The sequence below is a fragment of the Flavobacterium cucumis genome (assembly GCF_900148835.1).
Taxonomy (GTDB): Bacteria; Bacteroidota; Bacteroidia; order Flavobacteriales; family Flavobacteriaceae; genus Flavobacterium; species Flavobacterium cucumis.
Window position 1 is genome coordinate 115,344 of the sequence record NZ_FRYK01000006.1, and the last position, 42,540, is coordinate 157,883.

Below are 42,540 nucleotides of genomic sequence, written 5' to 3' on the forward strand. Positions count from 1 at the left end.
CGAAATGTTACCTAAAATTGCATCTGAAGACTTAGCTGATTATATTGATGCCTTTTTAGAAACTGGATATTTTTCAGTTGATGAAACCATAAAAATTATGGAAGCTGGGAAAAAATACGGTTTAGAACCTAAAATCCACGTAAACCAATTTACCGCTATCGATGGAATTAAAGCTTGTGTTGAAAACGAAGCAGTTTCCGTGGATCATTTAGAAATTGTGACTGATGAAGATATAGAAATATTAAAAAATAGTAAGACCATGCCGGTAGCATTACCAAGTTGTTCTTATTTTATTAGCATACCCTATACCCCAGCACGAAAAATGATCAACTCAGGATTACCATTGGCTTTGGCAAGCGATTACAATCCTGGAACTACACCATCTGGAAATATGAATTTTGTGGTGGCAACCGCATGCATTAAAATGAAAATGACTCCAGAAGAAGCTATTAATGCTGCAACTATCAACGGTGCTTATGCCATGGGAGTTTCGGCAACGCATGGAAGCATTACAAAAGGGAAAAGAGCCAATATAATCATTACAAAACCCATCACCAGTTTTTACCAATTGCCTTATGCTTTTGGAACCAACTTAATTGATAAAGTAATGATTGAAGGGAAATTTATTTAATTTCACTTATCGATATTCCTCTATGATGCTTGTTGTTTTCGTGCTTTGGTTCTCCAACAATTTGTTTGCCATAAATGCTATTATGACCAGAAACCAAATATGAAACCATACATGCAATAGCTACATAAATTCCGCTTTCAATACCGAAAAGTTCAATCCCCATCAACATACAAGCGATAGGAGTGTTTGTAGCTCCTGCAAAAACTGCTACAAATCCCATTCCTGCTAATAAAGCCGTTGGTAACGGTATAAAAAATGAGAGTGCGCTTCCTAATGTAGCACCTATAAAAAAGAGTGGTGTAACTTCACCTCCTTTAAAACCTGCGGCTAATGTTAGTATCGTAAAAGCCATTTTTAGTGCAAAATCATATATTGGCAATTGCGCTTCAAAAGATTGAACTATCGTTGGTATACCTAAACCAATGAATTTAGTTGTTCCAATACAGAAAACAGCTAAAGCAACAATAATACCACCAACTAAAGGTCTAAATGGAGGAAATTTTATTCTTGATTTAAATTGTAAAGTCATGAATCGAATAGCTTTGCTAAAAGCCATGGCACACAATCCAAACGCAATTCCTCCCAATATAGCATATAAAATTGATAAAAACGATAATTCCGGAAAATCAGAAATAAGATAATGCGAATGAGGAACATGCCAAGCTCTCGTGACTAAATCAGCTAAAATAGCCGCAACAAACGCAGGAAAAATTGCTTTATAATTTATTTTTCCTATTAAAAAAAACTCCAAACCAAAAAGAGCACCTGCTAATGGAGTTCCAAATACAGATCCAAATCCAGCAGAAACTGCTGCGATAAGAAGTATTTTTCGTTCGGTTTGGTTAAACTTGAACCCTTTTGAAAATTGATCCATAATAGAAGCAGCCATTTGCAAAGCCGTTCCTTCTCGTCCAGCAGATCCACCAAATAAATGCGTTATAATTGTTCCCACATATACAAAAGGAGCCATTTTTAAGGGAATACGAACAAACGGTTTGTGGATATTTTCAATAATTAAATTATTTCCCGCTTCAACCTCTTTGCCATAATAATGGTATAGCAAGCCAATGAACAAACCTGCTAAAGGTAAAAATGCAATTATAAATGGGTGTTTTTCTCTATAATTTGTTACCCAATCTAATGAAACCAAAAACCCTGCAGAAGCACTCCCAACCAATACCGCTATAAGCGTACTTATGAATGTCCATTTTAAAAGAAATGCATAAATGCTTATCTTGGATGAAAAGTTAGGATTGGATTTCGATAAATCTTTGAAAAACATTTTTAGTTTAGTTATAGCCACAATTATCCCTGATTAAATTATCAAATTATTTTTTAATCAGGCGTCATCAGCTTTTTAAGGCGGTTGGGTAAGGAAGAACACCATTTCCTTGGAATAACAAAAGTATAAAAAAACTTTTAAATAAAAAATGCCCCAAAAGTAACTTACTTTTAGGGCAACTTTTTTATCCATTTGGATTGGGATTATCTCAAGTTAAAACTTGTTTTAGATACCAACTCCATATTCTTATCAAAAACATTAACGAAATAAGTTCCTGCTGCAAAATCTTCACCAGAAAGCTCTTCATTAACTTGAACCGTTTTGTTTTCATATTTAACAGTACTGATAAAACTGTATGTCAATGTTTTATCTCCTGCAGGTATTGTAGTTTTTTCACCTAAGATATTGTTTTTACTGTCAATAATCTGAACATAATACTCTCTACTACCCGTTTTAGCAATTTGATTTTCAGCAATTAAAAAACTTATTTTTAGTTTATTAGCTCTTCCTGCTTTATCGGTTTCAATTTGTTTTCCTGAGCTTCTCTCTTTAACAGCTAAAACTTTTAAGTTTAAAACTGCTAATTTTGATCCTTTCTCTACGGTCTTAGTTAATCCTTCATTCTGAACCAATAAAGTATCGTTAAACTTTTTAGTCTCTTCTAAAACCACAGTAGTGCTATCTAATGAAGAAGTAAGGGTTACATTTTGCTCTTTTAAAAGTTTATTCTCAGCAACAAGGTTGTCCATCTCTCCTTTTAATCTTAAATAAGAAGCTTTGTATTTTGCCATGGCAGCCAAATCCCCTTTTGATTTTTCAACTTGTTCTAAAAGTTCAACCATTTTAGCTTGTTCCGCTTGAAGTTCTTCTTTTAAAGCAGTGTTGTCCGAAATCATTAGATCATATTCGGCAATTTTAGCTTTTAACTCTTCAGCTAGTGTTTCTTTCTCGGTTGTTAGCGTTGTTACTGTTTCTTTATTATCAGTAGTTAACTTGATAATGTATCCGATACTTCCTAAAAGTAATAATACTAAAATTACTACTGCTGCTTTCAATCCTGAATTATTCGATTTGTTTTCCATTAGTTTATAGGTTAATTATAATTTGGTTATTCAAAAATACAATTAAAAAAGTATTTTCATAATCTTGTAACGAATTTTATTAAATTATAGTACATTTGATTTGCTTTTTTTAACATTATTTATGGAAAATATCGTTCTACTCAATCAAAATGAATTAGCTAAAATAACAAACCATAGAAGTGGTGAAGTCAAATATGGAGAAAAAATAATAACAGTTCCTAAAGAAACGAATACCATAGAATTTATTCGATCTTCAGATGCCAAGTTTGTACTTTTTGGTATCACTGAAGATGTGGGAGTAAAAGCAAACCTTGGTCGTCCTGGAACAGCTTCAGCGTATGAAAGTACGTTGAAAAGTTTGGTTAATATTCAGCATAATAAATTTTGCAAAGGAAGTAACCTAATTGTTTTAGGACACTTAAATATTGCTGCAGAGATTGAAGCGGCCAAAAAATTGGATGCATCAAACAAACAAGAACGAAAGGAATTGTTTCTATTAGTTGAAAAAATTGACAAAGAAGTATCACATGTAGTACATCAAATTGTTAATGCAGGGAAAATTCCAATAATAATCGGAGGTGGACACAATAATGCATATGGTAATATCAAAGGTTTAGCATTGGCCAAGGGAAAACCCGTAAATGCAATAAATTTTGATGCTCACACTGATTTTAGAATTTTAGAAGGAAGGCATTCTGGTAACGGATTTAGTTATGCCTTTGAAGATGGTTTTTTAAAAAAATATTTCATTTTTGGCCTTCATGAGAATTTTGTTTCCAAAAGTGTTTTTAATACGTTGAAAGAGTTAAATACAAGAGTAAAATATGTAACGTATGAAGAAATTGAAGTTAAAAGAGAAAAAAACTTTGAAGAAGAACTCAAAAAGGCATTAGATTTTATAAAAAATGAACCCTTCGGAATTGAGCTAGATTTAGATGCTATTCCAAATATTCCTTCCAGTGCCATGACATTGAGCGGTTTTAGTGTTGATAAAGCTCGTCATTATATATATTACTTTGGGAAACAACAAAATGCTGCTTACCTTCACATCTGTGAAGGTGCTCCAGAACTTGATACTTCTAAAAACAATCATTTAACGGGTAAACTTATTGCTACTATGATTACAGATTTTATCAAAAGTAAAGACTAAACACTTAGCAAAATACATTAATTAAAATAACACTACCTTTGTAGCCTTATCGAAAGTTTGATAAGATTAATTTTATTTTATGACATTTAACGATTTAAAACTATTTAACAATATCCAACAAGCGCTAGAGGAAGAAGGCTACACAAACCCTACCCCTATTCAAGAGCAAGCTATTCCTGAAATTTTACTAGGACAAGACGTAGTGGCTTGCGCCCAAACGGGTACAGGAAAAACTGGAGCTTTCGCTATTCCTATTTTGAATTTAATTCATCGAATTGTAGGTTCTGCTAAGAAAGCCAAACACATAAGAACATTAGTTGTAACTCCTACCAGAGAATTGGCAATTCAAATTGACGAAAGTTTCAAAACTTATGGAAAATATACCAATGTAAAATCATTAGTAATTTTTGGAGGAGTTAATCAAGTACCACAAGTAAACGAACTAAAATCAGGTGTTGATGTTTTAATCGCTACACCTGGAAGACTTTTGGACTTACACAAGCAAGGATTCATTGATTTGAATCATATGCATCATTTAATTTTGGATGAAGCAGATCAAATGTTGGATATGGGCTTTATTAATGATGTAAAAAAGATCATTAAATTAACACCTGAGAATCGACAAACATTATTGTTTTCAGCTACAATGCCTTTAGCTATAAGAGAATTGGCCGATACCTTTTTAACCCGTCCAAAGTACATTTCGGTTACCCCAATATCTAGTACGGCTGAGAACGTTTCACAAAAAGTATATTTTGTGAATAAAGATGATAAAAGATTATTATTAAAACAGTTAATAATTCAAGAAAGTTTAAGTAATGCTTTGGTTTTTACGCGAACAAAGCACGGTGCTGATAACATCGTAAAAGTACTTAAAAAGGCAAGTATCAAAGCAGAGGCCATTCATGGTGATAAATCACAAAATGCACGTCAGAGAGTACTCGAGCAATTTAAAAACAAAGAGATTGATATTTTAGTAGCAACCGATATTGCCGCTAGAGGTATTGATATTGAACAACTTCCGTTTGTAATTAATTTTGATATTCCGAATATTTCTGAAACGTATGTTCATCGAATTGGTCGAACAGGTAGAGCTGGAAATTCGGGCTTAGCCATTTCCTTTTGTGGAAAAGACGAAAAACCATACTGGCAGGACATTGAAAAATTGATTCGAATGAAAGTTAAAGTGGTGGCAGACCATCCGTATACCTGGAAAGAAGAAGTTCCAAATCCAGACGCAAAACCTGATTTGAGAAATAAAGACAAAAATAAAATGAATCCGAAATCGAACTCAAGAAAATCGGAAGCATCGAAAAAAAATAAAAAGCGCTGGTATTAGCGCTTTTTATTTTATGTAGCGATTCAAAACCTCAAAAAGTTTTTCACTATCGAACGGTTTCACGATCACCTCATTAATTTGAGCATTATCAATTTTATCTTCAATTTCTTGCTTATCAAAAGCCGTTATTGCAATAATTGGTGTAGTTATCCCGTTTTGTCTCATCAACTTAGACGTTTCAAAACCATTAATTAACGGCATATTAATGTCCATCAATATAATATCAAATAAGGTCTCTTTTACTAATTCAATAGCCTCATATCCATTTTCAACAACGGTACAAATAAAACCATGATTTTCTAAAAATTTCTTAGTCACTACCTGATTGATTTTATTATCTTCAACTATTAAAATTTTATACGCTTTATCGGGAGAAAAAGGGAAATAAGACGCACTTGAACGTGAGGGAATTTTTGTAATATCAGCATCAAATGCAATCGTAAAAGTAATAGTGGTACCCACGTTCTCTTCACTTTCTAAAAGAATCGTTCCTTTAAAAAGTTCGATCATTTTTTTAACAATAGTGAGTCCTAGTCCGGTTCCTTGGTAATCATCTTCTTTACGATAAATTTGAACAAATTTTTCAAATACTTTCTCTTGATTTTGCTTAGCAATTCCAATCCCATTATCAATAATTTGAAATTGTAAAATACATTTTGAATCTTTACGTTCAAGTAATTCTACCTTGATAACAACTTTTCCGTTGGTAGTAAATTTTAAAGAATTACTTATAAGATTGATTAAAATCTGGGACAAACGAGTTTTATCACCAACTAAAAATTCAGGAATCAAAGGGTCATAAACAATTTCTATGTCGTTGTTATTCTTAATTGCCAAAAATCGAAGAGAATCTTTTATTACTTCTACTTGTTCTTGCAATTTAAAAATTACGTCCTCTAAAACCACTTGATTTTCTTCGATCTTGTAGACTTTCAAAATATCATTCACTAAGGATAATAAATATTTAGCTGAAAATTTTAATGATTTTAAATGAGGACTATTCTGAAGTTCTTTGTGTTCTTCTAAAATAATATCGGTTATTCCCACGACACCATAAAGAGGCGTTCGCAATTCGTGACTTATAGTGGAAACAAATTGCGATTTTAATTGGGATGCTTCTTCTGCTTTTTCTTTCGCTATCAACAATTCTTGATTTGCATTTTGTAAAGCTACATTAGCTTTAGCTTTGATTTTATTATTTCTGATAAGTGAAAACAATAACAATAATAGCACAAAGAAAAGTATGATGAGTAAAACTACTATAAAAGTATTGGTTTTTAATTTTTCAGCTTGATTTTGCTTCTCTTTTTCAATTTCTTCAATTTTCCTGTTAACTTCAGCATAATCAATCTTTAATCCTTCTACTTTAACTTCATTGAGTCGATCTTCGTTGTAAATTTTATCTTGTAATGCATCGTGTTTTGCAAGATAGAAATAGGCTTTTTCATAATCCTTTAATTTAAAGTACAATTTAGAAATATCATCATAAACGACTGACACATTTGATTTTATCAATTCAACGTCATTTTGATCACAAAATTTAAGTGCCTTTAAATAATAATTCTCAGATTTCTTAAAATCTCCCAATGCGCTGTAGTAAAGTCCAAAATTAGAATTTATAGAAATTTTGGCTTCTATACTCCCTTCTTTATCAATATAGTGTTCGATAGGTTTTAAATAAATAATTCCTTTATCAAATTCTTGAATTGAAAAATAGGCGCTACCGATATTGAGCTTAGAAAAGACTACTTCTTGTGCATCGTTCATTTTTTCGGAATATTTTATTCCTTCTCGATAATTCGCAATACCTTTTAAAAAATCTATTTTCCTGTAACAATAAACGTTACCTAAATTATTATATAACCATGATTTTATAGTGTCATTATCCGTTCTTAAGGCCATTTGAATCCCTTTCTTATAAAAATCAATTGCCTTTTGAGGATCTGAAAATTCATCAAAATTCAACCCTATCAAATTATATGCTTTTGATGCTAATAAAAAATTATTGTTCTTTAAAGCAATTTCTAAGGAGGCTTTTGCAAAATCTAGTGATTGTTTAGAATCTAGATTCAGAAAGCTTTGTCCTGCTTGTTTTAATAAAGCTTTGGCTTCGTTGTCTGATTTAGAAACATTTTGAGCCCTTCCAAAGACGACACTCATACAAAGTGCAAAAACAAATAGAACCCTACTATAAGTTATCATGTAACTGGTTTAAAATAATGGAATTAAGGAAATACTAAAATAAAAAAAATCCTGAATAAATCAGGATTTTTTTACAAATGTTTATCGGATTAATTTTTTGTATTTAATTCGGGTAGGCGTTACATCTTTTCCTAAGCGTTTACGCTTGTTTTCTTCATACTCTGTAAAACTTCCTTCAAAGCTATACACTTGTGAATCGCCTTCAAAAGCTAAAATATGAGTACAAACCCTGTCCAAAAACCATCTATCGTGTGAAATAATCACAGCACAACCCGCAAAGTTTTCTAAACCTTCTTCGAGTGCTCTTAACGTATTAACGTCTAGGTCATTTGTAGGCTCATCTAATAACAATACATTTCCTTCTTCTTTAAGTGTCATTGCTAAATGAAGACGGTTACGTTCACCACCTGATAAAGTAGCTACTTTTTTGTTTTGATCACTTCCACCAAAATTAAAACGAGATAAATAAGCTCTAGAGTTTACTTGTCTTCCTCCCATCATGATTAATTCCTGGCCATCACAGAAGTTTTCCCAAATCGATTTATTCACATCAATATTCGAGTGGGATTGATCTACATATGCGATTTTAACGGTATCACCAATTGTAAACGAACCAGCATCAGGTTTTTCTTCTCCCATAATCATTCTAAAAATCGTCGATTTACCAGCACCATTTGGTCCAATAATTCCAACAATTCCTGCTTGTGGCAATACAAAATTTAAATCGTCATACAATAACTTATCACCAAATGCTTTAGCAACCCCTTTTGCTTCAATTACATTCGTTCCCAAACGTGGTCCATTTGGAATATAGATTTCTAATTTTTCGTCTAGTTCTTTTTGGTCTTCGTTCAATAATTTATCATAATTCTGTAGACGTGCTTTTTGTTTAGTTTGACGTCCTTTAGCTCCTTGGCGAACCCAATCTAACTCGCGTTCTAGTGTTTTTCTACGTTTTGAAGCTACTTTTTCTTCTTGCTCCATACGTTTTGATTTTTGATCTAACCAAGAAGAATAATTTCCTTTCCATGGAATACCTTCTCCTCTATCTAATTCTAAAATCCATCCTGCTACGTTATCTAAGAAATATCTATCGTGTGTTACTGCAATAACTGTTCCTGCATATTGTTGCAGATGTTGCTCTAACCAAAGAACCGATTCGGCATCCAAGTGATTGGTTGGCTCATCTAATAACAACACATCAGGTTGTTGCAATAGCAAACGACATAAGGCTACACGACGCTTTTCTCCACCAGACAATACTGAAATTGGTGTATCGGCTTCAGGTGTGCGGAGTGCATCCATTGCAATTTCTAACTTATTGTCTATTTCCCACGCACCACAAGCATCAATTCGATCTTGTAATTCAGCCTGACGGTCCATAAGTTTTTGCATTTTATCTGCATCTTCATAAACTTCAGGTAAACCAAAATCATCGTTAATTTTGTTGAATTCTTCTAATAATGCGAAGATTTCAGCAGCTCCTTCGCGAACTACTTCAATAACTGTTTTTGTTTCGTCTAATTTTGGTTCTTGCTCTAAATATCCTACTGAATATCCTGGAGCAAAAACTACATCACCTTGATAGTTTTTATCAACTCCCGCAATAATCTTCAACAAAGAAGATTTTCCTGAACCATTTAAACCTAAAATACCAATTTTAGCCCCGTAAAAGAAACTCAAATAGATATTTTTTAATACTTGCTTATCACTTCCTTGGTAAGCTTTGCTTACTTTTTGCATGGAGAAAATGACTTTCTTATCGTCTGACATAAACTATATGTTTGATATATGATTATTAAAACTTTGTACTTTTATCTTTATACTTTGTACTTTTTTTTACACTCTTCCTTTTAAGGCATTAAAAACCCAAGCAATAGCAAAGAAACCAACACCTACAGCTGAGAATCCCCAACCTGCTACATCGGCATATCTATAAATTCCTAAGCCAATCAATAATAATCCCATTAAAATCATAATGAAAGTTGCCCAAGCCAAAATTGTATTTTTATTCATTCCCATAATTAAGTGTTTTTAACTAAAATTTTGTAAAATTTAGGACTGCGAAGGTACAAATTTTAAAACTTTTTATGCTTTGTATTAATTGAAAATTTTTATCAAAAGTTCCTTTAATAAATCATGTTGCGACAAAGAGGAAGCACCTACACCTTTACTTTTAACATCAATATCTCTTAAAGCAGCAACGATAGCACTTACTTTCTTCATTGGGTAATTTCGGAATGCTACTTCATAATCTTTCACAAAATAGGGGCTCACTTTTAAAACTTTAGCTGCATTGAATTGCGATTTATCTTTTAAACCGTGATATTGTAACAATTGTGAAAAGAAACCAAAGACCAATCCAGTTGTAACAACCAGTGGATTATCTTTTGGATTTTGTGAGAAGTGATCTACAATCTTATAAGCTTTCAATTGGTCTTTTTCACCAATAGCTTTTCGCAATTCGAAGTTGTTGTAATCTTTACTAAATCCAATATTCTCTTCAATATCCTTTGGGGTAAACGTATGCCCTTTTGGCAGAATAATTTTTAATTTTTCTAATTCATTATTGATTTTAGACAAATCCGTTCCTAAAAATTCTACAAGAATTGCAGCTGCTTTAGGTTCGATGCTATACCCTTGGCCTGATAAAACGCGCTTAATCCAATCACCAACCTGGTTTTCATACATTTTTTTACTTTCGTAAACTACCCCTACCTTGTCTAAAAGTTTAGTGATTTTTTTACGCTTGTCTAAAGTTTTGTACTTATAAGCAAAAACTAAAACGGTTGTTGGCTGCGGATTTTCGGCATACGATTCTAACTTATCAATATAACGTGACAACTCCTGTGCTTCTCTAACTACCACTACTTGACGATCAGCCATCATAGGATAACGTTTAGCATTTCCAACCACATCTTCCATGGTAACATCACGACCATACAAAATCGTTTGGTTGAAATCGCGTTCGTGTTCTTGCAAGATATTTTGCTCAATAAATTCCGTTAGTTTATCAATATAGTAAGGTTCATCACCCATGAAAAAATAAATGGGTTTAATGTTTCCTGCTTTTATATCTTTAGTAATTTGGATTACTTCTTCCATATTTTAGTATTCAGTGGTCCGTAAATAGTTGGCAGTTTATAATATTTAACTAATTTTGAACTATGCAAAATTTGAATTTTCCAACGTATTCCTTTCGGTTCAAAAATAGTGAAAATAAAGTGTCTATTTTTGATGAAATTAGAAAAAAATTTATTCTTCTTACGCCCGAAGAATGGGTACGTCAACACGTAATTCAATTTTTGTTACAAGATAAAAAGTATCCAAAATCCTATATTAACGTTGAAAAATCAATCAAGATTAACGATTTAAGTAAACGTTATGATGGTGTGGTTTTTCAACCTAATGGAGAAATATTTTTATTAATCGAATGCAAAGCGCCAGAAGTTCCTATTTCTCAACAAACATTTGACCAAATTGCGCGTTATAACTTAGTTTTGAAAGCAAAATATTTAATGGTGACCAACGGACTAAATCATTATTTTTGCCAAATGGATTTTGAAAATGAGAAATATGTTTTCTTAAAAGAACTTCCTGATTTTAATTGAGGGAAGCTGGATGAGGGAAGTTGAAAGTTGGTGAATAAATTAATGTTTTCGTTGAAATTCCAAACAACTTATCCCGAGGCTTTGCCGAATCGAACGATGTTTGACTTGAAACAAAATAAACCTGAAACAAAAAAACACTTGAAAAAAATAGCAGTTGTCATATTAAATTGGAACGGAGCGAGATTGTTAGAACAATTTTTACCTTCGGTAATTGCGTTTTCAAATGAAGCTACGATTTATGTTGCTGATAATGCTTCTACCGACACTTCTATTGAAGTGATTCAAAACCAGTTTCCATCTGTTAAAATAATTCAAAACACTGGTAATTTTGGCTTTGCAAAAGGATATAACGAAGCATTGAAGTATGTTGAAGAAGAATATTACGCATTAGTCAATTCGGATATAGAAGTTACCGAAAATTGGCTTACTCCTATTTTAAATTTATTTGAAACCCAACCCGAAACTGCTATTATTCAACCTAAACTTTTAGATTTTAAAAAGAAAACCCATTTTGAATATGCTGGAGGTGCTGGAGGTTTTATTGATAAATTTGGCTATCCATTTTGTCGTGGAAGAATTTTTGATACCATAGAAGAAGACAAAAAGCAATACGATGATGAAATCGAAATCTTTTGGGCAACTGGTGCCTGCTTCTTTATTAGAAAAGAAGTATATCGTAAATTAGGAGGTTTTGATGATGATTTTTTTGCACATCAAGAAGAAATTGATTTGTGTTGGCGCGCCTTTAATCTTAATTACAAAATAAAATACACTTCAAAATCGGTAGTATATCATGTAGGTGGGGCAACTCTTAATGAAGGTAATCCTAGAAAAACTTTTCTAAACTTTAGAAACTCGCTATTAATGCTGACCAAAAATCTACCAAAAAAGGAACTCTTACCTATACTTTTCATACGATTGATTTTAGATGGTATTGCTGGAATACAATTTATTATGAAAGGAAAATTCAAACATTTTTGGGCTATACTAAAGGCTCATTTCGCCTTTTATGCTCTTGTAAATCAATTTTATAAAAAAAGAGGAATGCTTCAAAAATCAAATTACTTCATAATAAAAAGTGTCGTTTACCGTTATTTTATTGAGAATGGCAAGATATTTGCTAAATTATTTTAACAATAGTTTAGGTTTAAAAAAGCTATTTTTTAACAATTTCCATTTAATTTTGTAAAAAACAATTATAGTATGAAAAGAGTAATGTTATTCGCCGCTGTAGCTGCTATTTCGTTAAGTTCGTGTGTTTCTAAAAAGAAATATACCGAATTAGAAGCTAAAAACAAAGAAATTCAAGATTTATTAAACACCGCAACGGTTAAATTAAACACTTGTTTGACGGAAAAAGAAGCTTTTGCTCAACAAATTGACTTCTTAAAGAAAAACAATTCAGATTTAATCAACAATATGGGTAATTTAACTACGTTAACTACCAAAGGTGCTGAAAATTTAGAAAAATCTCTTGAAAGTTTAAAAGAAAAAGATTTGAAAATTTCTCGTTTACAGGATGCTTTAACTAAAAAAGATAGTGTTACCCTTGCTTTAGTTACCAGTCTAAAACGTGAAGTTGGAATTGACGATCCAGATATCAATATCAATGTAGAAAAAGGTGTCGTTATGATCTCAATTGCCGACAATTTATTATTCAAATCGGGAAGTTATGAAGTGAGTGATAAAGCTAAAGGTGTTCTAGCTAAAGTAGCTAAAGTAATCAACAGCAAACCCGACTTTGAATGTATGGTGGAAGGTCACACTGATAATGTGCCAATTAAAAATGCTGTTTTATTAGACAACTGGGATTTATCTGTTAAGAGAGCAACTTCAATTGTTAGAGTTTTAGAAAAAGAGTTGGCTGTAAATCCAAAACAATTAATTCCTGCAGGAAGAAGTTCATATGTCCCTTTAGTTGAAAATGATTCACCAGCTAACCGAGCTAAAAATAGAAGAACTCGTATTATCATCATGCCTAAAATTGATCAGTTTTATGACATGATTGAAAAAGAAATGAAAAATTTAGAAGGAAAATAATTAGTTCATTTTGGTCACAAAAAAAACGCTTTCAGTGAAAGCGTTTTTTTTGTACTCAATTTATTCTAAATTTTATCTACGATATCTTTTTTGTATTTATTCAAAAGCGCTTTAGTCATACCTAAGTTGGCCTTATTCGCATCAACCGAGCATTGAAGTGTTATAAAAAGTGAAATTGCTGTTAACAACCCTTTTATGTTAGTAGCAATAGCTAAATTTGTAAAAAAAATAAAAGCCATGGAAACTCAAGAAAAAATTGTGATTTTAAAAGATGCACTTCAAGAAAAAATGAAAACCTTTAATAAAATTCGTTTTGGAACTAAAGAAGAGATTAAAAATAGAGAATTGGAAACAAGTTTTGATACTAAAACCAAATCTAGTATCAATATATCTCACTTGGGAACCAGTTTTTTTGGAAGAAGAAGAAGAAGGTAAAATTAAGTATTTGTAAAAACGTAAAAAAGTGTAAGTTGGGCTAGAAGAAATGTTTCCCACTTACACTTTTTTAATATAATTTAGGACAAAGAATAAAGACACAACAAGAATTCTTTATAAAACATCCAAACTCCCTTTTCCTTCTCGAATGACCTCTGGCTCATAACCTGTTAAATCTATTATAGTTGAAGCCACATTATCACCATACCCCCCATCAATAACTAGATCGACTTTATTTTGCCATTTTTCGAAGATTAATTCGGGATCAGTTGAATATTCAATCACCTCATCTTCATCATGAATAGATGTTGACACAATAGGATTTCCAAGTAATTTTACGATTTCACGTGCTATATTGTTATCTGGAACACGAATTCCTACTGTTTTTTTCTTTCTGAATTCTTTTGGTAAATCGTTGTTTCCTGGTAAAATGAAGGTATAGGGACCCGGTAAAGCACGCTTCAAAACTTTAAAAGTTGCTGTATCAATTTGCTTTACATAATCGGATAGATTACTTAAATCGGAACAAACAAAGGAAAAATTGGCTTTTTCTAACTTGATTCCTTTTATTTTAGCAATTTTCTCCAAGGCACGAGAATTGGTAATATCGCAACCTAAACCATAAACGGTATCCGTTGGATAAATTACTAAGCCACCATTTCGCAATACCTCAACCACTTTTTTAATAGCCGCTTCGCTTGGTTTGTCTTCGTATATTTTTATGAATTCTGACATCGTATTTTTGTTTCAAGTTATTTTTGTTTCAAGTTTCAAGTTACTTGATTATTTAAATTACTCTTACTTTATTCATCTCATCAAATAAATGCTTTAGATAAAAAAATTAATTCCATCAAAAACAACATAATTTTTAAACCAAAATTTTTAACAGGACGAACCCTTTTATAATAATTATTTAATGTTTTCTTTTCTTGTTTCTTCTTAAACCGACAAAAATCATTCCTATCTAGTGAAAAAATTGCTATAAAACATAAAAGCTAAGGATCAAATTGTAGTTATAATTCATAATTTTTCTTTAAAACCTGAAACAAAAAATAACTTAACCACTAAGTACACCAAGATAACAACAAGCACACCAAGATTATTTCAATCACTAAAATTTATAAAATCTGTGTTCCAAAAACTCTAAACTCGTAACTTTTCACCCAATCACCTCCAACTTCGCAAATCGCAACAACAATTTCTTTAATCCCCCCACATCAAAGCGGATTTCGGCTTTCTTGTCGGCTCCTACTCCTTCTATATTTACAATTTGCCCTTTTCCAAAGCGTTCGTGCATTACAATATTTCCAACAGTTAAATTTGCATCGACTGCATTTGAATTTCCTGAATTACTAGAAACCGGTTTTAAACGTCTAATATTTGCGGTTGGGCTAGGTTGGTCTTGCGTTAAATACTTAGGTGGTGTTCCTGCTGTAGGTTTAGCCAAGCGTAATTTCGATTTATCAATATCACCAAAAACATCAATATCCATAACCGGTTTGTAACGATAACCCGAATCTACTGGATTCAAATATTCTAAATATTGGTCGTTGATTTCTTCAATAAAACGGGATGGTTCACTATCCACTAATTTTCCCCAACGGTAACGCGATTGCGCATATGTTAAATACGCTTGGTGTTCGGCACGTGTTAAAGCTACATAGAACAAACGACGCTCTTCCTCTAGTTCACTTCTTGTATTTAAACTCATAGCACTTGGGAACAAATCCTCTTCCAATCCCACAATGAATACATGAGGGAACTCTAATCCTTTTGCCAAGTGAATCGTCATAAGTGCTACTCTATCGTCGTCGCCTGTGTCTTTATCTAAATCGGTTGCTAAGGCAACATCTTCTAAAAATTCGGCTAATGCTCCTCTGGCACCATCAATTTCTTTTTGACCTTCCGTGAAGTCTTTAATACCGTTTAATAATTCTTCTATATTCTCAATTTTAGCAATACCTTCTGGAGTACCGTCTTTTTTTAGTTCTTGGACCAATCCTGTTTTCTTTGTAACGTGCTCGGTCAAGAAAAAGGCATCTTGATTTTCATTGATTACTTGAAAACTCTTAATCATGGTAACAAAATCTTGAATCTTAGTTTTGGTACCCGAATTCAATTTCAAATCAATTTTATCAATATGCTCCATTACTTCAAAAATAGAACGCTTATAATGATTGGCAGCAACCGTTAATTTCTCAACCGTGGTATCTCCAATTCCTCTAGCAGGATAATTAATCACACGAACTAAGGCTTCTTCATCTTTAGGGTTAATCACCAAACGCAAATAGGCCAAAACATCTTTTATTTCCTTACGCTGATAAAACGATAATCCCCCATAAATTCGATATGGAATATCGCGTTTGCGCAAGGCATCTTCCATCGCACGAGATTGTGCATTGGTACGATACAAAATCGCAAATTGGCCGTTTAACATTTGGTTTTGCATTTTTTGTTCGAAAATGGTTGCCGCCACAAAGCGTCCTTCTTCCCCATCGGTTAAACTGCGGTGCACTTTTATCTTTGGTCCATCATCATTGGATGTCCATACGATTTTATCTAACTTTGTTTTATTCTTATCAATGACGTTATTGGCTGCCTCAACGATGTTCTTTGAAGAACGATAATTTTGTTCCAAGCGGTACATCCGTACATTTTCGTAATCTTTCTGAAAATTTAAAATATTGTTGATGTTAGCCCCACGAAACGCATAAATACTTTGTGCATCATCTCCTACCACACAAATATTTTGGAATCTATCCGACAAGGCACGAACAATTAAATATTGGGAATGGTTGGTATCTTGGTACTCATCTACTAGAATGTATCTGAATCGATCTTGATATTTCGCCAAGACATCAGGGAAACGATTTAATAACTCATTGGTTTTCAACAATAAATCATCAAAATCCATAGCTCCAGATTTAAAACAACGCTCTACATATTGTTGGTAAATTTCCCCCATACGTGGTTTCTTGCTCATCGCATCAGCCTCCTGCAATTCAGGATTATTAAAATAAGCTTTTACTGTGATAAGTGAGTTTTTGTAAGATGAAATTCTCCCTAAAATTTGCTTGGGTTTGTAGATATCCTTATCCAATTGCATTTCTTTAATAATCGAACCGATTAAACGAACCGAATCTTGCGTATCATAAATTGTAAAATTAGAGGGATAACCTAATTTATCGGCCTCACTTCGCAAAATTTTTGCAAAAACGGAGTGGAATGTCCCCATCCAAAGGTTTTTTGCTTCGTTATTCCCCACAATATCCGCAATACGTTTTTTCATCTCACGTGCGGCTTTATTGGTAAAAGTTAAGGCTAAAATATTAAATGCATCTACTCCTTGACTCATCAAATTAGCGATACGAACCGTCAATACTCTAGTTTTTCCAGATCCTGCTCCCGCAATCACTATCATGGGGCCATCTTTTTGGAGTACGGGAGCTTGTTGTGCTTCGTTCAATTGGCTTATATAACGCTGCATTTCATTCATAATGTGCAATAACTTTTATCTAATTTACAAAAATACACTTTGGTAAGTGTTTATACAAGTTTTATTTTGTGCTTAAAGTGAAAGAAATTTTTAAACATACAGACACAAAAGATTTGTTTTGTGTTGATTTTAGGCGTTTTACTTAACTTAGAAAACATAGAGAAATTGAGCAACTCATTTTTGAATTTAAGATTTGATTTTATCCATTTCTTTAATTTCTCAAACCTGTGTTCCTAAACCTATTTGAATTTTAATTATTTTAATCTTAATTTGCGACACATTTAAAACTACAAAAATGATTATCGAAGATAAGTTATTAGAAATTGCTGCTTACACCCTACCAGCTTTAATTACGGGTGGTGTTGCTTTTGTTATGATGCAAAAATTTTACAACAGCGAAGAAAGCAAACGCAAATTTGAATTGCTGCGAGAAAATCAAAAACAAGCCTTACCAATTCGTTTACAAGCGTATGAACGAATGGTTTTATTCTTAGAACGCATTAATCCTGCACAACTTTTACTTCGCGTGGCTCCAATCAGTCCAACGAAAGATGATTATGCTACTTTATTAATTCATCATATCCAAACGGAATACGAACACAATTTGACCCAACAAATTTATTTGACTTCGGAAACTTGGGACATCGTTTTAAAAGCTAAAAATAGTACGGTACAAATTATTCGTAAAAATGCAGCTAGAGAAGACCTAACTAATGCCGATAAATTAAGAGAAGCTGTAATGTTAGAAATGACAGAAACCGAAGCGCCGAGTACTATTGCAATCAACTTTCTAAAAGAAGAATTAAAAAGAGTTTTCTAAAAGTTAGTCCCCTTGCTTCTCAATTAAAAAATGAACTCGTTTAAGCTATTTTGTTTGCAAAATGAAGTCTATTCTTCAAAAGTTACCCCTAAAAGTGTGCTTCCACTATTAGAGAAGTTCACAATGAAATATGGTATTACAACGGTTTATAAAACCTTTGACAATAGTTTTGAATCGTTTGAAGAAAGCTTGAATAATTTAATTTATGAAGATAAAAATTTTAGCGACTATAAGATTATTTATATTCTAACTGAAGGCGACCACAATGATTTACTAATTGATAATTTCAAATATAGTTTTGAGGAAATCGCCGAAATTTTTGAAGCAAAACTTACGGACAAAATTTTACACTTTTCTAATATTACCCAACTCAACTTAGAAGAAGAAACTGCTCAGTATTTTCTCGATATTACGGGAGCAAAAGGGGTATCAGGATATGCTAATAAAACCACTATCGGTAGTTTTACTTTTGACTTTGAATTTTTCTACCACTACTTTACTACCCGAGACCCTATTTATGCTACTGAAGAAATTTATAAGAAAAACTTAGCGCTAGCCAAAACATTAGGTTTTACCATGTATTATTGAAACAATCTCGTCACTAACAAGACGGTTTCTATGTGTATAAGATTTTACTTTATAAATGTTTGGCAATCTCATCTGCTTGAATACTGTGATGAGAAGTTTTATACACTACTTCTTTATTTTTTAAAACTATAATCTGTGGCGATTGATGAATCACGTTTAGCTCCTCTGCAATAAAATTAGAAACGCTTCTATAGGAAAGCAAATCCAAATAATTAAAATCAGCTTTAGCTGTCAACAGATCACTTCCGTTTATCAAACGCTCTTTGGCGTAAGCACTAATGCCACAAGTAACACTATCCTTAAAAATAATTTGGGTTGTATCCATCGATTTTTCAAGAATGGCAAAAACATCTTGTTCTGTGGTAATGGAATTCCAGTTTTTCATTGGTATATAATTAAGTACGTTTAAAGTTTATTTTATATGTTATGAGCTACAAGATAACATAGAGCAACCTATTTTATTCCTTGCCCAATCTGGTCTTTTGGCAAACCACTTTTCATTCTGAGGTTGTTCGTCATATGGATTTTTAAGTAAACGATACAAATCATCAATAAGAGCATACACTCCTTTCTCAGCAGCTTCAATTGCCATTTGTGCCATGTAATTACGCAACACATATTTGGGGTTGACTTTATTCATAGCTGTTTTTCGTTCGTCGTCTGTTCGTGTTTCTGCTGCAATTTTTTCCAAATACAATATCATCCAAGCCAACCAACGAGTCTTTAAAGCTGTTGTTATTTTATCGGGATGATAAAAAGCTGTTGTTATTTTATCAAAAGCTTCTTCTGAAGAATCCGTTTTTGAAACTTGAGACAGATTGCGATAAAAAATGGTCATATCCGTTTCAGAAATGGCCAATAACGCAATCAATTCGTTTTGAAAATGTTCATCATAAGTTGATGTCAAACCAAGCTTTTCTTGCATCATCTTTGGAAAAGCTATATCAAAATTGGCACTGTAGCTATTCAAAACCAATTCCATTGAAGTCAGGTCTTCAATTAATGGATACAGCGCATTTCCTAATTGCACTAAATTCCAGAGTGCGATGTCTGGCTGATTTCTAAAGCGGTATCGTCTTCCTTCTGCATCAGTTGTGTTAGGTGTCCAATCTGGGTCATAATCCTCTAACCAACCATAAGGGCCATAATCAATTGTCAAACCTAAAATTGACATATTATCGGTATTCATCACTCCATGTACGAATCCTACGCGTTGCCAATGCAAAACCATTTCCACTGTTCGATTCACTACTTCTTGATAAAACTGCAAATATTTTTCTTTCCCCGTTGTCGTAATTTCAGGATAAAAATAGTGAATCGTGTAGTCGGCCAAAGCCTTGAGATTTTTACTGTCTTTTCGTGCTGCAAACAATTGAAAATTTCCAAATCGAATAAATGTTGGGGCTACTCTACAAACTACTGCCCCATCTTCATACGCTGGATTTCCATTATACAGTACATCCCGTAAAACTTTATCACCCGTACCTACCAATGCTAAAGAACGAGTTGTGGGTACTCCTAAATGATACATTGCCTCACTACACAAATGTTCACGTATTGAAGAACGTAAAACAGCTAAACCATCCGCATTACGGGAATAGGGTGTTTCACCAGCCCCTTTTAATTGTAACGTCCAACGTTGGTTATCCTTTAGAATCTCAAATAAATTAATGGCTCTACCATCTCCCAATTGTCCAGCCCAATTTCCAAATTGATGTCCCGCATAAGCCATAGCATAAGGTGTTGTATTGGGAAAAACTTCTTTACCCGAAACCAAGTTTAAAAAAGCAGCTGATTGCGTTGCTGATGAAATACCAAGTCTGTCAGCCATATCATCCGATACATGTAACAATTTAGCATGCGAAGGTACTCTGGGAGTAACATAAGAATACGCTGCGTCAAAAACTTGTCTTCTAGTAGTAGTTGTGTCTTTATCTGCTGGAAGGTTGTCGATAAAAGTATTGTCGATTGTAAATTTCATGTTCAAGTTTGAGAGGTATACAAAGATACAGATTAGCTTTTTGAAAAAAGTACAAACAAATTGCAATTTTTGTTAAAATTAGCGCCCATGTGTAATAAAAAATACATTTGTACTACTAACTTTTTATATTTGTTTCCTATTTAAAAACCAAAAATAACTTTTTTATGAAAAAAATATTGTTTTCAGGTATGGCCATGATGCTATTGCTAAGCAGTTGCTCAACAGCACAAATGGCATCCAAAAAACCAGTAGATGCAGGCACTTATCTTTCAACCATTAAAGCTGATGAATTAAGCAAGCACTTATATATCGTTGCAGGTGATGAAATGGAGGGTAGAAATACAGGAGAACCTGGACAAAAAAAAGCGGGGCTTTATCTTATTGAAGAATACAAAAAAATGGGGATAAGTTTTCCTCCAGGTGCTAACGATTGGTATCAAAAAGTTCCTTCTGAATTCATGAAAAGAGGATTTGCTCCTAAACTCAATGATTCCGAAAACATTTGGGCTTTTATTAAAGGTTCGGAAAAACCAGATGAAATCCTTGTAATTTCAGCACATTACGATCACGTTGGAATGAAAAACGGCGAAATTTATAACGGTGCTGACGATGATGGTTCGGGAACAGTTGCGTTATTAGAAATTGCACAAGCTTTTAAAGAAGCGGAGAAAAAAGGACATGGACCTAAACGTTCTATTTTATTTTTACACGTTACAGGTGAAGAGCATGGTTTACACGGTTCAAGATTTTACTCTGAAAATCCACTATTCCCTCTAGAAAATACAATTGCCGATATCAATATTGATATGATAGGTAGACGGGATACGTTACACCCGAATACCAATAATTATATTTATGTAATTGGCTCGGATAGATTGAGCAGTGAATTGCACACCATTAATGAAGAGGTAAATAATAAATATACCCAATTGGAATTGGATTACAAGTACAACGACAGAAACGATCCTGAGAGAATTTACTACCGTTCAGATCATTACAATTTTGCAAAAAAAGGTATCCCGTCTATTTTCTTTTTCAATGGGGTACATGCCGATTATCACTTACCAAGCGATACGCCAGACAAAATTGAGTATGACGCATTAGCAAAAAGAGCCCAATTGGCTTTTGGTTTAGCTTGGGAATTAGCGAATCGACCAGAGCGAATCAAAGTAGACCGTGACGGAAAATAAATCAACACACCCTAAAATGCCTTAGTCGTATTTTAGGGTGTTTTATTTTAAAGCATTCTAATATTTCTAATTTCAAAACAACAAATCATGAAAAAGCAAATAAAAACCCTACTGCTTGTAGCAATTGTAGCATTATTTACTAGTTGCCAAAAAGAAACTGTAACGCCTCAACAGGACTATTTTGCACAATCGGCTGATAGCATTCAAACCGGTGGTGTAAAATTAATCCCTATTACTACTCCAAAAGGAACATTTAATGTTTGGACCAAACGCGTTGGTAACAATCCTAAAATAAAAGTATTGCTTTTAAATGGAGGTCCGGGTGCTACTCATGAGTATTTTGAGTGTTTTGAAAATTTTTTACCTGCAGAGGGTATTGAATTTATTTATTATGATCAATTGGGGTGTGGAAATGCAGACAATCCAAACGATACTACAATGTGGGATTTGGGTAGATATGTTGAAGAGGTAGAACAAGTGCGTAAAGCTTTGCAATTAGACAATACCAATTTTTACTTATTGGGGCATTCGTGGGGAGGTATTTTAGCAATGGAGTACAGTTTGAAATATCAAGACAACATGAAAGGATTAATCATTTCAAACATGATGGCTAGCTGCCCCGAATACGATACATATGCTAATGAAGTTTTGGCAAAACAAATGGATCCGAAAGTATTGGATGAAATCATGAAATTAGAGGCAAATAAAGACTTTTCTAATCCTAGATATATGGAGTTACTCCTCCCTAATTTCTATGAAAAACACATTTTGCGTTTCCCTTCAAAAGACTGGCCAGAGCCGGTAAATCGTTCTTTTGCGAAAATGAATCAATCGTTGTATGTTACGATGCAAGGACCAAGTGAATTTGGAATTTCAGGAAAATTAGAAAATTGGGATCGTAAAACAGATTTAAAAAATATAAAAATCCCGACTCTTGTCATTGGGGCTAAATATGATACTATGGATCCAAACCACATGGAAGCAATTTCAAAAATCTTACCTAAAGGTTCGTATTTGTTTTGTTCAAAAGGAAGTCATATGGCGTTTTACGACGATCAAAAAACGTATTTTGATGGGTTGATTACTTTTTTAAAGCAATAGAACGTTAGGTTTTATTGCTTTGAATAGTTGTGTTTTTTTGGAACACAGATTTTAGAAATTTAATTAAAGAAATCTTGGTGCGCTTTGTGGTTAAGTGATTTTTTGTTTCAAGTTTCAGGTTTCAGGTTTTTTGGAACACAGATTTTAGAAATTTAATTAATTGGGAAAATCTTTGAAATTTTGGTACGCGGATGAAACAGATTCGCACAGGCGAAGCGCTGCTAATTACGGATTTTTCTTTGTGGAAAATAGTTCGCTAAAGCGAAGGTGGATGGGTACGGATTTTTGGAACACAGATTTTAGAAATTTAATTTACTGGAAAGATCTTTGAAGTTTTGGGACGCGGATGAAACAGATTCGCATTAGTGAAACACTGCTAATTACGGGTTTTTCTTTGTGGAAAATAGTTCGCTAAAGCGAAGGTGGATGGGTACGGATTTTGGAACACAGATTTTAGAAATTTAATTAATTGGGAAAATCTTTGAAATTTTGGTACGCGGATGAAACAGATTCGCATGGGCGAAGCGCTGCTAATTACGGGTTTTTCTTTGTGGAAAATAGTTCGCTAAAGCGAAGGTGGTTGGGTACGGATTTTTGGAACACGGATTTTTAAAATTTTAGTAATTGGAAAAATCTTGGTGTTCCGGGTATAAATCCTTACTGGATTTAGTGGTTAAAAACAACTAAATCTCTTTAAAAACGTGACTTATTTAAAGGAAAAACTTAAAACTCTAGCTTGGAAAAAACCTCCATAACATATTCGTGCATTACTTCTTTGTAATCTAAATGAGTAACAATTCTTAGTTTTCCATGTCCCATTGAACTAATAGCAATACCTTTTTGTTTCAATTTTTCCATAAAGGCTTTTTCATCTACGAAAGGTTGCAAACCAAATATTAAGATATTGGTTTCCACTGGTGCTACATTGGCAACCCAAGGCATTTTTTCTAATAAAGTACCCAACTCTTTTGCTCTTCTGTGATCAATTTCTAAACGGCTGATGTTATTTTGCAATGCAAATAAGCCTGCTGCTGCTAAATATCCCGATTGGCGGAGATTGCCTCCAAAAATCTTTCTAATGCGCAATGCACGATGCATATCTTGCTTGCTCCCTAACAAAACCGAACCGACAGGAGCACCTAGTCCTTTTGATAAACAAACTGAAATTGTGTCAAACAATTCGCCAAACTGTTTTGGATGCTGCTTTTTGGCAACTAAAGCATTCCACAAGCGTGCCCCATCCAAATGGTATTTTAAATTATGTTCCAAACAAACTTGTTTGATTTCTTTCAAAGGCTGTAAATCGTAACAAGCCCCTCCCCCTTTATTAGTAGTATTTTCAATACTCACTAACGAAGTTAAAGGTGCGTGATAAAATTCAGGGTCATTGATCCCATTTTTAACCAAATCTGCCGTAATCATACCGCGGTCTCCGTCAACTAAACAGCAAGAAACACCACTATTAAAAGACGCTCCTCCTGCTTCATAATGATAAATATGCGAGTATTTATCACAAATTACTTGTTCGCCAGGCTGTGTGTGCAACTTAATAGCCGTCTGATTTGCCATTGTTCCCGAAGGAAAAAATAAGGCAGCTTCCATGCCAAATAAATCCGCCAAAGTTTCTTCTAACTCATTGACTGTTGGGTCTTGTTTATAAACATCATCGCCAACTTTAGCATTAAACATAACGTTTAACATTTCTACAGAAGGCTTGGTTACGGTATCACTTACTAAATTAATTTCCATATAATAAAAAAGAATAGCTATTTTTGTTCTGTAAAACTACAATATTTATGATAAATACAGAACAAGTCAGAGATATTATTGATCGCCTTGGTGCGTTAAGGAGGTATCTTTGACATTGATGCCAAAACGATTGAAATAACAAACGAAGAAGAAAAAACCTTCGCGCCCGACTTTTGGAATAACGCCAAAGAAGCCGAAATTATTATCCGAAACCTACGTTCGAAAAAGAAATGGGTAGCAGATTATGATAAAGGAGTTGAACTGGCGGAAGAACTTCAGATTATGATGGACTTCTTCAAAGAAGGGGATGTAACCGAAGAAGAAGTGGTGCATCACTACCAACAAACTTTAAATCACATTGAAGATTTAGAGTTTCGAAACATGCTTTCCGATGAAGGCGATAGCATGAGTGCCGTTTTACAGATTACTGCTGGTGCTGGTGGAACTGAAAGTTGTGATTGGGCTTCCATGTTGATGCGAATGTATTTAATGTGGGGTGAAAAACAAGGGTATAAAATCAAAGAGCTGAACTTTCAAGAAGGCGATGTTGCTGGGATTAAAACCGTAACCTTAGAATTTGAAGGCGAATTTGCTTTTGGATATTTAAAAGGTGAAAATGGAGTACACCGTTTGGTCCGAATTTCTCCTTTTGATAGTAATGCGAAACGTCATACTTCTTTTGCTTCGGTTTATGTGTATCCTTTAGTAGACGATTCTATTGAAGTAGAAATCAATCCAGCGGATATCGAAATCATTACTTCGCGTTCGAGTGGTGCTGGTGGACAAAATGTCAACAAGGTAGAAACCAAAGTACAATTGTTTCACAAGCCAACCGGAATTCAAATTCAGTGTTCCGAAACACGTTCACAACAAGACAACCGCCAACGAGCGATGCAAATGTTGAAATCGCAGTTGTATGAAATCGAATTAAACAAGCGATTGGCACAAAGAGCTGACATTGAAGCAGGTAAAATGAAAATCGAATGGGGTTCGCAAATTCGTAACTATGTGATGCATCCCTACAAGCTCGTTAAAGATGTTCGATCAGGATATGAATCTAGTGATGTGGAAGGCATTATGAATGGTGATATCGATAATTTCTTAAAAGCCTATCTGATGATGATGGGGCAAAAGGAAGAATAAAAATTTGAAATTACAATTCCTTAAAATCCGAATTTCAACTATAGAAATTCGGATTTTTTTATACAATATTTAAAAAAACTAAAATCTTTTTATATTTTAGTCAAAATTTACCAATAAAACTTATAAATGAAACAATTTACAATCGAAGAAATCAATGAGGTGCTCCACGGAACTATTGTGGGCGCTATAACAACAAAAATTACGGCTCCCGAACAATTAGAAGTGGCTAATGAAAGTGAAATATCATTCATTGGAAATAAAAAATATGAGAAATTATGGGCAACTTCAAAAGCTTGTGTCGCTGTTGTTAACGAAGATATTTCTATCGAACCTGGAGCAAATAGAGCCTTTATTAAAGTTAGGAATGCTGATTTAGCGATGTCGCAAGTATTAGCCCTCTTCGCTCCTCCTCCACCTGTTTTCAACACTAACATTCATCCAACTGCAACCATTGATCCAACCGCTCAAATAGGTAACGATGTAAAAATTGGGGCAAATTGTTACGTGGGTCCAAACGTAACGATTGGAGACAATACCATATTATATCCCAATGTAACTGTTTTAGACGAGTGTACTATTGGTAAAAACACTACGGTTTGGTCTGGTACAGTAGTCAGAGAACGTTGTCATATTGGAAATGATTGCATCATTCATCCAAATGCGACCATTGGTGCAGATGGTTTTGGCTTTCGTCCTGATCCTGAAAAAGGATTGGTAAAGATACCACAAATTGGGAATGTAATCATTGGGAACAATGTAGAAATTGGAGCTAATACCTGTATCGATCGAGGTAAATTTAGTTCAACCGTTTTAGGAAATGGTTGTAAGATTGATAATTTGGTTCAAATCGGGCACAATTCTAAATTGGGCATGTTTTGCATCATGGCTGGCAACAGTGGATTAGCGGGTTCGGTTACACTTGGAAACGGTGTAATTATTGGTGGAAGCGCTTCTATCAAAGACCACACTACCATAGGAGACGGCGCTATAATTGGAGCAGGCTCTGGGGTAACGGGTGATGTAGCAGCTGGAAAAACGGTTTTAGGTTATCCAGCGATTGATGCAAAAGACGCCTTGCGACAATGGGCCATTTTAAAACGCATGGTAAACGATTCCAAAAAATAAAATTACATCAACTATAAATTGAAAATTATGTATCAAAAACCATCAGGAGCATTTATTGCTGCATCTTGGATTGCCTTGGGAACTGGAATGATTGGCTACTTAATCGGTCTTTTCAGAGCGGAAATGCTGTTAAATGAAAAAGGGTATTACTTCACGGTTTTAATGTTTGGTCTCTTTGCAGTAGTCTCTTTGCAAAAAAGCGTCAGAGACCGTTTGGAAAACATTCCTGTAACCGATTTGTATTACGGAATTTGTTGGTTTGCCACTATATTATCAATTATTTTATTAATAGTAGGTTTATGGAATGCCACTTTACTTCCAAGTGAAAAAGGATTTTATGCCTTCTCCTTTTTACTTTCTATTTTTGGAGCCATAACGGTACAAAAAAACACACGAGATGCGCAAGCAAAAGACAACAGTAGTCTACAATAAGATTTAACAGGAGTTAAATTTATTTCAAATCCATCTAAAGAATTTATTTTTCAGATGGATTTTGTATTTTAGCCAATCAATAAACAACAAAACCCAAATGGATATTAATTTCAATAAAAACGAAGACCATAACAAACTATTACTTTCCGATTTAAAAAACCGATTTGCCCAAGTAAAATTGGGAGGTGGCACAAAACGCATTGAAAAATTACATGCTGAAGGTAAAATGACGGCACGAGAACGTATCGATTATTTATTAGATGAAAAAGCCAAGAGTATTGAAATTGGAGCCTTTGCAGGAGAAGGAATGTACAAAGAACATGGAGGGTGTCCTTCTGGAGGTGTCGTTGTTAAGATGGGTTATATCTCAGGAAAACAATGTATAGTTGTAGCCAATGATGCAACAGTTAAAGCTGGTGCTTGGTTTCCTATCACTGGTAAAAAGAACCTTAGAGCACAAGAAATTGCTATCGAAAACAGATTACCTATTATCTATTTAGTTGACTCTGCGGGAGTTTATTTACCCATGCAAGACGAAATATTTCCTGATAAAGAACATTTCGGGAGAATTTTTAGAAACAATGCGATCATGAGCAGTATGGGTATTACCCAAATTGCAGCTGTAATGGGAAGCTGTGTGGCGGGTGGCGCCTATTTGCCAATCATGAGTGACGAGGCCATGATTGTTGATAAAACGGGAAGTATTTTCTTAGCAGGAAGTTATTTGGTAAAAGCAGCCATTGGGGAAACCATAGACAACGAAACACTTGGTGGTGCTACAACCCATTGCGAAATTTCAGGGGTAACCGATTATAAGGCTAAAGACGATAAAGATGCTTTGAATCGAATAAAGAGCATCATGGGTAAAATAGGTGCTTTTGACAAAGCAGGTTACAATCGTGTGAAATCCGAAAAACCCGCTTTAGAGCCCAAAGATATTTATGGTATTTTACCAAAGTCTCGAGCTGATCAATACGATATGTACGAAATCATCAAACGTTTGGTAGACAATTCTGAATTTGATGAATATAAGGGCGATTATGGAAAAACCTTAATTACAGCCTATGCTCGCATCGATGGTTGGGCTGTAGGAATCGTAGCCAATCAACGCAAAGTTGTAAAAAATGCGAAAGGCGAAATGCAATTTGGAGGGGCTATTTATTCGGATTCAGCGGATAAAGCTACCCGTTTTATTGCGAATTGCAATCAAAAGAAAATTCCATTGGTTTTTATACAAGATGTAACCGGTTTTATGGTGGGTTCTAAATCAGAACATGGTGGTATCATCAAAGATGGTGCTAAAATGGTAAATGCCATGGCGAATTCTGTAGTACCTAAATTTACCGTTATTGTAGGGAATTCCTACGGTGCTGGAAATTATGCTATGTGTGGAAAAGCTTACGACCCACGATTAATTTTTGCATGGCCTAGTGCGGAATTAGCCGTTATGGGGGGAACACAAGCGGCAAAGGTATTGGCTCAAATTGAAGCCTCTTCTTTAAAAGCAAAGGGAGAAGTTATTGATGAAGCAAAAGAGGCCGCATTATTTGATAAAATAAAAGCACGTTACGACGAACAAGTTTCGCCTTACTATGCTGCTTCTCGTTTATGGACCGATGCAATTATAGACCCTTTAGAAACAAGAAATTGGATTTCTTTAGGAATTGAAGCAGCCAACCATGCTCCTATTGAAAAACCTTTCAATCTTGGGGTGATTCAGGTTTAAATAAAAAATGCCTTTCACGAATCTTTTATCAATTGCTTTAGATTTGTGAAAGGCTTCTAAATTTTTTACAAAACATTTAAAAATAATTTTTTTAAATGTTTTTTTTGAGATGTTAAAGTAAATAAAGATTTACTTTTACCTTTTTACTTTATTATTGTTATATTCTATTTTTCGGTTTGTATCATTTATTGCTTTACTCCAATCAACAGATGGTTGAAGTGTTTTTATAGCCAGAATATCTCGTTGATAATTATTTTTATAGGATACTAATGTGTCATTTTCACCAGCATATTCATCAAAAACAATAGTACCTACATAAGTAATTTCCCCTTTTTTAACATCGAAAGGAATTGAAAAACTTCCTGTGTAATTTGTTCTTTGTAAAGCTGCAATACCACTATTTGAGAATAAACGGATACTTGAGATTTCATATTTTCCTTCAGGTCGCTCTATGGCAAATAAATAAGTTGTTTTATTATCTAATTGCCCTTTGTGTTTCATTTTCCAAATTTGTTCTGGACTTATTTGTATTTCCGTTGAATTTTTTTTAGCCGTTTTTTCATCGGCATCTATCGCACTTACTCGTATAAAATAACCATTAAATCTTGCTTTTTCTTTGGGAAATGAAATAGAGCCTACAAGCAAGCCGTTTTTAGCCGTTTCTTTTCTAAAACTCATTGGCTCATTAGGGAGGCCTGTAACGGCACAACTTTGAATTAAAATGGGGATTGAGAATAATACTAATACTATTTTAAGTTGTTTAAAAAAATGAGTTTTCATTATATTTTGTTTAGTTATTTTATTTAGTTAAAATAGAGGCCTTAGTAAATCAATAATAAAATTCTAATAAAAGTGTCAAAAAAATTTAACTAAAAACTACAATGAAATATAACTTTGCACCGTTATATTAAATGGCAATACTCTTAAAAAGGAATCAAATATATAAAAAATCTTACGAAAATTCGAAAATGTTTAAACTTAAAAAAAAATGCATTAAAACCTAGAACTAAAAAAGCCAATCTATAATAGATTGGCTTTATTTGTAAAAAGTAAAATATATCTTAGATAACGTTTACATTAGTTGCAGTAGGTCCTTTTTGTCCGTTTTCTACAGAGTAAGTAACCGTGTCATTCTCACGTACTGATTCGTTAAGACCTGTAGCATGTACAAATATGTCATTACCACCATCTTTTGGAGTAATAAATCCGAAGCCTTTTGCTTCATTGAAAAACTTAATTGTTCCTTCGTTCATAAAAAATTGTATTAATAAAAAACAAAGATACCGTTAATTATTGAATAATTTTTAATAATTTTATAAAAATTGTAAATTATTTTCAAAAATAAATTTAAAAAATTATAATTTTTCAATAAAACTAAACACCCTTGTCTAACGTTTAGTGACTATGAGCGCTATAAACCAATTTTAATTTTCTTTAGCTAAAATAAGTTTACAACATTTATCAACAAGTAGACGGATTAATATTTTTAATCTCTATTCTTTAATTAACTACAACTAAAAAATAAACCTCTTTTAAATTACTTTAAAAAGAGGTTGAAACTTATACCTTTTGTAGCTTATTTTTAAAAAATGATGGTTGTGCAACAGTTACCCAGTTAACGACTGGCAATCCTCATTTTTAAATAATTATCTGGTGTCATGACACCTAACGAACTGTTTTTATAATCTTTGGTATTTCGTGTTATAATAATATCAATTTCTTTATATAGTTCCGCCGAATAGTTTTGTAAAGCATCTTCAAAATCTTTGAAATCTGAATTTAATGCTTTTAATATCGAGTCTTTATTAATTACAAGAATTTCTGCAATTGAAACTAACATTTTTAACTTTTCTATTACTTTTTCGTGTTTCGCTGTTTGTCTTAATATATAATAGACATTACTAATAATTACGGGAGTGACAAATCCTTTAATTTCTTTTGATTCACAAAGAGATAGGATTTTTGCTGCGTTTTCCGAAAATGGTTCTCGATCAAAAAAGAAATCAAGTATAACATCAGTATCGATTAGAATTTTTACCATAGATTATAAATATTTTTCTGATAATCTATTTGCTAAATCCTTCTTATAATCAATATTTTTTGGAGCACTAAACGAACCCTTTAAAGATTTTACGATAGGAGTTAACTCAATATCATTTTGAGTACTATCTTTTGTTAATGCTTTTAAATAATTTTCAATTAAATCAGATAAACTGCGCTCTTTTTCTTTAGCATATTTTTTAGCCTTTTCAATTACAGATTGATCGATTGTTAACGTTAGCTTGGTATTCATAATACACGACCTTTTTAAGTTAAACTTATACGTGTAAAGTTAAAAAGTTTTTTTGATACGTGCAAGTTTTGTTTATAATGCACGTATCTATTTTCTTGCCGCTAACGAAAGCCTGCGAAAAAAGCTCACAATCACATAAATAAATTATATCTAAATAGTTGTAAGAAAAACACAAATTTTGTATTTTTAATCATGCAACACATCCAAGGAATTTCTCGCCATCAAATCCAAATGAGTTGTTTAGAAGACAAGATTACAGCTGATAATCTTGGCGATAGCCAAAATTCAAGTTCCTATAAAAACTAATTTTATGGATAGGGGTATTAATGCCTAAAAGTGAAGGAAAAAACGATAAAAAACCAATGAATACACTTCAAAAAAAAAGAGGAAACTAAATCCTCTTCTAAATCTTTATCAAATCATATCGAAATCCCCATAGTGGATAGACAGTAATCGGTTCCGTTCAACAGGAGTTTCATTGTTGGCTTTGCAAGCCCAACGAAACTCTAGCTATTGTTGGCAGTTTTTATTTCTGATTTTTTTTAATTTATAAAGTTTACATTACTTTTTGTAAAAAACATTTGCTTTTAAGTAAAACATACTTTACATTTGTTGAATTAAAACTTTAAGATAGATGAAAACAAGATTTTTATTTCCATATAAGATTAAAAAGTCAAGTGGATTAATATTTTTTATAAGTTTAGTTTTTGTAATCATAATGTGTGTTGATTACGATGTCTTTTCTAAAATTAATCCAAAATCTCCTGTTTTTGCAGTTGCAGGAAATGGTGAGTTAGTTTTTGGCACAAACAGCAAAACGGCAATTTTTCCTACATACTACTTTTCATTTATTTATAATGAGATTTTAGATGAAATTTTATTTTTTATACTAATTATTAGTGGTATTGTATATGCTTTTTCAAAAGAGAAGATAGAAGATAGAAGATGAAATGATTATGAAAATTCGATTAGACAGTTTGGCTTGGGCAACATATTTTAATTATACAATCCTTTTAATATGTTATCTTTTTTTTTATGGATTGCCTTTTTTAAAAATTTTAGCAATATCAATGTTTTCTAATTTGTTCTTTTTTATTATCAGATTTAGATGGGAAGTTTATAAGTATAATCAGAATTTCAATGAAGAATAAGGTGAAAATAGAGAGGGCTATAGCCAATTTAACACAATCTGAATTAGCTGAAAAAGTAAATGTAAGTAGACAAACAATCAACGCTATGGAATTAGGAAAATATGTGCCTTCTACTGTCTTGTCTTTAAAGATTTCTAAAGTATTTGGAAAAACAGTAAACGAAATATTTGAATTAGAATCAACAGATTAAACTCTAAAGTCGTAAAAGCTGAAACAGCGACTTGAAATACTGAAAGTAAGCATAATTAATACCTTTTTATTATGAAAAATAGATTTTTCATTTCATTGTTTATTATGCTAATAACAATGATAACTTTAGTGATTTCTTGTTCTGATATACATGATGAAGACGTGGTTAATACTGAACATTTAAAATCAATGAAATTAAATGGAAGTATTCTTGAAGAAGAAACTCTTTTAGGGGATGATATTTATCTTCCTAAAGGTACTTATTGGTACTATTCTAATGAACATAAGAATGAAGTTGTTTTTGAGTTACCAGAAGAATATATCTTTCTGCTTAAAAATATAGAAACGGGTAAATATATCTTATCAATTGAGGGTGGAGGATATTCTTGTACTTGTGGGGCAGGTGGAAGTTGTACAACTTTTCATAATAAAGATTTAGGATATAGCTGTCTGCAAAGTTCCTGCACAGGTTCTTGTACAGGAAAAGCATCAGCAGTTCTAACACCAAATCTACAAATAGTTGGAGTGCTAAATGCTAAAAACACATTGATGGATGCAAACATAATACAAGAAAAAGCAAGTTTGTCAAGTGATGGTATAGATGGTTTCTTTGAAATTAAAGAGATTAAGGAAGAAATTAAAAGAACCTACGATATTATTTATAAATATGCTGAAAAACCTGATTTTGAATCAGGTATATACGACAAAAACAAGTATGTATATGCAAAAACTTTACTTTATGGATTTGAAATAGGTATAATTATTCCAAATGATGCCAATCTACAAGAATTAATTCCAAATTTAAATGTAAGTATTATTTCTGATGTAGACGCTCCATCATCTTGTAGCTGTAGTGGTGGTTCCCAAGGAGGAAGCTGTAAGCTTGAAAAGAAAGGGCTGTTAGGCTATGTAGCGTATTTTTGTAATGGTTGTACCACTTGTACAATGAGCTAAAACTAATTTTAATAATTAATTAAGGACGAACTTTTCTGTTTTTTTTTTTTTTTAGAAAAGTTCGTCCTTATTTGTCTATTTTTCAAAATTGCCACCAACGGCAGACTGTGAAAAAACCTTACAATCCTATTAACAAATATAGCCAAATAGTTGTAAGAAAAACACAAATATTGTATCATTAATCATGCAACACATCCAAGGAATTTCTTGCCATCAAATCCAAATGAGTTGTTTAGCAGACAAGATTATAGCTGATAATCTTGGCGATAGCCAAAATTCAAGTTCCTATAAAAAGTAATTTTATGGATAAGGGTATCTATGCCTAAAAGTGAAGGAAAACACGATAAAAAACCAATGAATACACTTCATAAAAAAGAGGAAACTAAATCCTCTTCTAAATCTTTATCAAATCATATCGAAATCCCCATAGTGGATAGACAGTAATCGGTTCCTTTCAACAGGAGTTTCATTGTTCGTGCTTCGCACGCAACGAAACTCTAGCTATTATAGGTGGTTTTTCATATCCATCATACCATGCAAAATCCTAACAAATTCGATTTCATTTCCAAAAACTATTCTGTAAAAAACCACATGTTGACCAGTTTTATAACCTAAAACTTTTTTTTCCACGATTTCGTATGATTTTCCTTGATTAGGTTTGTTTGCTAATTCTTGGCAAGAATCAATAAGTAGAGAATAATAAATCTCTGCCTGGTTTTCAGACCAAGTTTCAACAGTATAGTTCCAGATATCACCTAAATCCTCAACAGCTTTGTTGGTTAAGTAAAACTTAGCCATTTCTTTTTCTTGTCTTTAGAGTTTCTAAATGTTTCTTTGGATCAAAATCGGCAGCTCGTCCGCTTTCAATTCCTTCACGGATGGCATTACGCAAAACTATTATACGGTTTTCTTCTTCTTCCAAAAGTCGAAGTCCAGCGCGTACGACTTCACTTGCGTTGCTGAAACGGCCTTTAGAAACGGTTGATTCTATAAAACTTTCGAAATGATTGCCTAATGATATTGATGTGTTTCTTCCCATGATTTCTTCATTTTTTTATAAAGTTACCAAATTTTGGTAACCTAGCAAATATTTTCCTAGAAATTTTGGTAAAATCACCTATAACGGTTCTCAACTATACACAGGAAGGGCTTATTACCACTAAACTTCCTACGAAGCACGAAACCCCAGCTTGCGTATAGGTGATGTTAGCGGTTCGGGCTTCCTTTTTTCGTGTCATTTGTCTATAAATTCCTTTTTGTTTTTCCTTATGAAGTCAACTTGAATTTGTTACAAGTTTTCAGTCTCGTAAAGGTCGTAAAACTCGTCATCAAATTTGTTTAGTGGATTTTCGTCATATGATTTACTAAATCCTTCAATTGTTCCGTCTTGGTGTTGAGTTATTTTCGGGTTCTCCTTTTCAAATGTGTTGTTGGCTCGTTTGGTCAAGTCAGCAAACTTTGGTGCTCCTACAAGTTTTAAAGCGTCGGGTAAATGTTTATAAAACTGTCCGCTTGAATTGAAATAAAATTGGTTGTAACCGCCATTATTCACTTCTGCTTCTAATGCCCAAATCATATAAATCGCATGTCTTGATTTGTTCCAAGACATTACCATTTCATATCCCTTTTCGAAATCGGTTGGTTGTTTTTCAGAAAGGTTGTCAAAAACCACTTGTAATAAATTTTTGTCTGAAGTTGTGTCAATAATTTGTTCAGTCAGTTCTTTATAAATTGATCTGTTTTTAAATGCTTCAACTGAATTGGAAAGTTGCTTACACATAAAAGTGAAGGAAAACACACTAAAAAACCAATAAATACACTTCATAAAAAAAGAGGAAACTACATCCTCTTCTAAATCTTTATCAAATCATATCGAAATCCCCATAGTGGATAAACAGTAATCGGTTCCGTTCAACAGGAGTTTCATTGTTGGCTTTGCAAGCCCAACGAAACTCTAGCTATTATGCCTAGTTTTTCTTCTTTTCGAGTTGTTTCGCAAACTTTTTGTCCGTTTTCGTTGGACTGTTTTCTAATGCTCCAATGATAACGTTTTTTAAGTTTTCAACTTCACTATATTTTTCTAAAATTGGTTTTAGATTTTCCATTTTCTGCATTGAAATTGACGAAATTACCCAACCTTTAGAATTATTATCCCAAGAGCTTAAAAACTCAATTAGTTTTGCTTGTAATTTTTCGTCTTTTTCAAAGTTTGCTAAGCATTGGATAGCCATAATTTGTTGGTTTCTATTTTCTGAATCTATAAATTTCCAACAAGTTTTTTTTACAGCATTTGTATCATATTTAATGTACATATTTATCAAAATATCAACAGGTAATCCTTTTGGAAATGATGAGAATAAAACAAATAAATCATCAGATGCTTTTCCGCAATTATTTGCCATTAATGCAGTTGTGCTCCAAGTTTTTAAAAGTGTACTTTCATTTGAGTTAATTCTATTGATAAGTTCGTTGTTAAAAGTACTGTCATTTGCAACTCCAATCAATCTGTATGCTAAAACACGTTTTTCAGTAGTTTCAGAATTAAATAGTTTTTCGATGTTTTTAAAATATGAAGAGCATTTATTCAAATTTTTCAAACTGTCTTTTGCTTGATATTCAAAAAGCAAATTGTTAATTCTGTAAAAATCTTCTTCTACAAACTTTTCATTGTTAGAAGCTTCAATAATTTCTTTGTCCAATAAATTTGGAATTTGGCATTCTTGTCCATACGAGATATTAATTATAAAAAATAATAAAATTGAAAGTGAAAATTTATTCATTAATTGTCTGTTTTTCTCGTTTCGGTTAAAATTAGGCATAACGTCAGACTGCGAAAAAACCTCACAATCCTATTAACAAATATAGCTAATTAGTTGTAAGAAAAATACAAACTTTGTATTTTTAATCATGCAACACATCCAAGGAATTTCACGCCATCAACTCCAAATGAGTAGTTTAGCAGACAATATTACAGCTGATAATCTTTACGATAGCCAAAACTCAAGTTCTAATAAAACTAATTTTATGGGTAAGGGTATTAATGCCTAAAAGTGAAGGAAAACACACTAAAAAAACAATGAATACACTTCATAAAAAAAGAAGAAACTACATCCTCTTCTAAATCTTTATCAAATCATATCGAAATCCCCATAGTGGATAGACAGTAATCGGTTCCGCTCAACAGGAGTTTCATTGTTGGCTTTGCAAGCCCAACGAAACTCTAGCTATTGGCAGCAGTTTTTATTTTCGATACTTTAATTTTCTTCTAAATTCAGCATTTTTAATTCTTTTTCCACCAATAATTTTATAGCGAACTTGTGTTGTCCAATTACCTTTTTTGTCATATTTAAATTCATATTCATAATCTTCTGATTTTATTACGTCACCATATTCATTTATAATGTCGTTTTCTTCTTTTTTTGAATAGTCAATTTTCCCATTATTTGTTGAGATTATCTTTCCATTTTTATCGAAGACTTTCGTTATGACAGAATTATTTAAATAATCATATTCTGCAATTTCAATTCCGAAATCAACATTACTATCGGTTTTTAGTTTTAGTTCAATTGGATTTCCTTTTTCATTATTTATAATTGTAGTTTCTCTTATGATTTTATTATTTTGATTTTTATCAATTACTTTTATTAGGAATCCTTTTTCGTCATACTCATAAAATGCAGTTTCAGAAGAATATCCGACAATAGGATGCCATCTTTCTATTTTTCTTGATATACTTTTAGTTCCTGTTGAATCGTGAATTCTTGTAAGCCTTTCTTTTAGGTTATCTTCCGAATCGTATCTTAATTCAGTAATTATTTTGTTTTTAGAATTCAAACTTGTGATTTCTTTTTTTCTTTCAATATTATTTTGATTAAAAAAAGTTATTTCAGTAGTTATTTCACTAACCAATATGTTTTTACGCAATTCTAAATCGCTATCAATATGAAGTGCAGAGAAAATACTTTGTGAATAAATACTATTAATAAACGAAGCAAAAAAAAGTAATAGAATAATTTTAAATTTCATTTTAAAATGTTTATTTTTAGGTTCTTACGTAAAATTACCGCTAACGTCAGACTGTGAAAAAACCTCACAATCCTATTAACAAATATAGCTAAATAGTTGTAAGAAAAACACAATTTTTGTATTTTTAGTCATGCAACACATCCAAGGAATTTCCCGCCATCAACTACAAATGAGCAGTTTAGAAGACAAGATTACAGCTGATAATCTTGGCGATAGCCAAAATTCAAGTTCCTATAAAAACTAATTTTATGGGTAAGGGTATTAATGCCTAAAAGTGAAGGAAAACACACTAAAAAACCAATGAATACACTTCATAAAAAAAGAGGAAATTACATCCTCTTCTAAATCTTTATCAAATCATATCGAAATCCCCATAGTGGATAGACAGTAATCGGTTCCGTTCAACAGGAGTTTCATTGTTGGCTTTGCAAGCCCAACGAAACTCTAGCTATTGTGTGCTGGCTTCTTCGTCATTCTACGCTTAATTTATTATCAAGCTGTTTTGTAAACAAAGGCAACCTGTCCAAATTCCTTTACAGAACTTTGACAGGCAGCCATTTTATAATAATTGTGGTGTATTTATTTAGCCGCTAAAACATCCAATTTCTCAATAGATGGTGCAGTAGCCAACAATTCAGGTGCATTTTCCATTAACGCCTTTGCAATCTTACCACCAAGATGTGCTTCTCTGCCCTCTTCATCTGAAAAAGTGTCAAAAATGCCAAATGTAGAAGCGTCAATACGAAACGCATACCATGTAATAGTACCCGCTTCTTCATTAGCAAGTGGCAATGCACTTGTAATAAACTCTTCAACATTTTTTTCTTTTCCAGCTTTTGCTTCTAGTCGAACTAATAATCCTAATTTTTTCATGTTTTTTTATTTTTTAATTAAACCAATTTTGTTTTAACAAATTTAGCTCATTTAAGCTTGTGAGGCTTTTTTATTTAGTTCAAAAACTTATGAAAAAAGGTCAAGTTTTCATAATGTTTTTTGGACTGTAACCAAATTCATTTTTAAAGGCTGTGCTAAAATTTGATAAGCTATCATAACCAAAGTCCATATAGATTTCTGATGGTGTCGCTTCATTATTAAGCAATAACTTTTTGGCTTTGTTGAGCCGTTTTAGTTGAAACCATTTTCCTGGAGACTCTTGATATAATTGTATGAATTTTCGCTTAAAAGTAGACAGGCTCATATTGCATAGAAAAGCGACCTCATCAATATTCAAACTCGTGTACAGATTTTTTTCAATAACCATTTTAAAAGATAATTCTCTTTCGTTGATTAACAAAGAATGTAGATAAACAAAAAAACTTTGCCCATACTTATCAGCCAGATATAGCATAATTTCTTCAAATTTCAATTCCAGAATCTTTTGAGAGATTGTTTGATTCAAGCCATAAATTTGTTGAATAGAATTAATAAAATGGATAATAAAATTGTCTTTTTGCATAAGGAAATAAGGACTACTGGTAGCTACTTTGTTAAAGTCATTTGGGTCAAATAAATGCCCATATTTCAATAAAAAATCATTAATGTTTTTTTGAGAAAAGAAAAAGAGTAGGCAACTATAACTATTTGCCCCAACAATTTCTGTTGTTAAAAAATTCCCCGACGCAAGGAGCAAGGATTGTGTATGATCTATTGAAACGATGTCATTAGAAAAGTGAATGTCCTTTTGTCCGTCTAACAAAAAACTGAATACATTTTTGTTTAGGTTAATCTTATTTTTGGAAACATGTTTATACACCTCGTAGTTAGCAATTTGCAAGTCTGATGTGCCCGTGTAGTTACCTTCAAATAAATGTTCGGGAAGATTTGTAATGTCCATAATAGTGTTGTTTTAAAAAACATTTTGGCATTGTAAATATATTAAATTTCTATTTGAAAAATCGTTTGCTCAAGTTTGGATGAAGAGGTCGTTTAGCCTTGCGCACAACGGTCTCGTATAAACGTAGTAGCGGATTTTGAAACCGAACTTTTCGGTTTATAACTAACGTTAAATTTACAAAATCACTTTCGATTTAGCACTTAACCCGCTATTGCGTTTATACAATGTTGTGCATAGTGCTTTATTTTTCAAGCAGTTCTGATTTTATATTTTCCGGTAGCTCTCGCCAATCCAAATCCAATAACGCTCCTTGTAGAGAATAGAGATAATAGCATTTTGGAATGGTTGTATTTGGGTAGTTTTCGCAGATTTTTTTATACGCAACTTTTGGTGTTATTTCCGCCAAGTCAGCCAATGTGAAAACGCCAACTTCATTCAACTTTTTTTCAATGGTTTTACCTATATTTTTTGCTTTCATTATTCTTCGGGTTGTGTATAAGTCACAATATCAATTCCAATTCCGTTAGGGTCTTTAATTGCAAAATGCCTGTCGCCCCAAGGTTCGTTTCGGATTTCAATTTCCATTTGAACTCCTTTGTCTTTAAGTTGTTTGTAAATTTCATCTACGTTCTCGACTTCAATCGTCAAATACACTCCTTTCCCGTTAAATTCCGATTGGAAAATGGGTTTTTGACTTGGGTGGTTCGGTTGTAAAAAACTGATTTCTGCCGATTGGTCGGGTGTGTGAAGTAAAAGATAAAATTCGTTTTCAAAACTTACTCCAAAGCCCAAAGCTTCTGTGTAAAATTTCTTGGTTTCCTGTAATTTTTCGGTAATAACACCTGCGTTAAGTTTCATTTTGTTCGTTGTTTGTGCATTTGTCAAATTTACTATCGTAACAAATACGGTTAATAATAATGTTCTCATTGTCAATAATTTTGTTGTTACAAATTTAGGCGGACAAAAAGCCGGGGCATTGTAAAAATCGGACAAACTTAACGAAAGGCTTCGGAAGGCGTTACACCGTAAAATGTTTTGAAGTTTTTAATGAAATGGGCTTGGTCAAAAAATCCAACATCAAAGTACAGTTTGTTTTCTTTAAGGCTTTGTTTTGAAGGCTTTGCATTCAAAATATATTGAAATCGCACAACATTACTGAAGGATTTTGCAGTTGTGCCGATATAAAAGTTGAAAATTCTGCGAAGTTGTCTTGGACTTAATCCTGTATTAAGGTCTTTTTCCGTGTCCAAAAACCCATTCCTTTTGAAAATCAAGTTTAACGAATCCAAAAAACGATGATCGTAGTTAATACTTTGGGGATTTGAAAATTCGATTATTTTTTCATTCAGGATTTGTGTGATATTTTCAAATGAATCCGCTGGTTTGATTTTTGAATTAATCCACTCTGAAAAGTTGGGCAAAATTTTGTTCAGTTCTTGAGATTGATTGCTTAATGTTTTCGCATTAACTCCAAACAAATGCGTAAAAGCAGAAGGTAAAAATCGAATGCCGATATAATCAAATTCTTTTCCGATTGGGAACTGAACGAACTTTCGGCAAAATCCCATCACAAAGTTTTCAGTCGGTTTCTTGTGGTCAAAAAATATGTCGATACAACCGTCAGAAACTACTCGGTAATTATAATCTCTTTTTAAAGGTTTTCGTGTTTTTAGTTGCCAAAAACAGTATATGAAATCCTCAATCTCTTTATTCGGCGTGCTTTCTCGATAACTTATTTCATTGTCGTTAACCGAAACTGTTGGTTGAATCGGTTTGTAATATTCTCGTATGGTTTTAAGTTCATTCACTGCGTTATTCTCGCATTATGCACAACGTTTTGGCGCTTGGCGCAGTGGCGGATTTCGGAGCACAAAACTGTCAATACACCACAAAAGTTGATGCGAGGTAGAATGTTCAATTAACCACGTCACCCGCCATTGAGCCAAACGCCTGTGCTTGTTGCACAACTCAAATATATAAATACTTGCATAAAAACGAGATAATTTGTAAATTTATTCATGCAAGGAAAGAAGAATTTTACCCCACAATTATTTGTATCGGTTAATTTGTTGGACATGGTTCCAGCAGATAATTTTTATAGAAAATTGTTAACCGAACTCGATTTAAGGTTCATTTATAGAGCTACTAAAAAGTATTATGGCAAGGAAGGACAAGAGAGTATTGATCCTGTTGTTTTCTTCAAGATATTGTTGGTGGGTTATTTGAATAACATCAACTCAGATAGACAATTAATCGCTTTTTGTAGTGATAGTTTATCGATACGTTTGTTTTTGGGTTATGATGTTCATGAGTCATTACCATGGCATAGCACCATTAGTCGTACACGAAGTTTGTATGGCGAAGAAGTGTTTTTGAGTTTGTTTAAAGAAGTCTTGAAAATGTGCATAAATAAAGGCATGGTTCGTGGCAAACGTCAAGCGGTGGATAGCGTTTTTATCAAAGCCAATGCTTCTATGGATAGTTTGGTAGAGAAAGAAGTTTTGGAAGATGCTAGTGCTTTTGTAAACGAGTTAGAAGAAAACAGCGAATTTAAAACCACCAGTGCAAGGAAGAAGTTGGTAGAACAACACCACGCTTGGAAAGAAGAAGCTTATAAAGGAATGCCTAACGCTACAGGCAAAGACAAAATAGATGAATTTGGGAATATCATTCGTCCCAAATATGTATCGAATCACACGCATTATTCGCCCACAGATAGCGATGCTAGAGTGAGTGTAAAACCGGGAAAAGCGCGACAATTAAACTATTTTGGACAAATCGCAGTAGACGATGCGCATCATGTGATTACAGGAGCATGTTCTGATTTTGCTGATAAACGCGATAGTCAGTGTTTAGAACAAATTGTGGAACTTACCGAAGAAAACCTAAAGGAAAACGACATTGAGTTAGAAGAACTTTTAGCCGATGGCGGTTACAGCAGTGGCGAAGCGTTGGCGTATTTACATAAAA

The 42,540-nt window shown here is 33.0% G+C and carries 45 protein-coding genes and 1 riboswitch (1 of these 46 cut by a window edge); of the genes, 20 read left to right on the top strand and 25 right to left on the bottom strand.

From position 1 onward, the window contains the following. Window positions 1-631 carry the 3' portion of an imidazolonepropionase gene (gene hutI, locus BUE95_RS12745; protein WP_073585119.1) on the top strand. It extends 605 nt beyond the left edge of the window, so the window shows 631 of its 1,236 coding nt (coding positions 606-1,236); its start codon lies beyond the left edge, outside the window; it ends in the stop codon at window positions 629-631. Here hutI and BUE95_RS12750 read toward each other — a convergent pair. Together BUE95_RS12750 and BUE95_RS12755 are read right to left on the bottom strand one after the other, a co-directional pair. After that, window positions 624-1,913 carry a voltage-gated chloride channel family protein gene (locus BUE95_RS12750; protein WP_084530309.1) on the bottom strand — a complete coding sequence of 430 codons (1,290 nt, stop codon included), beginning with the start codon at window positions 1,911-1,913 and terminating at the stop codon, window positions 624-626. The two genes, hutI and BUE95_RS12750, sit on opposite strands and share 8 nt — an antisense overlap. A 51-nt stretch (window positions 1,914-1,964) precedes the next feature. Beyond that, window positions 1,965-2,031, bottom strand: a riboswitch (Fluoride riboswitch). Window positions 2,032-2,116: 85 nt separating this feature from the next. After that, the gene (locus BUE95_RS12755; protein WP_073585120.1) at window positions 2,117-2,995 is read right to left on the bottom strand and encodes a hypothetical protein; all 879 of its coding nucleotides are present in this window, start codon (window positions 2,993-2,995) and stop codon (window positions 2,117-2,119) included. Window positions 2,996-3,116: 121 nt separating this feature from the next. On the opposite strand from BUE95_RS12755, the gene BUE95_RS12760 reads away from it, so the two are divergent. Together BUE95_RS12760 and BUE95_RS12765 are read left to right on the top strand one after the other, a co-directional pair. Beyond that, complete coding sequence (locus BUE95_RS12760; RefSeq protein WP_073585121.1) at window positions 3,117-4,145, top strand: formimidoylglutamase; 1,029 nt, start codon at window positions 3,117-3,119, stop codon at window positions 4,143-4,145. 79 nt (window positions 4,146-4,224) lie between these two features. After that, window positions 4,225-5,484, top strand: a complete 1,260-nt coding sequence (locus BUE95_RS12765; protein ID WP_073585122.1) for a DEAD/DEAH box helicase — start codon at window positions 4,225-4,227, stop codon at window positions 5,482-5,484. 6 nt (window positions 5,485-5,490) lie between these two features. Here BUE95_RS12765 and BUE95_RS12770 read toward each other — a convergent pair whose 3' ends face one another. The 4 genes from BUE95_RS12770 to holA form a co-directional block, all read right to left on the bottom strand. After that, window positions 5,491-7,644 (bottom strand): ATP-binding response regulator, encoded by a 2,154-nt coding sequence (locus BUE95_RS12770; protein ID WP_073585123.1) that lies wholly within the window; start codon window positions 7,642-7,644, stop codon window positions 5,491-5,493. Window positions 7,645-7,767: 123 nt separating this feature from the next. Continuing rightward, window positions 7,768-9,459 carry an energy-dependent translational throttle protein EttA gene (ettA, locus tag BUE95_RS12775; protein ID WP_073585124.1) on the bottom strand — a complete coding sequence of 564 codons (1,692 nt, stop codon included), beginning with the start codon at window positions 9,457-9,459 and terminating at the stop codon, window positions 7,768-7,770. A gap of 66 nt (window positions 9,460-9,525) precedes the next feature. Continuing rightward, complete coding sequence (locus tag BUE95_RS12780; protein ID WP_026725732.1) at window positions 9,526-9,708, bottom strand: CAL67264 family membrane protein; 183 nt, start codon at window positions 9,706-9,708, stop codon at window positions 9,526-9,528. 78 nt (window positions 9,709-9,786) lie between these two features. Then, window positions 9,787-10,791, bottom strand: coding sequence for a DNA polymerase III subunit delta (gene holA / locus BUE95_RS12785; protein WP_073585125.1), 1,005 nt, complete (start codon window positions 10,789-10,791; stop codon window positions 9,787-9,789). A 62-nt stretch (window positions 10,792-10,853) separates the two neighbouring features. Between holA and BUE95_RS12790 the strand changes: the two genes are divergently transcribed. The 4 genes from BUE95_RS12790 (at window position 10,854) to BUE95_RS12805 (ending at window position 13,772) form a co-directional block, all read left to right on the top strand. Next, on the top strand, window positions 10,854-11,297 hold the full coding sequence (locus tag BUE95_RS12790; protein WP_073585126.1) for a type I restriction enzyme HsdR N-terminal domain-containing protein: 444 nt from the start codon (window positions 10,854-10,856) through the stop codon (window positions 11,295-11,297). A 138-nt stretch (window positions 11,298-11,435) separates the two neighbouring features. Further along, window positions 11,436-12,431 (top strand): glycosyltransferase family 2 protein, encoded by a 996-nt coding sequence (locus BUE95_RS12795; RefSeq protein WP_073585197.1) that lies wholly within the window; start codon window positions 11,436-11,438, stop codon window positions 12,429-12,431. A 69-nt stretch (window positions 12,432-12,500) separates the two neighbouring features. After that, window positions 12,501-13,337 (top strand): OmpA/MotB family protein, encoded by an 837-nt coding sequence (locus BUE95_RS12800; protein WP_073585127.1) that lies wholly within the window; start codon window positions 12,501-12,503, stop codon window positions 13,335-13,337. Window positions 13,338-13,532: 195 nt separating this feature from the next. Next, entirely contained in the window at window positions 13,533-13,772 is a 240-nt protein-coding gene (locus tag BUE95_RS12805) for a hypothetical protein (protein ID WP_159433521.1), read from the top strand. 114 nt (window positions 13,773-13,886) lie between these two features. Here the strand turns inward: BUE95_RS12805 and BUE95_RS12810 are convergent, their stop codons facing one another. Next, on the bottom strand, window positions 13,887-14,507 hold the full coding sequence (locus BUE95_RS12810) for an L-threonylcarbamoyladenylate synthase (protein ID WP_073585129.1): 621 nt from the start codon (window positions 14,505-14,507) through the stop codon (window positions 13,887-13,889). Between the two features lie 424 nt (window positions 14,508-14,931). Continuing rightward, window positions 14,932-17,259: an ATP-dependent helicase gene (locus BUE95_RS12815; RefSeq protein WP_073585199.1), complete on the bottom strand. Its 2,328-nt coding sequence runs from the start codon at window positions 17,257-17,259 to the stop codon at window positions 14,932-14,934. A gap of 304 nt (window positions 17,260-17,563) precedes the next feature. Between BUE95_RS12815 and BUE95_RS12820 the strand changes: the two genes are divergently transcribed. Both BUE95_RS12820 and BUE95_RS12825 read left to right on the top strand, forming a co-directional pair. Then, window positions 17,564-18,088: a DUF7935 family protein gene (locus BUE95_RS12820; RefSeq protein ID WP_073585130.1), complete on the top strand. Its 525-nt coding sequence runs from the start codon at window positions 17,564-17,566 to the stop codon at window positions 18,086-18,088. 30 nt (window positions 18,089-18,118) lie between these two features. Beyond that, a complete protein-coding gene (locus BUE95_RS12825) occupies window positions 18,119-18,676 on the top strand; it encodes a DUF6642 family protein (protein ID WP_073585131.1) in 558 nt (185 codons plus the stop codon). 49 nt (window positions 18,677-18,725) lie between these two features. On the opposite strand, the gene ytxJ is transcribed toward BUE95_RS12825, so the two are convergent. Then, window positions 18,726-19,061 carry a bacillithiol system redox-active protein YtxJ gene (ytxJ, locus tag BUE95_RS12830; RefSeq protein ID WP_073585132.1) on the bottom strand — a complete coding sequence of 112 codons (336 nt, stop codon included), beginning with the start codon at window positions 19,059-19,061 and terminating at the stop codon, window positions 18,726-18,728. A gap of 39 nt (window positions 19,062-19,100) precedes the next feature. Continuing rightward, window positions 19,101-20,657: a protein adenylyltransferase SelO gene (locus BUE95_RS12835; RefSeq protein ID WP_073585133.1), complete on the bottom strand. Its 1,557-nt coding sequence runs from the start codon at window positions 20,655-20,657 to the stop codon at window positions 19,101-19,103. Between the two features lie 164 nt (window positions 20,658-20,821). Here BUE95_RS12835 and BUE95_RS12840 point away from each other — a divergent pair, with 164 nt between their 5' ends. Both BUE95_RS12840 and BUE95_RS12845 read left to right on the top strand, forming a co-directional pair. Beyond that, window positions 20,822-21,847: a M28 family metallopeptidase gene (locus BUE95_RS12840; RefSeq protein WP_073585134.1), complete on the top strand. Its 1,026-nt coding sequence runs from the start codon at window positions 20,822-20,824 to the stop codon at window positions 21,845-21,847. An 87-nt stretch (window positions 21,848-21,934) separates the two neighbouring features. Then, entirely contained in the window at window positions 21,935-22,948 is a 1,014-nt protein-coding gene (locus BUE95_RS12845; protein WP_073585135.1) for a proline iminopeptidase-family hydrolase, read from the top strand. A 723-nt stretch (window positions 22,949-23,671) separates the two neighbouring features. On the opposite strand, the gene BUE95_RS12850 is transcribed toward BUE95_RS12845, so the two are convergent. Further along, window positions 23,672-24,697: a threonine aldolase family protein gene (locus tag BUE95_RS12850; protein ID WP_073585136.1), complete on the bottom strand. Its 1,026-nt coding sequence runs from the start codon at window positions 24,695-24,697 to the stop codon at window positions 23,672-23,674. A gap of 47 nt (window positions 24,698-24,744) precedes the next feature. On the opposite strand from BUE95_RS12850, the gene prfB reads away from it, so the two are divergent. From prfB to BUE95_RS12870, 4 genes are all read left to right on the top strand, one after another. Then, window positions 24,745-25,840 (top strand): peptide chain release factor 2 gene (gene prfB, locus BUE95_RS12855; RefSeq protein WP_143165302.1). Its coding sequence is split into 2 segments (ribosomal slippage): window positions 24,745-24,807 and window positions 24,809-25,840, totalling 1,095 coding nucleotides; the frame shifts between segments, so codons are not numbered across the junction. Between the two features lie 126 nt (window positions 25,841-25,966). Further along, window positions 25,967-26,965 (top strand): UDP-3-O-(3-hydroxymyristoyl)glucosamine N-acyltransferase, encoded by a 999-nt coding sequence (lpxD, locus tag BUE95_RS12860; RefSeq protein WP_073585138.1) that lies wholly within the window; start codon window positions 25,967-25,969, stop codon window positions 26,963-26,965. A 27-nt stretch (window positions 26,966-26,992) separates the two neighbouring features. After that, window positions 26,993-27,397 carry an inner membrane protein YiaA gene (gene yiaA / locus BUE95_RS12865; protein WP_073585139.1) on the top strand — a complete coding sequence of 135 codons (405 nt, stop codon included), beginning with the start codon at window positions 26,993-26,995 and terminating at the stop codon, window positions 27,395-27,397. A 97-nt stretch (window positions 27,398-27,494) separates the two neighbouring features. Beyond that, window positions 27,495-29,123: an acyl-CoA carboxylase subunit beta gene (locus tag BUE95_RS12870; protein WP_073585140.1), complete on the top strand. Its 1,629-nt coding sequence runs from the start codon at window positions 27,495-27,497 to the stop codon at window positions 29,121-29,123. A gap of 135 nt (window positions 29,124-29,258) precedes the next feature. Here BUE95_RS12870 and BUE95_RS12875 read toward each other — a convergent pair whose 3' ends face one another. The 4 genes from BUE95_RS12875 to BUE95_RS12890 all read right to left on the bottom strand — a co-directional run bounded on the left by BUE95_RS12875 (window position 29,259) and on the right by BUE95_RS12890 (window position 31,416). Beyond that, window positions 29,259-29,903: a hypothetical protein gene (locus BUE95_RS12875; RefSeq protein ID WP_073585141.1), complete on the bottom strand. Its 645-nt coding sequence runs from the start codon at window positions 29,901-29,903 to the stop codon at window positions 29,259-29,261. Window positions 29,904-30,184: 281 nt separating this feature from the next. Beyond that, window positions 30,185-30,376 (bottom strand): cold-shock protein, encoded by a 192-nt coding sequence (locus BUE95_RS12880; RefSeq protein ID WP_073585142.1) that lies wholly within the window; start codon window positions 30,374-30,376, stop codon window positions 30,185-30,187. 362 nt (window positions 30,377-30,738) lie between these two features. Continuing rightward, a complete protein-coding gene (locus tag BUE95_RS12885) occupies window positions 30,739-31,164 on the bottom strand; it encodes a PIN domain-containing protein (RefSeq protein ID WP_073585143.1) in 426 nt (141 codons plus the stop codon). A 3-nt stretch (window positions 31,165-31,167) separates the two neighbouring features. Then, window positions 31,168-31,416: a DUF6364 family protein gene (locus BUE95_RS12890; protein WP_073585144.1), complete on the bottom strand. Its 249-nt coding sequence runs from the start codon at window positions 31,414-31,416 to the stop codon at window positions 31,168-31,170. 634 nt (window positions 31,417-32,050) lie between these two features. Here BUE95_RS12890 and BUE95_RS12895 point away from each other — a divergent pair. The 3 genes from BUE95_RS12895 to BUE95_RS12910 all read left to right on the top strand — a co-directional run bounded on the left by BUE95_RS12895 (window position 32,051) and on the right by BUE95_RS12910 (window position 33,710). After that, window positions 32,051-32,365, top strand: coding sequence for a hypothetical protein (locus BUE95_RS12895; protein WP_073585146.1), 315 nt, complete (start codon window positions 32,051-32,053; stop codon window positions 32,363-32,365). 191 nt (window positions 32,366-32,556) lie between these two features. After that, window positions 32,557-32,757 carry a helix-turn-helix transcriptional regulator gene (locus BUE95_RS12905; protein ID WP_073585150.1) on the top strand — a complete coding sequence of 67 codons (201 nt, stop codon included), beginning with the start codon at window positions 32,557-32,559 and terminating at the stop codon, window positions 32,755-32,757. Window positions 32,758-32,828: 71 nt separating this feature from the next. Beyond that, a complete protein-coding gene (locus tag BUE95_RS12910; protein WP_073585152.1) occupies window positions 32,829-33,710 on the top strand; it encodes a hypothetical protein in 882 nt (293 codons plus the stop codon). 504 nt (window positions 33,711-34,214) lie between these two features. Here BUE95_RS12910 and BUE95_RS12915 read toward each other — a convergent pair. The 4 genes from BUE95_RS12915 to BUE95_RS12930 all read right to left on the bottom strand — a co-directional run bounded on the left by BUE95_RS12915 (window position 34,215) and on the right by BUE95_RS12930 (window position 36,490). Further along, entirely contained in the window at window positions 34,215-34,508 is a 294-nt protein-coding gene (locus BUE95_RS12915) for a type II toxin-antitoxin system RelE/ParE family toxin (RefSeq protein ID WP_073585154.1), read from the bottom strand. After that, the gene (locus BUE95_RS12920; protein ID WP_073585156.1) at window positions 34,501-34,749 is read right to left on the bottom strand and encodes a type II toxin-antitoxin system ParD family antitoxin; all 249 of its coding nucleotides are present in this window, start codon (window positions 34,747-34,749) and stop codon (window positions 34,501-34,503) included. Before BUE95_RS12920 ends, BUE95_RS12915 begins: the two co-directional genes overlap by 8 nt. A gap of 249 nt (window positions 34,750-34,998) precedes the next feature. After that, entirely contained in the window at window positions 34,999-35,490 is a 492-nt protein-coding gene (locus BUE95_RS12925) for a DMP19 family protein (protein ID WP_234977658.1), read from the bottom strand. A 187-nt stretch (window positions 35,491-35,677) separates the two neighbouring features. Then, window positions 35,678-36,490 (bottom strand): hypothetical protein, encoded by an 813-nt coding sequence (locus tag BUE95_RS12930; protein WP_143165304.1) that lies wholly within the window; start codon window positions 36,488-36,490, stop codon window positions 35,678-35,680. Between the two features lie 127 nt (window positions 36,491-36,617). Here BUE95_RS12930 and BUE95_RS13700 point away from each other — a divergent pair, with 127 nt between their 5' ends. Beyond that, on the top strand, window positions 36,618-36,758 hold the full coding sequence (locus tag BUE95_RS13700) for a hypothetical protein (RefSeq protein ID WP_159433522.1): 141 nt from the start codon (window positions 36,618-36,620) through the stop codon (window positions 36,756-36,758). A 192-nt stretch (window positions 36,759-36,950) separates the two neighbouring features. Here the strand turns inward: BUE95_RS13700 and BUE95_RS12935 are convergent, their stop codons facing one another. The 6 genes from BUE95_RS12935 to BUE95_RS12960 form a co-directional block, all read right to left on the bottom strand. Further along, entirely contained in the window at window positions 36,951-37,736 is a 786-nt protein-coding gene (locus BUE95_RS12935; RefSeq protein ID WP_073585162.1) for a hypothetical protein, read from the bottom strand. A gap of 579 nt (window positions 37,737-38,315) precedes the next feature. Further along, window positions 38,316-38,609 carry a putative quinol monooxygenase gene (locus BUE95_RS12940; RefSeq protein ID WP_073585164.1) on the bottom strand — a complete coding sequence of 98 codons (294 nt, stop codon included), beginning with the start codon at window positions 38,607-38,609 and terminating at the stop codon, window positions 38,316-38,318. A gap of 100 nt (window positions 38,610-38,709) precedes the next feature. Beyond that, on the bottom strand, window positions 38,710-39,570 hold the full coding sequence (locus BUE95_RS12945; RefSeq protein ID WP_073585166.1) for a helix-turn-helix domain-containing protein: 861 nt from the start codon (window positions 39,568-39,570) through the stop codon (window positions 38,710-38,712). A gap of 241 nt (window positions 39,571-39,811) precedes the next feature. Then, window positions 39,812-40,048 (bottom strand): TfoX/Sxy family DNA transformation protein, encoded by a 237-nt coding sequence (locus tag BUE95_RS12950; RefSeq protein ID WP_073585168.1) that lies wholly within the window; start codon window positions 40,046-40,048, stop codon window positions 39,812-39,814. Beyond that, on the bottom strand, window positions 40,048-40,428 hold the full coding sequence (locus BUE95_RS12955; protein ID WP_073585201.1) for a VOC family protein: 381 nt from the start codon (window positions 40,426-40,428) through the stop codon (window positions 40,048-40,050). Before BUE95_RS12955 ends, BUE95_RS12950 begins: the two co-directional genes overlap by 1 nt. Before the next feature lie 137 nt (window positions 40,429-40,565). Next, complete coding sequence (locus BUE95_RS12960) at window positions 40,566-41,378, bottom strand: helix-turn-helix domain-containing protein (protein WP_073585171.1); 813 nt, start codon at window positions 41,376-41,378, stop codon at window positions 40,566-40,568. A gap of 210 nt (window positions 41,379-41,588) precedes the next feature. Between BUE95_RS12960 and BUE95_RS12965 the strand changes: the two genes are divergently transcribed. Beyond that, the coding region (locus BUE95_RS12965; protein WP_143165305.1) for a transposase at window positions 41,589-42,540 on the top strand (952 nt) is incomplete at its 3' end.

What these genes read in the sequence shown, in the direction of transcription:
- BUE95_RS12750 (WP_084530309.1), bottom strand. Translation starts at nt 1,913, where the DNA reads ATGTTTTTCAAAGATTTATCGAAATCCAATCCTAACTTTTCATCCAAG.
- BUE95_RS12755 (WP_073585120.1), bottom strand. Translation starts at nt 2,995, where the DNA reads ATGGAAAACAAATCGAATAATTCAGGATTGAAAGCAGCAGTAGTAATT.
- BUE95_RS12760 (WP_073585121.1), top strand. Translation starts at nt 3,117, where the DNA reads ATGGAAAATATCGTTCTACTCAATCAAAATGAATTAGCTAAAATAACA.
- BUE95_RS12765 (WP_073585122.1), top strand. Translation starts at nt 4,225, where the DNA reads ATGACATTTAACGATTTAAAACTATTTAACAATATCCAACAAGCGCTA.
- BUE95_RS12770 (WP_073585123.1), bottom strand. Translation starts at nt 7,644, where the DNA reads ATGAGTGTCGTCTTTGGAAGGGCTCAAAATGTTTCTAAATCAGACAAC.
- ettA (WP_073585124.1), bottom strand. Translation starts at nt 9,459, where the DNA reads ATGTCAGACGATAAGAAAGTCATTTTCTCCATGCAAAAAGTAAGCAAA.
- BUE95_RS12780 (WP_026725732.1), bottom strand. Translation starts at nt 9,708, where the DNA reads ATGGGAATGAATAAAAATACAATTTTGGCTTGGGCAACTTTCATTATG.
- holA (WP_073585125.1), bottom strand. Translation starts at nt 10,791, where the DNA reads ATGGAAGAAGTAATCCAAATTACTAAAGATATAAAAGCAGGAAACATT.
- BUE95_RS12790 (WP_073585126.1), top strand. Translation starts at nt 10,854, where the DNA reads ATGCAAAATTTGAATTTTCCAACGTATTCCTTTCGGTTCAAAAATAGT.
- BUE95_RS12800 (WP_073585127.1), top strand. Translation starts at nt 12,501, where the DNA reads ATGAAAAGAGTAATGTTATTCGCCGCTGTAGCTGCTATTTCGTTAAGT.
- BUE95_RS12805 (WP_159433521.1), top strand. Translation starts at nt 13,533, where the DNA reads ATGTTAGTAGCAATAGCTAAATTTGTAAAAAAAATAAAAGCCATGGAA.
- BUE95_RS12810 (WP_073585129.1), bottom strand. Translation starts at nt 14,507, where the DNA reads ATGTCAGAATTCATAAAAATATACGAAGACAAACCAAGCGAAGCGGCT.
- BUE95_RS12815 (WP_073585199.1), bottom strand. Translation starts at nt 17,259, where the DNA reads ATGCAGCGTTATATAAGCCAATTGAACGAAGCACAACAAGCTCCCGTA.
- BUE95_RS12820 (WP_073585130.1), top strand. Translation starts at nt 17,564, where the DNA reads ATGATTATCGAAGATAAGTTATTAGAAATTGCTGCTTACACCCTACCA.
- BUE95_RS12825 (WP_073585131.1), top strand. Translation starts at nt 18,119, where the DNA reads ATGAACTCGTTTAAGCTATTTTGTTTGCAAAATGAAGTCTATTCTTCA.
- ytxJ (WP_073585132.1), bottom strand. Translation starts at nt 19,061, where the DNA reads ATGAAAAACTGGAATTCCATTACCACAGAACAAGATGTTTTTGCCATT.
- BUE95_RS12835 (WP_073585133.1), bottom strand. Translation starts at nt 20,657, where the DNA reads ATGAAATTTACAATCGACAATACTTTTATCGACAACCTTCCAGCAGAT.
- BUE95_RS12840 (WP_073585134.1), top strand. Translation starts at nt 20,822, where the DNA reads ATGAAAAAAATATTGTTTTCAGGTATGGCCATGATGCTATTGCTAAGC.
- BUE95_RS12845 (WP_073585135.1), top strand. Translation starts at nt 21,935, where the DNA reads ATGAAAAAGCAAATAAAAACCCTACTGCTTGTAGCAATTGTAGCATTA.
- BUE95_RS12850 (WP_073585136.1), bottom strand. Translation starts at nt 24,697, where the DNA reads ATGGAAATTAATTTAGTAAGTGATACCGTAACCAAGCCTTCTGTAGAA.
- lpxD (WP_073585138.1), top strand. Translation starts at nt 25,967, where the DNA reads ATGAAACAATTTACAATCGAAGAAATCAATGAGGTGCTCCACGGAACT.
- yiaA (WP_073585139.1), top strand. Translation starts at nt 26,993, where the DNA reads ATGTATCAAAAACCATCAGGAGCATTTATTGCTGCATCTTGGATTGCC.
- BUE95_RS12870 (WP_073585140.1), top strand. Translation starts at nt 27,495, where the DNA reads ATGGATATTAATTTCAATAAAAACGAAGACCATAACAAACTATTACTT.
- BUE95_RS12875 (WP_073585141.1), bottom strand. Translation starts at nt 29,903, where the DNA reads ATGAAAACTCATTTTTTTAAACAACTTAAAATAGTATTAGTATTATTC.
- BUE95_RS12880 (WP_073585142.1), bottom strand. Translation starts at nt 30,376, where the DNA reads ATGAACGAAGGAACAATTAAGTTTTTCAATGAAGCAAAAGGCTTCGGA.
- BUE95_RS12885 (WP_073585143.1), bottom strand. Translation starts at nt 31,164, where the DNA reads ATGGTAAAAATTCTAATCGATACTGATGTTATACTTGATTTCTTTTTT.
- BUE95_RS12890 (WP_073585144.1), bottom strand. Translation starts at nt 31,416, where the DNA reads ATGAATACCAAGCTAACGTTAACAATCGATCAATCTGTAATTGAAAAG.
- BUE95_RS12895 (WP_073585146.1), top strand. Translation starts at nt 32,051, where the DNA reads ATGAAAACAAGATTTTTATTTCCATATAAGATTAAAAAGTCAAGTGGA.
- BUE95_RS12905 (WP_073585150.1), top strand. Translation starts at nt 32,557, where the DNA reads ATGAAGAATAAGGTGAAAATAGAGAGGGCTATAGCCAATTTAACACAA.
- BUE95_RS12910 (WP_073585152.1), top strand. Translation starts at nt 32,829, where the DNA reads ATGAAAAATAGATTTTTCATTTCATTGTTTATTATGCTAATAACAATG.
- BUE95_RS12915 (WP_073585154.1), bottom strand. Translation starts at nt 34,508, where the DNA reads ATGGCTAAGTTTTACTTAACCAACAAAGCTGTTGAGGATTTAGGTGAT.
- BUE95_RS12920 (WP_073585156.1), bottom strand. Translation starts at nt 34,749, where the DNA reads ATGGGAAGAAACACATCAATATCATTAGGCAATCATTTCGAAAGTTTT.
- BUE95_RS12925 (WP_234977658.1), bottom strand. Translation starts at nt 35,490, where the DNA reads ATGTGTAAGCAACTTTCCAATTCAGTTGAAGCATTTAAAAACAGATCA.
- BUE95_RS12930 (WP_143165304.1), bottom strand. Translation starts at nt 36,490, where the DNA reads ATGAATAAATTTTCACTTTCAATTTTATTATTTTTTATAATTAATATC.
- BUE95_RS13700 (WP_159433522.1), top strand. Translation starts at nt 36,618, where the DNA reads ATGCAACACATCCAAGGAATTTCACGCCATCAACTCCAAATGAGTAGT.
- BUE95_RS12935 (WP_073585162.1), bottom strand. Translation starts at nt 37,736, where the DNA reads ATGAAATTTAAAATTATTCTATTACTTTTTTTTGCTTCGTTTATTAAT.
- BUE95_RS12940 (WP_073585164.1), bottom strand. Translation starts at nt 38,609, where the DNA reads ATGAAAAAATTAGGATTATTAGTTCGACTAGAAGCAAAAGCTGGAAAA.
- BUE95_RS12945 (WP_073585166.1), bottom strand. Translation starts at nt 39,570, where the DNA reads ATGGACATTACAAATCTTCCCGAACATTTATTTGAAGGTAACTACACG.
- BUE95_RS12950 (WP_073585168.1), bottom strand. Translation starts at nt 40,048, where the DNA reads ATGAAAGCAAAAAATATAGGTAAAACCATTGAAAAAAAGTTGAATGAA.
- BUE95_RS12955 (WP_073585201.1), bottom strand. Translation starts at nt 40,428, where the DNA reads ATGAAACTTAACGCAGGTGTTATTACCGAAAAATTACAGGAAACCAAG.